This is a genomic window from Neisseria subflava, assembly GCF_003044645.1.
Lineage (GTDB): Bacteria > Pseudomonadota > Gammaproteobacteria > Burkholderiales > Neisseriaceae > Neisseria > Neisseria subflava_B.
The window spans coordinates 114,267-171,614 of the sequence record NZ_POXL01000003.1; the positions used below are offsets into that span (position 1 = coordinate 114,267).

At 47.6% G+C, this 57,348-nt stretch carries 53 protein-coding genes and 1 tRNA gene (2 of these 54 running past the window's edge); 38 read left to right on the forward strand and 16 right to left on the reverse strand.

Translation table 11 applies throughout. The features are described 5' to 3' along the window. The 5 genes from gatC to DBY97_RS04240 form a co-directional block, all read left to right on the forward strand. Positions 1-153, forward strand: partial view of an Asp-tRNA(Asn)/Glu-tRNA(Gln) amidotransferase subunit GatC gene (gatC, locus tag DBY97_RS04220; protein ID WP_107857551.1) — the 3' portion only. Its footprint begins 138 nt before the window's first position; only the last 153 of its 291 coding nucleotides appear in the window; its start codon lies off the left edge, out of view; its stop codon occupies positions 151-153. 150 nt (positions 154-303) lie between these two features. Next, a complete protein-coding gene (gene gatA, locus DBY97_RS04225; protein ID WP_107857552.1) occupies positions 304-1,752 on the forward strand; it encodes an Asp-tRNA(Asn)/Glu-tRNA(Gln) amidotransferase subunit GatA in 1,449 nt (482 codons plus the stop codon). 98 nt (positions 1,753-1,850) lie between these two features. Then, a complete protein-coding gene (locus DBY97_RS04230; RefSeq protein ID WP_049331484.1) occupies positions 1,851-2,471 on the forward strand; it encodes a trimeric intracellular cation channel family protein in 621 nt (206 codons plus the stop codon). 100 nt (positions 2,472-2,571) lie between these two features. Next, the gene (gene gatB, locus DBY97_RS04235) at positions 2,572-4,002 is read left to right on the forward strand and encodes an Asp-tRNA(Asn)/Glu-tRNA(Gln) amidotransferase subunit GatB (RefSeq protein ID WP_107857553.1); all 1,431 of its coding nucleotides are present in this window, start codon (positions 2,572-2,574) and stop codon (positions 4,000-4,002) included. Between the two features lie 80 nt (positions 4,003-4,082). Then, complete coding sequence (locus DBY97_RS04240; RefSeq protein WP_107857554.1) at positions 4,083-5,087, forward strand: FAD-binding oxidoreductase; 1,005 nt, start codon at positions 4,083-4,085, stop codon at positions 5,085-5,087. A gap of 239 nt (positions 5,088-5,326) precedes the next feature. Here the strand turns inward: DBY97_RS04240 and DBY97_RS04245 are convergent, their stop codons facing one another. Then, positions 5,327-7,435 (reverse strand): LysM peptidoglycan-binding domain-containing protein, encoded by a 2,109-nt coding sequence (locus DBY97_RS04245; RefSeq protein ID WP_107857555.1) that lies wholly within the window; start codon positions 7,433-7,435, stop codon positions 5,327-5,329. Between the two features lie 155 nt (positions 7,436-7,590). Here DBY97_RS04245 and DBY97_RS04250 point away from each other — a divergent pair, with 155 nt between their 5' ends. The 5 genes from DBY97_RS04250 to DBY97_RS04270 all read left to right on the forward strand — a co-directional run bounded on the left by DBY97_RS04250 (position 7,591) and on the right by DBY97_RS04270 (position 12,557). Beyond that, positions 7,591-8,250 (forward strand): class I SAM-dependent methyltransferase, encoded by a 660-nt coding sequence (locus DBY97_RS04250; RefSeq protein WP_107857556.1) that lies wholly within the window; start codon positions 7,591-7,593, stop codon positions 8,248-8,250. 43 nt (positions 8,251-8,293) lie between these two features. Then, positions 8,294-9,121: a bifunctional DNA-formamidopyrimidine glycosylase/DNA-(apurinic or apyrimidinic site) lyase gene (gene mutM, locus DBY97_RS04255; RefSeq protein ID WP_070460049.1), complete on the forward strand. Its 828-nt coding sequence runs from the start codon at positions 8,294-8,296 to the stop codon at positions 9,119-9,121. A gap of 64 nt (positions 9,122-9,185) precedes the next feature. Beyond that, entirely contained in the window at positions 9,186-9,971 is a 786-nt protein-coding gene (locus DBY97_RS04260; protein ID WP_107857557.1) for a 1-acylglycerol-3-phosphate O-acyltransferase, read from the forward strand. Between the two features lie 188 nt (positions 9,972-10,159). Then, on the forward strand, positions 10,160-10,897 hold the full coding sequence (locus DBY97_RS04265; RefSeq protein WP_107857558.1) for a redoxin family protein: 738 nt from the start codon (positions 10,160-10,162) through the stop codon (positions 10,895-10,897). Positions 10,898-11,150: 253 nt separating this feature from the next. Continuing rightward, the gene (locus DBY97_RS04270) at positions 11,151-12,557 is read left to right on the forward strand and encodes a dihydrolipoyl dehydrogenase (RefSeq protein ID WP_107857559.1); all 1,407 of its coding nucleotides are present in this window, start codon (positions 11,151-11,153) and stop codon (positions 12,555-12,557) included. Positions 12,558-12,618: 61 nt separating this feature from the next. Here the strand turns inward: DBY97_RS04270 and DBY97_RS04275 are convergent, their stop codons facing one another. Beyond that, on the reverse strand, positions 12,619-13,749 hold the full coding sequence (locus tag DBY97_RS04275) for a PilT/PilU family type 4a pilus ATPase (RefSeq protein WP_107857560.1): 1,131 nt from the start codon (positions 13,747-13,749) through the stop codon (positions 12,619-12,621). 203 nt (positions 13,750-13,952) lie between these two features. Here DBY97_RS04275 and DBY97_RS04280 point away from each other — a divergent pair, with 203 nt between their 5' ends. The 3 genes from DBY97_RS04280 to lepB all read left to right on the forward strand — a co-directional run bounded on the left by DBY97_RS04280 (position 13,953) and on the right by lepB (position 17,599). Then, the gene (locus tag DBY97_RS04280) at positions 13,953-14,654 is read left to right on the forward strand and encodes a 5'-methylthioadenosine/adenosylhomocysteine nucleosidase (RefSeq protein WP_107857561.1); all 702 of its coding nucleotides are present in this window, start codon (positions 13,953-13,955) and stop codon (positions 14,652-14,654) included. Between the two features lie 132 nt (positions 14,655-14,786). Beyond that, complete coding sequence (lepA, locus tag DBY97_RS04285; RefSeq protein ID WP_107857562.1) at positions 14,787-16,580, forward strand: translation elongation factor 4; 1,794 nt, start codon at positions 14,787-14,789, stop codon at positions 16,578-16,580. Continuing rightward, positions 16,580-17,599 carry a signal peptidase I gene (gene lepB / locus DBY97_RS04290; protein WP_070584130.1) on the forward strand — a complete coding sequence of 340 codons (1,020 nt, stop codon included), beginning with the start codon at positions 16,580-16,582 and terminating at the stop codon, positions 17,597-17,599. The genes lepA and lepB overlap by 1 nt, the downstream gene beginning before the upstream one ends. A gap of 54 nt (positions 17,600-17,653) precedes the next feature. On the opposite strand, the gene DBY97_RS04295 is transcribed toward lepB, so the two are convergent. Next, the gene (locus DBY97_RS04295; protein WP_107857563.1) at positions 17,654-18,532 is read right to left on the reverse strand and encodes a DMT family transporter; all 879 of its coding nucleotides are present in this window, start codon (positions 18,530-18,532) and stop codon (positions 17,654-17,656) included. Between the two features lie 238 nt (positions 18,533-18,770). On the opposite strand from DBY97_RS04295, the gene DBY97_RS04300 reads away from it, so the two are divergent. The 12 genes from DBY97_RS04300 to greB all read left to right on the forward strand — a co-directional run bounded on the left by DBY97_RS04300 (position 18,771) and on the right by greB (position 28,007). Further along, positions 18,771-19,310 carry a gamma carbonic anhydrase family protein gene (locus tag DBY97_RS04300; RefSeq protein ID WP_070584133.1) on the forward strand — a complete coding sequence of 180 codons (540 nt, stop codon included), beginning with the start codon at positions 18,771-18,773 and terminating at the stop codon, positions 19,308-19,310. A 14-nt stretch (positions 19,311-19,324) separates the two neighbouring features. Then, on the forward strand, positions 19,325-19,924 hold the full coding sequence (locus DBY97_RS04305) for a Maf family protein (protein ID WP_107857564.1): 600 nt from the start codon (positions 19,325-19,327) through the stop codon (positions 19,922-19,924). 88 nt (positions 19,925-20,012) lie between these two features. Then, positions 20,013-20,792: a 16S rRNA (adenine(1518)-N(6)/adenine(1519)-N(6))-dimethyltransferase RsmA gene (gene rsmA, locus DBY97_RS04310; RefSeq protein ID WP_107857565.1), complete on the forward strand. Its 780-nt coding sequence runs from the start codon at positions 20,013-20,015 to the stop codon at positions 20,790-20,792. A 7-nt stretch (positions 20,793-20,799) separates the two neighbouring features. Next, the gene (locus tag DBY97_RS11465) at positions 20,800-20,943 is read left to right on the forward strand and encodes a hypothetical protein (protein WP_234394518.1); all 144 of its coding nucleotides are present in this window, start codon (positions 20,800-20,802) and stop codon (positions 20,941-20,943) included. Between the two features lie 179 nt (positions 20,944-21,122). Further along, complete coding sequence (locus DBY97_RS04320) at positions 21,123-21,851, forward strand: amino acid ABC transporter ATP-binding protein (protein WP_003747231.1); 729 nt, start codon at positions 21,123-21,125, stop codon at positions 21,849-21,851. A 63-nt stretch (positions 21,852-21,914) separates the two neighbouring features. Further along, positions 21,915-22,274, forward strand: a complete 360-nt coding sequence (locus DBY97_RS04325; protein ID WP_107857566.1) for a hypothetical protein — start codon at positions 21,915-21,917, stop codon at positions 22,272-22,274. A gap of 4 nt (positions 22,275-22,278) precedes the next feature. Next, on the forward strand, positions 22,279-22,734 hold the full coding sequence (locus DBY97_RS04330; protein ID WP_107857567.1) for a protein YgfX: 456 nt from the start codon (positions 22,279-22,281) through the stop codon (positions 22,732-22,734). 38 nt (positions 22,735-22,772) lie between these two features. Next, positions 22,773-24,056 carry a bifunctional tetrahydrofolate synthase/dihydrofolate synthase gene (folC, locus tag DBY97_RS04335; protein WP_107857568.1) on the forward strand — a complete coding sequence of 428 codons (1,284 nt, stop codon included), beginning with the start codon at positions 22,773-22,775 and terminating at the stop codon, positions 24,054-24,056. A gap of 13 nt (positions 24,057-24,069) precedes the next feature. Beyond that, on the forward strand, positions 24,070-25,218 hold the full coding sequence (ftsN, locus tag DBY97_RS04340; RefSeq protein WP_107857569.1) for a cell division protein FtsN: 1,149 nt from the start codon (positions 24,070-24,072) through the stop codon (positions 25,216-25,218). Next, on the forward strand, positions 25,211-25,744 hold the full coding sequence (locus tag DBY97_RS04345) for a CvpA family protein (RefSeq protein ID WP_107857570.1): 534 nt from the start codon (positions 25,211-25,213) through the stop codon (positions 25,742-25,744). Before ftsN ends, DBY97_RS04345 begins: the two co-directional genes overlap by 8 nt. Positions 25,745-25,896: 152 nt before the next feature. Beyond that, a complete protein-coding gene (gene purF / locus DBY97_RS04350; protein WP_107857571.1) occupies positions 25,897-27,441 on the forward strand; it encodes an amidophosphoribosyltransferase in 1,545 nt (514 codons plus the stop codon). 74 nt (positions 27,442-27,515) lie between these two features. Continuing rightward, positions 27,516-28,007 (forward strand): transcription elongation factor GreB, encoded by a 492-nt coding sequence (gene greB, locus DBY97_RS04355; RefSeq protein ID WP_070608176.1) that lies wholly within the window; start codon positions 27,516-27,518, stop codon positions 28,005-28,007. A gap of 212 nt (positions 28,008-28,219) precedes the next feature. Here greB and DBY97_RS04365 read toward each other — a convergent pair whose 3' ends face one another. The 6 genes from DBY97_RS04365 to argB all read right to left on the reverse strand — a co-directional run bounded on the left by DBY97_RS04365 (position 28,220) and on the right by argB (position 33,463). Continuing rightward, a complete protein-coding gene (locus tag DBY97_RS04365) occupies positions 28,220-29,227 on the reverse strand; it encodes an IS5 family transposase (RefSeq protein ID WP_107857572.1) in 1,008 nt (335 codons plus the stop codon). Between the two features lie 91 nt (positions 29,228-29,318). After that, positions 29,319-30,026, reverse strand: a complete 708-nt coding sequence (locus DBY97_RS04370; protein ID WP_107857573.1) for an SIMPL domain-containing protein — start codon at positions 30,024-30,026, stop codon at positions 29,319-29,321. A gap of 110 nt (positions 30,027-30,136) precedes the next feature. Continuing rightward, the gene (locus DBY97_RS04375) at positions 30,137-30,628 is read right to left on the reverse strand and encodes a DUF1841 family protein (protein WP_107857574.1); all 492 of its coding nucleotides are present in this window, start codon (positions 30,626-30,628) and stop codon (positions 30,137-30,139) included. A 100-nt stretch (positions 30,629-30,728) separates the two neighbouring features. Then, positions 30,729-31,004: a cell division protein FtsB gene (ftsB, locus tag DBY97_RS04380; RefSeq protein ID WP_003679613.1), complete on the reverse strand. Its 276-nt coding sequence runs from the start codon at positions 31,002-31,004 to the stop codon at positions 30,729-30,731. Positions 31,005-31,027: 23 nt separating this feature from the next. Then, a complete protein-coding gene (gene eno / locus DBY97_RS04385; protein ID WP_003746198.1) occupies positions 31,028-32,314 on the reverse strand; it encodes a phosphopyruvate hydratase in 1,287 nt (428 codons plus the stop codon). Between the two features lie 261 nt (positions 32,315-32,575). Beyond that, positions 32,576-33,463, reverse strand: coding sequence for an acetylglutamate kinase (argB, locus tag DBY97_RS04390; RefSeq protein ID WP_049323441.1), 888 nt, complete (start codon positions 33,461-33,463; stop codon positions 32,576-32,578). A 174-nt stretch (positions 33,464-33,637) separates the two neighbouring features. Between argB and DBY97_RS04395 the strand changes: the two genes are divergently transcribed. Next, positions 33,638-34,768, forward strand: coding sequence for a M14 family metallopeptidase (locus DBY97_RS04395; protein WP_107857575.1), 1,131 nt, complete (start codon positions 33,638-33,640; stop codon positions 34,766-34,768). A gap of 74 nt (positions 34,769-34,842) precedes the next feature. Further along, complete coding sequence (lgt, locus tag DBY97_RS04400; protein ID WP_003746206.1) at positions 34,843-35,703, forward strand: prolipoprotein diacylglyceryl transferase; 861 nt, start codon at positions 34,843-34,845, stop codon at positions 35,701-35,703. Positions 35,704-35,780: 77 nt separating this feature from the next. Here lgt and trkA read toward each other — a convergent pair whose 3' ends face one another. From trkA to DBY97_RS04425, 5 genes are all read right to left on the reverse strand, one after another. Then, a complete protein-coding gene (gene trkA / locus DBY97_RS04405; RefSeq protein ID WP_107857576.1) occupies positions 35,781-37,193 on the reverse strand; it encodes a Trk system potassium transporter TrkA in 1,413 nt (470 codons plus the stop codon). Between the two features lie 94 nt (positions 37,194-37,287). Next, positions 37,288-38,739: a DASS family sodium-coupled anion symporter gene (locus tag DBY97_RS04410; protein ID WP_107857577.1), complete on the reverse strand. Its 1,452-nt coding sequence runs from the start codon at positions 38,737-38,739 to the stop codon at positions 37,288-37,290. Between the two features lie 212 nt (positions 38,740-38,951). Further along, positions 38,952-40,205: a complex I 51 kDa subunit family protein gene (locus tag DBY97_RS04415; protein WP_107857578.1), complete on the reverse strand. Its 1,254-nt coding sequence runs from the start codon at positions 40,203-40,205 to the stop codon at positions 38,952-38,954. Further along, positions 40,202-41,830 carry an FAD-binding protein gene (locus tag DBY97_RS04420; RefSeq protein WP_070826841.1) on the reverse strand — a complete coding sequence of 543 codons (1,629 nt, stop codon included), beginning with the start codon at positions 41,828-41,830 and terminating at the stop codon, positions 40,202-40,204. The genes DBY97_RS04415 and DBY97_RS04420 overlap by 4 nt, the downstream gene beginning before the upstream one ends. Then, positions 41,830-42,468 carry a 4Fe-4S dicluster domain-containing protein gene (locus DBY97_RS04425; protein ID WP_070826843.1) on the reverse strand — a complete coding sequence of 213 codons (639 nt, stop codon included), beginning with the start codon at positions 42,466-42,468 and terminating at the stop codon, positions 41,830-41,832. Before DBY97_RS04425 ends, DBY97_RS04420 begins: the two co-directional genes overlap by 1 nt. Positions 42,469-43,321: 853 nt before the next feature. Here DBY97_RS04425 and DBY97_RS04430 point away from each other — a divergent pair. Together DBY97_RS04430 and DBY97_RS04435 are read left to right on the forward strand one after the other, a co-directional pair. Then, the gene (locus tag DBY97_RS04430) at positions 43,322-44,845 is read left to right on the forward strand and encodes a fumarate hydratase (protein WP_107857579.1); all 1,524 of its coding nucleotides are present in this window, start codon (positions 43,322-43,324) and stop codon (positions 44,843-44,845) included. Between the two features lie 154 nt (positions 44,846-44,999). After that, positions 45,000-45,076 (forward strand) — tRNA-Pro (locus tag DBY97_RS04435). A gap of 154 nt (positions 45,077-45,230) precedes the next feature. Here the strand turns inward: DBY97_RS04435 and DBY97_RS04440 are convergent. Continuing rightward, positions 45,231-46,022 carry a formate/nitrite transporter family protein gene (locus DBY97_RS04440; RefSeq protein WP_107857580.1) on the reverse strand — a complete coding sequence of 264 codons (792 nt, stop codon included), beginning with the start codon at positions 46,020-46,022 and terminating at the stop codon, positions 45,231-45,233. Between the two features lie 244 nt (positions 46,023-46,266). Continuing rightward, entirely contained in the window at positions 46,267-46,701 is a 435-nt protein-coding gene (gene yciA / locus DBY97_RS04445) for an acyl-CoA thioester hydrolase YciA (protein WP_107857581.1), read from the reverse strand. A 125-nt stretch (positions 46,702-46,826) separates the two neighbouring features. Between yciA and pip the strand changes: the two genes are divergently transcribed. The 9 genes from pip to cas2 form a co-directional block, all read left to right on the forward strand. Further along, complete coding sequence (pip, locus tag DBY97_RS04450; protein WP_107857582.1) at positions 46,827-47,756, forward strand: prolyl aminopeptidase; 930 nt, start codon at positions 46,827-46,829, stop codon at positions 47,754-47,756. Between the two features lie 153 nt (positions 47,757-47,909). After that, on the forward strand, positions 47,910-50,510 hold the full coding sequence (locus DBY97_RS04455; RefSeq protein ID WP_107857583.1) for a CRISPR-associated helicase/endonuclease Cas3: 2,601 nt from the start codon (positions 47,910-47,912) through the stop codon (positions 50,508-50,510). A 13-nt stretch (positions 50,511-50,523) separates the two neighbouring features. Continuing rightward, positions 50,524-51,273, forward strand: coding sequence for a type I-C CRISPR-associated protein Cas5c (gene cas5c, locus DBY97_RS04460; protein WP_107857584.1), 750 nt, complete (start codon positions 50,524-50,526; stop codon positions 51,271-51,273). Beyond that, the gene (gene cas8c, locus DBY97_RS04465) at positions 51,270-53,309 is read left to right on the forward strand and encodes a type I-C CRISPR-associated protein Cas8c/Csd1 (RefSeq protein ID WP_107857585.1); all 2,040 of its coding nucleotides are present in this window, start codon (positions 51,270-51,272) and stop codon (positions 53,307-53,309) included. The genes cas5c and cas8c overlap by 4 nt, the downstream gene beginning before the upstream one ends. 23 nt (positions 53,310-53,332) lie before the next feature. Continuing rightward, entirely contained in the window at positions 53,333-54,241 is a 909-nt protein-coding gene (gene cas7c, locus DBY97_RS04470; RefSeq protein WP_107857586.1) for a type I-C CRISPR-associated protein Cas7/Csd2, read from the forward strand. Between the two features lie 21 nt (positions 54,242-54,262). Continuing rightward, positions 54,263-54,913 carry a CRISPR-associated protein Cas4 gene (cas4, locus tag DBY97_RS04475; RefSeq protein WP_107857587.1) on the forward strand — a complete coding sequence of 217 codons (651 nt, stop codon included), beginning with the start codon at positions 54,263-54,265 and terminating at the stop codon, positions 54,911-54,913. Between the two features lie 48 nt (positions 54,914-54,961). After that, the gene (locus tag DBY97_RS04480) at positions 54,962-56,182 is read left to right on the forward strand and encodes a DUF3800 domain-containing protein (protein ID WP_107857588.1); all 1,221 of its coding nucleotides are present in this window, start codon (positions 54,962-54,964) and stop codon (positions 56,180-56,182) included. Between the two features lie 63 nt (positions 56,183-56,245). Next, positions 56,246-57,259 carry a type I-C CRISPR-associated endonuclease Cas1c gene (gene cas1c / locus DBY97_RS04485; RefSeq protein ID WP_107857589.1) on the forward strand — a complete coding sequence of 338 codons (1,014 nt, stop codon included), beginning with the start codon at positions 56,246-56,248 and terminating at the stop codon, positions 57,257-57,259. Between the two features lie 74 nt (positions 57,260-57,333). Beyond that, on the forward strand, positions 57,334-57,348 hold the 5' end (the start) of the coding sequence (cas2, locus tag DBY97_RS04490; protein ID WP_107857590.1) for a CRISPR-associated endonuclease Cas2. 279 nt of this gene lie beyond the right edge of the window; only the first 15 of its 294 coding nucleotides appear in the window; it begins with the start codon at positions 57,334-57,336; the stop codon falls past the right edge of the window.

The window sequence follows — 57,348 nt, forward strand, 5'->3', positions numbered from 1 at the left end:
GACAGCATCGAACCCATGGCGCATCCGCACGAAGCCGCTTTGCGCCTGCGCGAAGATAAAGTGACTGAAACTGATCACGCTGCAGAATATCAGGCTGTTGCCCCAGAAGTGCGCAACCGACTGTATATCGTTCCTCAAGTGATTGAAGAATAAGGTTTCAGACGGACTTTGCTTATCGGCAAACCCCTATTGCAAGGCCGTCTGAAAGGATATTCTGTTCAGACGGCCCGATTTATTGATTTAAACGGATGTTTTCAATATCTGTTTTGAAAGCAAAAACTGTTTTATAGAAAGTACGGCACAATGACCGCTTACACGCTCAAACAAGCCAGCAGCCTGCTGCAATCCAAACAAATTTCCGCAGTCGAATTGGCGACCGAATATTTGGCCGCTATTGCTGCGAAAAACCCTGCCATCAACGGCTACGTTACCATCGATCAAGATAAGACCCTTGCTGAAGCCAAAGCAGCCGATGCGCGTATCGCAGCCGGCAATGCAACGGCTTTGACCGGTGTGCCGGTTGCTTACAAAGATATTTTCTGCCAAACAGGTTGGCGCAGTGCATGCAGCTCCAAAATGTTGGATAACTTTGTTTCTCCTTATACTGCTACTGTGGTGCAAAATCTGTTGGATGCCGGCATGGTTACTCTCGGCCGTACCAATATGGACGAATTTGCCATGGGTTCGACCAATGAGACTTCATTCTACGGCGCAACCAAAAACCCATGGAATCTTGAACATGTTCCCGGCGGTTCGTCAGGCGGTTCGGCTGCCGTGATTGCGGCGCGTTTGGCACCGGCTGCCTTGGGTTCGGATACCGGCGGTTCTATCCGTCAGCCTGCATCGCATTGCGGCATTACCGGCATCAAGCCGACTTACGGTACGGTTTCACGCTTCGGTATGGTTGCCTATGCTTCCAGCTTCGACCAAGCCGGCCCTATGGCGCAAACAGCCGAAGACTGTGCGATTTTGTTGAATGCCATGGCCAGCTTTGATGAGCGCGATTCCACCAGCTTGGAGCGCGACAAAGAAGACTATACCCGTGATTTAGACAAGCCACTCAAAGGTTTGAAAATCGGTTTGCCTAAAGAATATTTCGGCGAAGGCGCGGATGCCGATGTTCAGACGGCCTTACAAAGCGTTATTGATTTGCTCAAAGCTCAAGGCGCGGAGACTGTTGAAGTTTCCCTGCCGCAAACATCATTGTCGATTCCTGCTTATTACGTTCTCGCCTCTGCTGAAGCAAGTACCAACTTGTCCCGTTTCGACGGCGTACGTTATGGTTATCGTGCGGCGCAATTCGGCGATTTGGAAGAAATGTACAGCAACACCCGTGCCGAAGGTTTCGGCAGCGAGGTCAAACGCCGTATCATGATCGGTACTTATGTATTGAGCCATGGTTACTACGATGCTTATTATCTGAAAGCGCAAAAACTGCGCCGTCTGGTTGCCAATGATTTTCAGACGGCCTTTGGTCAATGTGATTTCATTTTGGCGCCGACTGCGCCGACTGCCGCGCCGAAACTTGGCAGCGACATCCACGACCCTGTCCAAATGTACTTGTCCGATATTTACACCATCGCCGTGAACCTTGCCGGTTTGCCTGCACTGACTCTGCCTGCCGGTTTCAGCGCAAACGGTCTGCCGATTGGTGTTCAATTTATCGGCAACTATTTCTCCGAAGCCAAAATTTTGGGTGCCGCACATCAGGTTCAACTGAACAGCGATTGGCATACTAAAGCACCGGAATAATGTTTTAGGGCCTTGATGATTCAAGGCCGTCTGAAAATAAACCATATAAAAGTGCCTGAATGTATTGAGGTGCTGCATATTGTAGATATTTAAAAATCATGACAGCCACCGACTTCATTCAAATCATTGGGACAGCTGCGTTTGCCATTTCCGGCTATTTGGTCGGCTACAACAAGCGGTTGGATGTACTCGGTGTCGTCATTACTGCGTTACTGACGGCTGTCGGCGGCGGCATGATACGCGATGGTTTGGTCGGCCGGATTCCGCAAGTGTTTTTGCAAACCGATGCGCTGATAGTCGTGTTTGCCACGCTTGCCATTGCATGGTTGATAAGGGTGCAACGTTATCGCAGCACCTATTTGGCCGCTGCTTTTATTATTGCCGATGCCATCGGTTTGGCAGCGTTCAGTATTACCGGTGCACAAATCGGTATGGCTTTGCAGCTTAATTTGTTCGGCGTTATTTCTTTGGCTTTTGTGACTGCCGTTGGCGGCGGTATTGCGCGCGATATTTTGGTCAATGATGTGCCGATGATTTTGCGCACCGACCTTTACGGCAGCGTAGCCATTTTGATTGGTGGGCTGATTTATCTGTTCGGACATTTGGGCTGGATTAATATTTTTACGTTAAACCTGCTTTTTGCCGGCGGATTGTTGTTTCGCCTGACTGCATACCGTTTCCATTGGCAACTGCCTGGTTTCCAACGTCGCAGGAAATAAACTTATCTTACAGACGGCCTGTTATGGTTTCTTATTTAGGCCGTCTGAAAAACGAATCACTCATTTAACCGATTAACTTTTTTTCGACAGAAAGACCCTTATGACTTGGGAAACCGTAATCGGACTGGAAATCCACGTCCAACTCAACACCCAATCCAAAATCTTCAGCGGCGCATCCACTGCATTCGGTGCTGAACCTAATGCCCACGCCAGCGTGGTTGAGTGTGCGTTGCCGGGCGTATTGCCGGTAATGAACCGCGAAGTCGTCGAAAAAGCCATCAAACTCGGGTTGGCTTTGGATGCGAAAATCAATCAGAAAAACGTGTTCGACCGTAAAAACTATTTTTATCCTGATTTACCAAAAGGCTATCAAATCAGCCAGTTGGATTTGCCGATTGTTGAACACGGCAAACTGGAAATCGTAGTGGGCGATGAGGTTAAAACCATCAATGTTACCCGTGCGCACATGGAAGAAGATGCGGGTAAATCCGTACATGAAGGTTTGAACGGTGCTACCGGTATCGACTTGAACCGTGCCGGTACGCCTTTGTTGGAAGTTGTCTCCGAGCCTGAAATGCGTTCCGCAGCCGAAGCTGTGGCATATGCTAAAGCGTTGCATGGTTTAGTGACTTGGCTGGATATTTGCGACGGTAATATGGCGGAAGGTTCGTTCCGTGTTGATGCCAACGTTTCTGTACGTCCAAAAGGTCAGGCCGAGTTCGGTACACGCCGTGAAATCAAAAACCTCAACTCTTTCCGCTTCTTGGAACAAGCCATCAATTATGAAGTGGAAGCGCAAATCGAAATTTTGGAAGATGGTGGTAAAGTACAGCAGGCAACCATGTTGTTTGACCCTGAAAAAGGTGAAACCCGTGTGATGCGTTTGAAAGAAGATGCGCACGATTACCGCTATTTCCCTGACCCGGATTTGCTGCCGGTCATTATTTCAGACGGCCAATTGCAAAAAGCCAAAGAGCAAATGCCTGAATTGCCACATGAAATGGCGGCGCGTTTTGTTGCCGATTACGGCGTGTCTGACTATGATGCGCGCCTGTTGACTGCCAGCCGCGTTCAAGCTGCCTATTTTGAAGAAGCAGCCAAAGCCTGCGGCCAAGGTAAATTGACGGCGAACTGGATGAACGGTGAGCTTGCCGCTACCTTGAACAAAGAAGATTTGGAATTGGCTGAAAGCCCGATTACAGCTTCACGTCTTGCCGAGTTGGTTGCTAAAGTTGCAGATGGAACATTAAGCAGCAAACTGGCGAAAAAAGCTTTTGAAGCAATGTGGGCTGAGCCTGAAGCAGGTATTGCTGAAATCATCGAAAAACATGGTTTGCAACAGATTACCGATACTGGCGCAATTGAAGCTATGGTGGATGAAGTGCTGGCAAACAATGCGAAAGCCGTTGAGCAATTCCGTTCCGGTAATGAGAAAGCCTTGAATGCGATTGTCGGTCAAGTGATGAAAGCAAGTAAAGGCAAGGCCAATCCGGCTCAGGTTCAAGAGCTGATTAAAGCTAAATTAGCTTAATAGATAGGACAGGCCGTCTGAAAAATAGGTCTTATTTTTCAGACGGCCTTTATTTTGATTCTAAAATTATTCTAAATACCATGACACATACTATTACTTTACCAGATCAAACTACATTTACGGCAAACGAGGATGAGACCGTTCTTGCCGCTGCGACCCGTCAGAATTTAAATCTGCCCCATTCTTGTAAAAATGGCGCCTGCGGACAATGTAAGGCCGAGTTGATTAGTGGCGAATTTGAAATGGGCAAGCATATTGATAAAGCCATCAGTGAAGAAGAAAAAGCACAGGGCAAAGTGTTATTGTGTTGTACCACTGCGAAGAGCGACCTCAAAATCAATGTGCCAGGTTTTAATCAAAATGCTTTGCCGGTGCGCACTTTGCCTGTACGCATTGAAACGATTGAAATCAAACATGATGTTGCTTTGTTGCGATTGGCTTTGCCTAAAGCGCCGCCATTTACATTTTATGCCGGGCAATATATTGATTTGCTGCTTCCCGGCAATATCAGCCGTAGCTATTCAATCGCCAATTCGCCTGATCAAGAAGGCATTTTGGAACTGCATATCCGCAAACGTGAAAACGGCGTATGCTCAGAAATGATTTTTGGTGCAGAGCCTAAAATCAAAGAGAAAGGCATTGTCCGCGTTAAAGGCCCATTGGGGACGTTTACTTTGCAAAAGGACAGCGATAAACCGATTGTTTTGTTGGCAACGGGTACAGGTTATGCCCCTATCCGCAGCATTTTGCTTGATTTGATTCATCAGAATAGCGAACGTCAGGTTCATTTTTACTGGGGAGCACGTCAGCAGGAGGATTTGTATGCACTGGAAGAAGCAGAAGTATTAATAGGCCGTCTGAAAAATGCGAAATTCTCTCCTGTTCTTTCTAAGCCTGATTCCGATTGGAAAGGGGAGAATGGATACGTGCAAAATGTTGCAGCACAAAATTATCCTGATTTGAGCCAATATGAGGTTTATGCTTGCGGATCACCAGAGATGACCGAAAGTGCACATGGTTTGCTGACTCAAAAATACGCTTTACCGGAAGATGCCTTTTTCTGTGATGCTTTTTCACCGGCATAGGAATATATTTTACGGAATTCATATGTTTGAATATGGATGTTAAGAGTAGAGTCTGACGGTAATCCGTTTGAGAAAGAGGGTGTTTTTACACACTCTCTTTTCTATATAGTAGTTTTCAAAAAATATTTTTATCTTAAAGAGAAGGCTATTCTGTTTGTCATCAAACATTAACTTGATTATCTATCATAAAGAAAAAGGCCGTCTGAATATTTCAGACGGCCTTTGTTTTGAAGCAAGTATTAGCTACCCATCAGTTTCAAACGTTGACCAGGAGTCACAGTACGGGTATTGCGGTTCCAACGGCGGATATCATTAACATCAACATTGAAACGGCTGGCAATGGTATTCAGGGTATCGCCTTTACGTACAGTGTAGGAAACGTTTTGAACCGGGTTGCTGCGGACTTTTGCCGGAGCAGCTGTAACACGGAGGATTTGGCCTTTTCTGATATTGTTGCCTTTGATGTTGTTGGCAATAATCAAATCAGCTACGCTCAAGTTGTAACGTTTGGAGATATTAAACAACGTATCACCATCTTCCACACGGTGTGTGCCTGCTGCAAGTGCTGCAGTTTGTGTGTTTTGTTGGCCATTTACACGGGCAAGACGCGCATTGATGCGTTGTTGTTGTTTAGCGGTATTGGCTGCGATACGTGCTGTACGAGCGCTTTCGGCAGTCACAACAGTTTGAACTTGTTTGGCTTCAGAAGTCGCTTCAGCAACAGTCGCTGCAGGTTCCTCCGCAGGTTGGCTTTGTACCAAAGCCATCAGGTCATCACGCTCTTCTTGAACCAGAGCAACAGCAACAGATTCAACTGCTGGAGTAGGGGTTACATCGTTTGCGGCAACAGTCGGCGCGGTCAAGTCTGCAGGGATGGCTGATTTGGGCGCTTCTGTAACATTTTTAGCAATGGTCTCGGTAGTCGCATGGGTCATGGCTGCAACTGGAGCAGGCACTTCCGCATTTGCAACTTGAGGTTGGGCTTTGGTTTCTGTTACCACTACGGAAGTAACGTTTTCAGTTTTGCTGCGTGCAATAAAGTCAACCGGTTTGCTGGACTGTGGAACAACAGGAGCAACAATATTGGTCACAGTAGTTTGAGCAACTTTAACCGGTTCTGCTACGCTGGAAGCAATAATCGGAGACATAGCCGGCATATTGGATTGGTAAGTATCCGGAGTATTGTCTTTGTCGATAAAGTTAATAATGTCTTGACTTTGGGTAGCTGAGTTTTTAGCCACCAAAATGCTGCGGCCTTCAGAAATGGCGCTACCGCTCAGGCCGTTGAGGCGCTTGAGTTCGGCTACGCTCATGCCGGTATCGTTGGCGATGACATTAAGCTTTTTGTTACCCAAAGAAGTATAAATATCCCAAGACATCAGGGTATCTGGATTGGCATTGCGGTAGTTCTTCTCAAATGCAGAAACCGCAGAAACCGGCAACAACAGACGACGGTTGTTTTTAGGGATGAATACCGGAGCATTGAAACCTGGGTTGAGTGCCAACAGTTCGCTTTCGCTGATGTTTGCAAAACGAGCAATTGTGCTGTTATCAATAGGTTTGTCGATGCTGACAGATTTGAAATACGGCTGATTGCTGATTTCGCTGATATTCATGCCAAAAGTTTGCGGATTGGCAACGATATTACGGACGGCCAAGAGTTTTGGAACGTAATTGCGTGTTTCGTTCGGCATACGCAGATTTTCGTATGTCGGTTCCAAACCTTGCGCGCGGGCGCGGTTGACAGCGCGTCCGACATTACCTTCGCCCCAGTTGTAAGCGGCAAGCGCCAAAGACCAGTCGCCGAACATACCGTGCAGGTATTGCAGGTAGTTCAATGCGGCATCGGTAGCGGCGTAAATATCGTGGCGGCCGTCATACAAAGGCGTTTTTTCCAAGCCGAAGTGGCGGCCGGTAGCCGGCATAAATTGCCACAGGCCGGATGCACCGACGTGTGATTTGGCTTTGGTTACGAATGCGCTTTCAATGAAAGGCAGCAAAGCGATTTCGGCGGGCATATTGCGTTTTTTAACTTCATTGGCAATATGGTACATATAAGGTTTGCTGCGGGAAATGGTGCGGTCGAAATATGCGCTGTTTGCAGCAAATTTGTTTTCGTGGCGGCGAACCAGTTCTGTGTTGACTTCGTTGATGCGGAAGTCTTTACGCAACGATGCCCATAAGCTGCCGGAGCCGAAGGTTTGTGCTTTGGCTTGGTCGAGCAGGGCGGAGTTGAGGCGCATCATAGCCATGCCGACTTGGTTGGGCGTAGCGTTTTGCGCATAGGCTGTGGCGGAAACCGCCGACAGGCTTGAAACGGTCAGAGCGATGGTTTTTAGTTTTGCCATAGTAAATAAAGTTATCAAATATATAATAAAATTTTGTCTTTTTGATAGTATCGTTTCAGCATTTAAACGTCAAGTCGAGCAGGGAATTTGCTTGTGTGATGTGGCCGTGGTGTTAAAATTCTGTCACACAAGTCGGGATGCATAGGGGGCCTTTAATGGAAGTTTTTTTTATGCAAACGCCAATGGGGCAATATCTTGCTCAAAAAGAGGCGGATTTTTTCAGACGGCATTTGCAATATTTGAATAGCCAAGTGGCGGTTCAATTAGGCGGTATATGGCAGAGGCCGCCTGAAAATATGATTGTGGTGCCGCGCGATGTGCGGATGGATGCTGAAATGTTGGCATTTGAAACGCATTCCGTGGATGTGTTATTGATGCCCCATCTTTTGGAAATTTCATCTGCTGATTTGGTGTTGCAAGAGGCATTTAGGATATTAAAACCTGAGAGCAGGTTGATTTTGACGGGGTTTAACCCTAAATCTTTGTGGGGATTGAGCTCGTGGTTCGATGGGGAAAGGTTGCCTTTGAAATCTCAATGCTTGGCTCTGGCTGAATTGAAACGAAAAATTGCCGCTATTGGTTTTGAAATGGAATATGGGCAGTTTATGGATTATCTGCCTGCTGTGAATTCGCCTTCTGCTTTGAAGTTTTGGCAGTTTATGGAAAAGGCGGGGGATAGGTGGTGGCCGCAGTGTGCGGCGGTGTATGGTGTGGTTTTAACGAAACATCTGATTGGTGTCCATCCTGTGCCTGAATTGGAATCTGCATTCGATGGCAATACGGTTGCTTTAAGTACGGCACGTTTGGCCGAATAGTTTTCAGACGGCCTATATATAATGATGAATTTGGAGAATAATGATGCCTGAATTACCTGAGGTAGAAACGACTTTACGCGGAATCGCGCCGCATATTGATGGCAAAAAGATAGAAAAAGTCATTATTCGCCAGTTTAAATTGAGATGGCCTATCCATCCGAACTTGGCGCAAATTTTGGCCGGGCGCAAAGTTTTGGCATGCAACCGGCGTGCGAAGTATTTGATTGTTACTTTTGAAACGGGTATTTTACTTATGCATTTGGGTATGTCCGGCAGTTTGCGGATTTTTACCGCCGATGATGAGCGCATCGCCACGCCGGATAAACATGATCATTTAGATTTTGTATTTGATGACGGTACCGTATTGCGTTATCACGATCCGCGTAAATTTGGTGCGGTATTGTGGTATGAGGGTATTGCCGAGCATCATCCGCTGTTGGAAAAGTTGGGACCGGAGCCGCTCTCGGATGATTTTGATGCAAATTACCTGTATCAGAAATTGAAAACCCAAAAGCGTGCAGTCAAATTAGCGCTGATGGATAATGCAGTGGTGGTTGGTGTCGGTAATATTTATGCGAATGAAAGTCTGTTTAAGGCAGGTATTTCGCCATTGCGTCCGGCGAATAAGCTGACCAAGAAAGAATGCGCATTATTGGTGGAAACCGTTAAAGCGGTTCTGCTGAGGGCGATTGAAACGGGCGGCAGTACACTGCGAGACTTCGTTAATAGCGATGGAAAAAGCGGCTACTTTCAGCAGGAATATACGGTCTATGGCCGCCACAATGAGCCTTGTGTCCAATGTGGCGGGTTGATTTTTAAAGAAACTTTGGGGCAGCGTGGAACATTTTATTGTCCAAATTGCCAGAAATAGTTTCAGACGGCCTTAAATGTCAGAGGCCGTCTGAACATAATGAACACAATACAGAAGAAATTTTATGTCTAAACAAAAAGCTCCTTTTTTTAAACGTCTGAGCCGACTTTGCCGTTTGGCAGCTTGGTTGTTCCGAACCGGTCGGGATTTGCGTGCCATTGATGGCAACAATGCAGAGGAACGCAATCATGCTGTGGTTGTTTTGGGAAAAGGTGCGTTGGATGCTTTGGATATCGAATTGGAAATCGGCGTACCGCCTCAAGGAAATGTGAGTGGTACTTTGGTGGTGGCCAACCATGTGTCTTGGTTGGATATTTTTGCCATGAGCGCCGTTTATCCGAGCAGTTTTATTGCGAAACAGGAAATCAGCGGTTGGCCGGTTTTGGGGAAAATGGGTAAAAATGCCGGCACGGTGTTTATCAATCGCAATTCCCGCCGTGATGTCGAGCCGATTAATCAGGCGATTTGTGCAGCATTGAAAGCAGGGCAAAATGTAAGTTTTTTCCCCGAGGCGCGCACTTCTTCCGGTTTGGGTATTTTGCCGTTTAAAGCAGCCCTGTTTCAATCGGCTATTGATGCGAAAGCGCCGATTCAGGCGGTAACCTTACGCTATTATGATGGCGAAGGACAACGGACGGATTTGCCGTCTTATGCAGAGGTAAACCTGTTTCAATCTTTATGGCGTATTGTTTCGATGAGGAAAATCCGTATCCGTTTGGATTTCTCACCACAGTACAAACCGACAGATATGCCGGATAAAGACCGCTATGCTTTGAAGGATATTGCGGAAACAGCCATCGGCGAAATTGTGGCTTCGGATTCGCCCGTTCAGCCTTTACCTAAAAAATAATTTCAGTCAGGCACTTGTTTTATTTCAGATGGCCTTTATTTAGAGGAATAGCTGTTTTCGATTTAATTAAATTGATAGTTTGATGTAATTAATATTATTTGAACTATAAATTATACAAATCGATAGGCCTGCATTAAAATGCAAGCATTGATTCATTTCTCAAACCCGAATTTTTAAGGAGCTTAAAAATGGCTTTGCAAGATCGTACCGGTCAAAAAGTACCTTCCGTAGTATTCCGCACTCGCGTTGGCGACACTTGGAAAGATGTTTCTACTGATGATTTGTTCAAAGGCAAAAAAGTAGTCGTGTTCTCTCTGCCTGGCGCATTTACTCCAACTTGCTCTTCTTCTCACCTTCCACGCTACAACGAATTGTTTGGCGCGTTCAAAGAAAACGGTGTTGACGCAATCTACTGCGTATCTGTAAATGACACTTTCGTAATGAACGCTTGGGCTGCTGAAGAAGAAGCCGACAACATCTACATGATTCCTGATGGCAACGGTGAATTCACTGAAGGCATGGGCATGTTGGTTGGCAAAGAAGACTTGGGCTTCGGCAAACGCTCTTGGCGTTACTCCATGCTGGTTAACGACGGCGTGATTGAAAAAATGTTTATCGAACCTGAAGAACCAGGCGATCCTTTCAAAGTGTCTGACGCTGACACTATGTTGAAATACATTGCTCCTGACTGGAAAGCTCAAGAGTCTGTTGCCATCTTCACCAAACCTGGCTGCCAATTCTGTGCTAAAGCTAAAAAAGTGCTGCAAGACAAAGGCTTGTCTTACGAAGAAATCGTATTGGGTAAAGATGCAACTGTTACTTCCGTACGCGCTATTACCGGTAAGATGACTGCTCCTCAAGTATTCATCGGCGGCAAATACATCGGCGGCAGCGAAGACTTGGAAGCTTACTTGGCTAAAAACTAATTGCCTGTATGCTTGAGACGGCTTGAAAAGGCCGTCTGAAATACCCAAATATAGAGTTATTCAGACGACGTTTGCAAATCGGCGTTCTGAATAACTCTATATTTACAAGTAGAATTTGAGATTATTGTTTTAAATCGATATTTAGATATTGGCTATTGATTTTTAAATTTTGATAGTTTATGAAGTTTAGGCCGTCTGAAAACGGATAACCTGATGGCAATATCGGTTTGGATATAGACAGTAAGGATAAAATATGAAAAAGATTCAAGCAGATGTGGTAGTACTGGGTGGCGGTACAGCCGGTATGGGCGCATTTCGCAATGCCCGACTTCATACAGACAATGTTTACCTGATTGAAAACAATGTATTCGGAACAACTTGTGCGCGTGTCGGCTGCATGCCGTCCAAATTGCTGATTGCGGCTGCAGAAGCGCGCCATCATGCTCTGCATACCGATCCGTTTGGCGTGCATTTGGATAAAGACAGCGTAACGGTAAACGGCGAAGAAGTCATGCACCGCGTGAAGTCCGAACGCGACCGTTTTGTCGGTTTTGTGGTCAGCGATGTAGAAGAGTGGCCTGCCGACAAGCGTATTATGGGTACGGCAAAATTTGTTGACGAACACACCGTCCAAGTTGATGACCACACTCAAATCACTGCAAAAAGTTTTGTGATTGCTACCGGTTCGCGCCCTGTGATTTTCCCACAGTGGGAAGTTTTGGGCGATCGCTTGATTGTGAACGATGATGTTTTCTCTTGGGATACCCTGCCTAAGAGTGTGGCCGTATTCGGCCCTGGCGTAATCGGCTTAGAGTTGGGTCAGGCTTTGCACCGTTTAGGCGTAAAAGTTGAAATTTTTGGCGTAGCAGGCGCGATTGGCGGTATTTCCGATCCTGTTGTCGCTGAAGAAGCCAAAACCGTTTTTGGCGAAGAGTTGACTTTGCATTTGGATGCTAAAACCGAAGTCAAATTGGACGCAGAAGGCAATGTTGAAGTTCACTGGGAACAAGATGGCGAAAAAGGTGTGTTCCATGCCGAATATGCTTTGGCTGCCGCCGGTCGCCGTCCGAACGTGGACAATATCGGTTTGGAAAACCTGAATATCGAAAAAGATGCGCGTGGCGTGCCTGTTGCTGATCCGCTGACCATGCAAACCAGCATTCCGCATATCTTTATCGCAGGCGATGCGTCCAATCAATTGCCTCTGCTGCATGAGGCTTCCGACCAAGGTAAAATTGCCGGTCACAATGCCGCTATTTTCCCGAATATTGAGGGCGGTTTACGCCGTAGCGTAATCGGCGTGGTATTCACCAGTCCGCAAATTGCCACTATCGGTTTGAAATACGCGCAAGTTGCGGAGAAATATCAGCCTGATGAGTTTGTAATCGGCGAAGTTTCATTCCGAAACCAAGGCCGCAGCCGCGTTATGTTGGTAAACAAAGGCCATATGCGTTTGTATGCTGAAAAAGCGACCGGCCGTTTCATTGGTGCGGAAGTTGTCGGCCCCGCTGCCGAACATTTGGCACACTTGATGGCTTGGGCACATCAAATGAAGATGACGATTCCTCAAATGCTGGATATGCCGTTCTACCATCCGGTTATCGAGGAAGGTCTGCGCACTGCATTGCGTGATGCCGATACAAAATTGAAACAGGCTTGATTATTTGATGGAATAAAGGCCGTCTGAAACTCGTAGTGAGGTTTCAGACGGCCTTTTTTTGTTAAATCAATTCTAAATCCGGACCGGCATTTTGCGCACGACGGCTTCGTAATTGAATATCTAAGCGCAAATCATGGGCGGAGTCGGCATTTTTAATGGCGTCTTGATAGCTGATATCGCCGTTTTCATATAAATCATACAAGGCTTGGTCAAAAGTGATCATACCCATGCCGGTTGATTTTTTCATCATTTCTTTGATGTTGTGGACTTCGCCTTTTTGAATCAAGTCGGCAATAATCGGCGAATTGAGCAAAACTTCTACAGCAGCCACACGACCCCGTCCGCTTTCACGGGGGATTAGTCGTTGTGAAATAAAGGCTTGCAGGTTGAGTGATAAGTCGGTCAGCAACTGGGTACGGCGCTCTTCGGGGAAGAAGTTGATGATGCGGTCGAGTGCTTGGTTGGTGCTGTTGGCGTGCAGTGTCGCCATACATAAATGGCCGGTTTCCGCGAAGGAGATAGCGTAGTCCATGGTCTCGCGGTCGCGGATTTCGCCAATCAGAATGACATCCGGTGCTTGGCGCAGGGTGTTTTTCAGCGCAATCGGCCAATTTTCGGTATCTACGCCGATTTCACGTTGGGTGATGATGCAGTTTTTGTGTTGATGGATAAACTCGATCGGGTCTTCGATGGTGATAATGTGGTCGAAGCTGTTTTCGTTTCGATAGTCGATAAGGGAGGCGAGGGAAGTGGACTTGCCCGAACCTGTACCGCCGACAAAAATAACCAGGCCGCGTTTTCTGAGGGCGATGTCTTTCAGAATAGGGGGCAGATTGAGCGTTTCAAATTTAGGGATATTGCTGGTAATGGAGCGGAACACCAATGCAGTTGCACCGCGTTGAACCATTGCATTGACACGGAAGCGGCTGGTATCGGGCAGGCTGATGGCGAAGTTGCATTCGTTGGTGGAAGAAAATTCTTCGATCTGTTTGGAAGACATAATCGAAAAAGCGATTTCCATACATTTTTCAGCACTCAGCGGCTCATCGCTCAGTCGCATGATTTTGCCGTCCACTTTCATGGCAGGCGGGAAATTGGTGGTAATGAAAAGGTCGGAGCCTTTGTATTTGTTCATATGGCGTAGCCAAGCGAACAATTCTTCTTTTGCGCCCGGAGTATTTTCGTCAAACATAAGAATTTAGGTATTTAAAATAGAGTTATTTTATTGAAAATAATTATAACAGAAGCAATCATTATTTGCTGTTTTGCCGCTAGAGCAGCTATCTGTTTTAAATTGAGTGTCGTGCTGGGAATATAGCAGATTTTTCAGTATCCCTGTGATTTTAAATTCTGCTGTTATAATGTTGCCCGATTAGTGAATGGAAAGGTAACGAGATGTCAGTACAAACAATTGCCGTGGTCGGCGCAATGGAACAGGAAATTGAGCTTTTGCGTGAAAGCATGGCCAATGTCAAGCATGTGTCTTTCGGTAAATTCTCAGCATATGAAGGCGAATTGGCCGGAAAACGCATGGTATTGGTTTTGAGCGGTATCGGCAAAGTCAATGCGGCGGTTTCGACTTCTTGGGTCATTCATCAGTTCGCACCGGATTGCGTCATCAATACCGGCAGTGCAGGTGGTTTGGGCAAGGGTCTGAAGGTTGGTGATGTGGTCATCGGCGAAACTGTGGCGCATCATGATGTTGACGTAACGGCTTTTGGTTATGTTTGGGGGCAAGTACCGCAACTTCCTGCTGTGTTCGCCTCGGATGAAACCCTGATTCGCCAAGCAGAAAAGGCGGCGCAAGTGTTTGAAGGTGCGGCCGTAGCTCAAGGCCTGATTGTCAGTGGCGACCGTTTTGTACACAGCAGCGAAGGTGTTGCGGAAATTCGCAGTCATTTTCCTGACGTAAAAGCAGTTGAAATGGAAGCTGCGGCGATTGCGCAAACCTGTCACCAGTTGGAAGTGCCGTTTGTGATTATTCGTGCCGTATCCGATTCGGCAGATGAGAAAGCGGACATCAGCTTTGAAGAGTTTTTGAAAACGGCGGCCGTCAGCTCGGCGAAGATGGTGACCGAGATTGTCAAATCGCTATAAAATCATGCAAAAGCGTTGAATTTCCGTTAGAATACGGAACGATTCAACCTTATTCTAAGGCCGTCTGAAAACCGAATCCCTGTTTTTTCAGACGGCCTTTCAGCCTTTAATTGCATTTATCTTAATAACAATATGAAAAACATACGGAATTTCTCCATTATTGCCCACATCGACCACGGTAAATCGACACTTGCCGACCGTTTTATCCAATACTGCGGCGGTTTGGATTTACGTGAAATGAGTACGCAGGTGCTCGACTCCATGGATATCGAAAAAGAGCGCGGCATTACCATTAAAGCGCAAACCGCCGCGCTCAACTATAAAGCACGCGACGGGCAGGTGTATCAGCTCAACCTGATTGATACTCCGGGACACGTCGACTTCTCTTACGAAGTATCCCGTTCGCTGTCGGCTTGCGAAGGTGCGCTTTTGGTGGTCGATGCGTCTCAAGGTGTAGAAGCGCAAACCGTGGCGAACTGCTATACCGCGATTGATTTGGGCGTGGAAGTTGTGCCTGTTTTGAACAAAATTGACTTGCCTGCCGCAGAACCCGAGCGCGTAGAGCAGGAAATTGAAGACATCATCGGTATTGATGCCGTTGGTGCGGTGCAATGTTCTGCTAAAAGTGGTATTGGTGTGGAAGATGTTTTGGAAGAAATCGTTGCCAAAATCCCTGCGCCGACCGGTGATGAAAATGCGCCGTTGCAAGCGGTTATTGTTGATTCATGGTTTGACAACTACGTCGGCGTGGTCATGCTGATTCGTGTGAAAAACGGCACCATCAAGCTGAAAGACAAAGTGCGCTTTATAAGCACCAAGGCGGAAACGCAGGTTGAGCAGCTGGGCGTATTCACACCAAAATCAGTTCAAAAACAAGAACTCAAAGCCGGCGAAGTGGGCTTTTTGATTACCGGCGTGAAAGAATTGGGACAGGCGAAAGTCGGCGATACGGTTACTTTGGTTGCCAACCCTGCCTCTGAGCCGCTGCCCGGCTTCCAAGAGGTGCAAAGCCAAGTATTTGCCGGTCTCTACCCCGTAGAAAGCCACGACTACGAAGCCTTGCGTGACGCTTTGGAAAAATTGCAGCTGAACGATGCTTCGTTGAAATTTGAGCCTGAGGTTTCCCAAGCATTGGGCTTCGGCTTCCGTTGCGGTTTCTTGGGTCTGTTGCACTTAGAAATCGTTCAGGAACGTTTGGAGCGCGAGTTCGATATGGACTTGATTACCACTGCGCCAACGGTGGTTTATGAAGTCGTGTTGAAAAACGGCGAGAAAATCGAAGTTGAAAACCCGTCCAAACTGCCTGAAATCAGTACCATCGAAACCATTCTTGAGCCGATTATCACTGCGACCATTCTTGTACCTCAGGAATATGTCGGCAACGTCATGACTTTGTGTAACCAAAAGCGCGGCGTTCAGGTCAATATGCAATACATGGGCCGTCAAGTCATGCTGACTTATGATTTGCCGATGAACGAAGTCGTAATGGATTTCTTCGACAAGCTTAAATCGACTTCACGCGGTTATGCTTCGTTGGACTACCATTTCAAAGAATTCCAACCGTCTGATTTGATTAAGCTCGACATTATGGTCAATGGCGAAAAAGTCGATGCCCTAAGCCTGATTGTCCACCGTCAAAGTGCCGTTCACCGCGGTCGTGAGCTGGCAGCAAAAATGCGCGAACTGATTCCACGCCAGATGTTTGATATTGCTGTACAGGCCGCCATCGGCAGTCAGATTATCGCCCGTGAAAACGTTAAAGCCCTGCGTAAAAACGTTTTGGCGAAATGTTACGGCGGCGATATTACGCGTAAGAAAAAACTTCTTGAAAAACAAAAAGCAGGTAAGCGCCGCATGAAACAAGTGGGCAATGTGGAAATCCCGCAAAGCGCGTTCTTGGCGATTCTGCAAGTGAGTGATAAATAATGAGTATAAATCTGACTTTAGGCGCAATCGTTGTACTGCTGGCCGGCTTGGTCCTCAACTTCAAAAGCAGCAAAGAGCGTCAGGAAAACGGAGAATGGAGCTCCGGCCTGCAATGGAGTTATCTCTTGTGCATGGTCGGCGTATTCGGCATTTTGTCCGAATTTATGAGCTTTACCGCCGTATTGCTGGTGTTTGTCGTGTTCACCGGTATTGTTTGGGCAATCCATAAAGGCCATCTGAAAAAAAGCGAGACCGGCGAAGACAATGCGCATTTTACCGACTACATGGGCGGCTTTTTCCCCATCATCTTGGTTATCTTTGTGTTGCGCAGCTTTATTGCCGAGCCGTTCCAAATTCCGTCCAGCTCCATGCGTCCGGGCTTGGTCAAAGGCGATTTTATCTTGGTGAACAAATTCTCTTACGGTATCCGCCTGCCGATTTTGAATAAGGTCATTATCCCTGTTGGCAATATTGCACGAGGCGATGTCGTGGTGTTCAATTACCCACTTCAGCCTGAGATGAATTACATCAAACGTATCGTCGGTATTCCGGGCGACGTTGTGGAATATCGTGATAAGGTTTTGACTGTTAACGGTGAAATTATTTCAGAAAAACCAAACGGTAATTATCAATATGCAGATGATACCGATCCGTCCATGATTCATACGCTTGAGCGTTTTCAGACGGCCTTGAACGGCAAAAATTTTGACGTGGTCAAGGAGGCCGGTCAGCCTTCCGTATCTATTGCTGTATTGAACAAATACACTTCAGAAGTAATGCCTGAAAGCAATTACTCGCTTGAAACAAGCGGTTTGGAAAATTGCGAATACGCAGAAGACGGCAATGGTTTTATCTGTAAAGTTCCCGAAGGCCGTTATTTCGCGATGGGCGACAACCGCGACAATAGTGCCGACTCCCGTTATTGGGGATTTGTCGATGACAAGTTGATTGTCGGTAAAGCCTTCTTTGTTTGGATGAACTTTGGCGAACTCAGCCGTATCGGTACCAGCATCCAATAAGCAATAAACAGATTAAAAGGCCGTCTGAAATTTTTCAGACGGCCTTTTTTGTATCTATTTTTTGTTTTTTAATGAACCTAAATAAATCGCTAATAAAGTCAAAGTGGCACCGCTCCATTGGACGGTGTTAATCGGTTTATCCAGCCAGAAATAATCGATCAACATGGCGGCTACTGGTTCTGAGAGCAGTAGTAGGCCGGTCAGCGATAGGGATAAAAGCGGGATGGCGTAAGCAATCAATGCCCAAGCAAAACATTGCATGACGATGCCGTAGATGGAGACTAGAATCACATCGTTTAAAGTTTTAGGGTAAAGATGGGTGGTATCGAATAGTAGAGATGGGATGATCAGCGCCATTGCGCCGCCGAAGCTTAAAATCATCATCAGCGGAAACAAACCGACTTTTTCCTGTTCATGGGTTTTGCGTACGAAAACCATAGACAAGGCCAGCATGGCACCGGACACTACGCCGCTGACAAATCCCCATGCGGCATTGTCGTTATGACCGAACTCTGGGCTGCCGATTAAGGCGACGCCTATGGTGGCCAATATCAAACTTAAAATTTGCAGGGCGCTTAGACGTTCCGAATAAAAGAAGAAGCCGATGGCGGCTAAAAAGAAAATCTGCAGGCTGTTGAGCAAGGTGGAAATGCCGGGACCTACGGCGTGAATGCTTTCGTGCCAAAGGGCGAGGTCGAATGCGAGGAAAACGCCGGATAAGATTGCGTAGCCAACCGTTTTTCTTTTTGTGGGCATTTTTTGTCTGAAAAAACGCCCGAGCAGGAAGAATATAGGAGCGGCGATCAGCAAGCGCCAGAATGCGATGGCGTAAGAGCCGACATCGACAAATTTGACGATCAAACTGCCCAAGCCGAAGACGATGCAGCCGACGACCAATAGGGGCGCTGCATAATTTCCCGAACGTGTGTTCATCGGCCTCTCCAAGAATCAAATGAAGGCGATTATTCCATAAAAGATAGATGAGGCGCTAATGATAAATAGTCGTCAGCCAAGATAAAGGGTTTATGATGAAAGGCCGTCTGAAAATTGTTTCAGACGGCCTTTTGATGATTTTCTGGCTTGATTTCGTATTGTTGTAGTATAAAATCGTTTTACGCCGTGTTTTCAGACGGCCTGATCAGTTTTGGTTTTGAGAAAAGGATTATTGGAAATGGCAAGCCCTATTCGTGCGTTTTTGGATTATGTGCCGTCGGTTGATGAGTCTTGTTTTGTAGATGAGACTTCGGTAGTGATTGGCGAAGTGTCGCTGGCGGAAGATGTATCCGTTTGGCCTTATGCCGTATTGCGCGGCGATGTGAACAGTATTTCTATCGGCAAGCGCAGCAATGTGCAGGACGGCAGCGTTTTGCATGTGTCGCATAAGAATGCGGCGAAGCCTGACGGTTCGCCTTTGATTATCGGTGATGATGTGACGATTGGGCATAAGGTCATGCTGCATGGCTGCCGAATTGGGAATCGAGTGTTGGTGGGTATGGGCTCGATTATTTTGGATGATACGGTTGTCGAAGATGATGTGATGATAGGCGCGGGCAGTTTGGTGCCGCCGCGCAAACGTTTGGAAAGCGGTTTTTTATACGTTGGCTCGCCTGTGAAACAAGTGCGTCCGCTGACAGATGAGGAAAAGGAATTTTTGACGTATTCCTCTGCGCATTATGTCCGCCTGTCCGGTCAGCATAAAATTTCAAAATAAGGAAAACCAATACAATGAACGCAATTTATCTGGCTTCGGGCAGTCCGCGCCGTCGTGAGATTTTGGAGAATTTGGGTTTCACGGTACGCCGCCTTCCTGCGGATATTGATGAAACCCCTAAAGAAGGCGAAGCCGCAGTAGAGTATGTACGCCGTATGGCCTGCAAGAAAAATCAGGCGGCGGTGGCGCAATGGTTTGCAGCTCATGATCAAGAGCCTGAGTTTGCTGTATTGACGGCGGATACGACGGTGGCGGATGGTGAGGCTATTTTGGGTAAACCGGAATCTGAGGCGGATGCGGTCGATATGCTGGAACGCTTGTCGGGACGGACGCATCAAGTGCTGACGGCTGTATGCGTTTACTGGCAAGGCGTGCGCCATGATGTCGTGCAGACGAGCGAAGTGCGCTTTAAAACGTTGACGGCTGAGGAGATTGCAGCCTATGTTGCTAGCGGCGAACCGATGGACAAAGCCGGTGCGTATGGGATTCAGGGCTTGGGCGGCGTATTTGTCGAGCATTTGCAGGGCAGTTTTACGGGTGTGATGGGTTTGCCGGTTTATGAGACCGCGCAACTATTGAAATCCTTGGGTTTGGAAGCGCCGCCGTTTGCTTAAAATTAGGCAAATGCCGTCTGAAAGCGTGCCGACAAAAACGCTTGTTTCAGTTACAATACTGCCTTAAACAGCTTGCTTGAAGAAAGATATGAAAGAACATAAGGCCCGGAAACGCTTCGGGCAGAATTTTTTGCAGGATACGCGGATTATTAGCGATATTGTCAACGCGGTCAGACCGCAGCCCGATGATATCGTGATTGAAATCGGCCCGGGCTTGGCCGCCATTACCGAGCCTTTGGCGAAAAAACTCAACTGCCTGCATGTTTGCGAAATTGACCGCGACATCGTACGCCGTCTGAAAACCCTACCGTTTGCAGACAAATTGGTGATACACGAAGGCGATGTATTGCAGTTTGATTTCAACAGCATTGAAGGCAAGAAAAAAATTGTCGGCAACCTGCCGTACAATATTTCCACGCCGCTTTTGTTCCGATTGAGCGAAGTGGCAGACGATGTGATCGATATGCACTTTATGCTGCAAAAAGAAGTGGTCGAACGCATGGTGGCGCAGCCGAAAACCAACGACTATGGCCGTCTGGGCGTGATGCTGCAATATTTCTTCGATATGGAAATGTTGATTGAAGTACCGCCTGAATCCTTTGATCCTGCGCCAAAAGTAGATTCGGCCGTCGTTCGCATGATTCCGGTGAAACACCGCATCGGTAAAGCGGAAGATTTTGAACATTTTGCCAAACTGGTGAAACTGGCTTTCCATCAACGCCGCAAAACCATACGCAATAATTTGAAGGAACTTGCCGGCGATAATGATTTGCAGGCAGTCGGCATCAATCCGCAGGACAGGGCAGAACACATTGCCGCCGAGAAATATGTGGAATTGAGCAATTATCTGGTTCAAAAGGCCGTCTGAAACAGTGATGGCAATTTTTAAGCAACCTCCTATTCAATGGGGGTTTCTAGGTGATTCATATTTGTGGCGCGAGTTGGCGCAGTATTTTTCCGGTAAGGATATGCCGCCTGAGCGGCACCGTTTTGAAGCAGCAATTATCGGCGCAGTTTGAGTATTGACCGGGCATCGTCTCGATAGGGAAGAGCAATTTAAAGTCAATCGGTACAATAAAGGCGGAATCTCCGGCAGCATAGTCAGTTGCCGCTTTTGGCTGGAAACGGCCATTCCTTTGCTTTGGCAGCGGTAAACGCAACTCAAGCCCCGAAAATTTTGGTAGTTTGGAAAGAAATAATGATTAAATTCAAAAATGTACACAAACATTTTAAAGATTTGCACGTTATCAACGGTGTGAATCTGGAAGTCAAACAAGGCGAAGTGGTCGTTGTATGTGGCCCTTCAGGCAGTGGCAAATCGACGTTGATTCGTACGGTAAACCAACTCGAGCGCATTGAAAGCGGCGAGATTTGGGTAGACGGCATCAATGTTGCCGATCCGAAAACCGATTTGAACAAAGTGCGTGAAGAAGTGGGCTTTGTGTTCCAAGGGTTCAATCTGTATCCGCATTTGACTGTCTTGGAAAATATTATTCTTTCTCCGATGAAAGTGAAAAACCAAAGCCGTGAAGAGGCGGAAAAGAAAGCGATGGAGCTTTTGGAACGTGTCGGCTTGGCGCATAAAAAAGACGCGCTGCCCGGCCAGCTTTCCGGCGGTCAGCAACAGCGTGTGGCGATTGCACGCGGTTTGGCGATGGAGCCGCGTGTGATGTTGTTTGACGAGCCGACTTCCGCGCTTGACCCTGAAATGGTCGGCGAAGTATTGAAAGTGATGAAAGACTTGGCGGAAAGCGGCATGACCATGATGTGTGTGACCCATGAGATGGGTTTTGCGCGCGAAGTCGCCGACCGTGTAATTTTTGTCGATAAAGGCCAGATTCTGGAAGATGAAACGCCGGAAGAATTTTTTACCAATCCGAAACACGAGCGTGCCAAACAATTCCTGCAACAGGTGATGACACACTAAACTCAGGCCGTCTGAAATTTCAGACGGCATGATCGGTTTGAATGATTTTGAAAGTTGAAAATAATGTATTTTGTTGACCGTACTGCTGTTGTGCTGAAGCCGACTGCCCGTTTTTTGGAATGGCTGAAATCTGCCGATGAAAATATGCCCGACCTGACCGTCGAGCAACTGCGCACTAACTGTTCCGTATTCCTTGTGCCGCAATTTGACGAACCCGAATCCGTCATTTCCTATTTTGACGAACGTTACCAGCAGATTTTTGAAGCCGAATTGACAGGCTGGGACATCGATAAAAGCAAATGGCCGCAAGACATGAGCTTGAAGGCTTTTTGGGAATTTTTCGATACCGAAATCCACGATATGGTTTTGGATATGGAAGAGGCGGAATTGAACATTACCCCTGTTTTCGACAATATGATGTAAAGCCGTGCGAAGTTTTCAGACGGCCTTAAAGCCCTCGCATTCTTTGAAAATTCTGATTATTTTCTTACACCTTTCGGCGTTGGCCTTATGCCTTGTCGAGTTTTACGGCTGGATGATGTGGCTGGGTTTGACGGCATTGGCCGGCAGTTTTGCCTATGCTTGGCGCAGCGTTAATTTTCATGCTCAAAATGCGGTCAGGAAAATCATCATCGACCGCCAATACCGTGCGACGGTTTACTTGAATGGCGAGGAAGAGGGAAGAAGCGCGGTTTTGCAAGACAGCAGTATGTTGACGGTTTATGCTTTGTTTTTGCAATGGAATGTTGACGGGAAAATAGTCAAACACTGCATCTTGCCCGATATGGCCGACCGCGATGTCTACCGCCGTCTGAAAGTGTGGGCGCGCTGGTGTCGTGAAAAAAAAGAAGACAAAGCAGAACTTGCGGCAGATATAGATTAAACGGCTGTTTCAGACGGCCTTTTGAAGCGATAAATACAATGAAAACATTACAAGACTGGCTGTCTCATTTGGAGACTGCCCATAGTTCCGGCCTTATCGATATGGGTTTGGAACGCGTGGGAGAAGTGAAAAAACGCATGAATTTGGTGCCGCAATGTCCTGTTGTGGTGGTGGCAGGTACCAATGGCAAAGGTTCCGTATGCGCCTATTTGTCGCATATTTATAAAGAAGCCGGTTTTAAAGTCGGTACGCTGACCAGTCCTCATCTTCTGCGTTACAACGAACGAATCGCCATCAACACTCAGCCGGTTTCAGATGAATTGATTGTTTCCTCATTTGAGCGTATCGAAGCGGCACGCGGCGAAATTTCGCTGACGTATTTTGAGTTTAATGCTTTGGCTGCCGTCGATATTTTCATGCGTGAAAATGTGGACGTAATGATTTTGGAAGTTGGTTTGGGCGGACGGTTGGATGCTGTGAATGTATTTGACGGCGACTGCTCGGTTGTCACCAGCGTGGATTTGGATCATCAGGCATTTTTGGGCGATACCGTTGAGCAGGTCGGTTTTGAAAAAGCCGGAGTGTTCCGTAGCGGCAAACCTGCCGTGTGCGGCCAGAATCCTGCGCCTGAATCATTGGTCAAACACGCAGAAGAAATTGGCGCAAAACTGTTGATGGTCCAGCGAGATTTTGATTTTGCGTCAATGGAAAGCGTACAGTGGAACTACCGCTTCCATCCGCAATCTTCAGACGGCCAAAGCCGTAACCGCAATTCCTTGCCGTTTCCTGCTTTGCGCGGTGCCTATCAGTTGTCCAATGCCGCGTGCGCACTAACTGTTTTAGAGTGTCTGAACAATCAGCTGCCCGTTGACATCGGCGCGATTAAACGCGGTTTGCTGTTGGTTGAGAATCCTGGACGTTTCCAAGTTTTGCCCGGCCGTCCGCTGGTGGTTTTGGATGTCGGCCACAATCCGCACGCAGCCCGTGCTTTGCGCCGCAGTCTGATTAACCTTGCCTTTGCCCAAAAACGTACCGCCGTATTCAGTATGTTGTCTGACAAAGATATTGACGGCGTGCTGGAAATCGTTAAAGACCAGTTTGACGAGTGGAATATCGCACCTTTAGATGTGCCGCGTGGCATGACGGTAGAGGCTTTGCAGGCCAAATTGGCTGAACACGGCATCGATAATGTAAATGTTTTTGAAACTGTCGCTGCTGCCTACCGCGCTGCTTTGGCTAAAGCAACCGAAAATGATAGAATCGTTGTTTTCGGCTCATTCCATACTGTTGCCGATGTAATGGCTGTTTTGAAAGAACACTAACGAGGAAATTATCATGTCCGACAATAAACAAAAAGAAACTCCAAACGGATACGATTTAGACGGTTACGAACAACTCAAACGTCGCAACCGCCGTCGCTTGGTTTTGGCATCCGGCTTGGTGGTGGCTTCAGGTATGCTGTTCGGCCTGGCGCTGACATCGGGCGACGATAAAAATTCACCGTTTAAAGAAGCGCCTGTCGGTCAGAGCCAAGTCAAAATGGCTGACGAGCTGAGCAAGGCCGTTGTTTTAGAGCCGAATAAAGAGGATGTCGCTGCAGCTGAGGAGGCTGCCCGCCATGCGGATGCCGAAGCGCCAAATAAACCGCAAAATGCAGGCGAGGAAGAAGATAATGCGCCGGTTGAAGTATTGAAGCCAAACCGTGAATCTGCTCCCGAAGATGTCGGCGAGCCGTTGGTTTTGATCAATGATACTTTGGATGACGGCAATATTAAAGGTTTGGAAGAGTCCGAACGTATTCAACGTGCCGAGGCTGCCAAACGTGGAGCCGCGGAGCGCCGAGCCGAAGAACGCCGCCAACGTCAGGCTGAACAACGTGCTGCTGCGGCCCGTAAAACACAAGCCCAACAGGAAGCTGCTGAGAAAGAAAGCGCATTGGCAGCTAAAAAACGCGCACTTCAAGCGCGTGCTGAAAAAGCAGAGCGTGAAGCCGCTGCCGAACGCAATAAATTGGCACAATTGGAAAAAGCAGAGAAAGCCATTGCCGAGCGTAAATCTGCCAAAAACAGCAAAGACAGCGTAAAAGACAAGGCCGAACCTGCCAAGAAAGCAGAAGCCAAAGTTGAAAAACCAAAAAATGAAAAGGCTAAACCGGAAACGGCCAAAGCAGAAAAAGCCGATAAGGTAAAAACTGCCGAGAAGCCGTCTGAAAAAGCCAAACCTAAAGCTGAAAAAGAAACAGCAGAAGCCAAGCCTGCTAAAAAAGCCGCCATTCAGGCTGGTTATGCTGAAAAAGAACGCGCACAAAGTCTGCAACGTAAAATGAAAGCCGCAGGTATCGATTCGACCATTACTGAGGTTATGACCGATAAAGGTAAGGTGTATCGCGTGAAATCAGCCAGTTATAAAAATGCACGCGATGCAGAGCGCGATTTGAACAAATTGCGTGTACATGGCATTGCCGGTCAGGTGACCAGTGAGTAATTTGCCTGTTGCCGATTTGTTGGCTGCCGCCGTCATCGTCATCTGCATCATTATCTCATTGACACGGGGTATTATTGCGGAAGCAGGGGCGATGGTGGCGTGGGTGGTATCGTTTATTGCAGCCAGAACGCTTGCCATGCCGTTTGCCGATGTGGTCTTTAAATCGGTTGAACCGCATTCCTTGGCGGTTGCCATGGGTTTTGCCGCTGTGTTTTTTCTGGCATGGCTGTTGCAGAAACTGGCACGATCGTTGTTGAGCAGTTTGATGTCTGCCGTTGGTTTAGGAAGCATCAACCGTTTGCTTGGCGGCGTATTCGGTGCAGTGAAAGGTGTGATTTTGGTGACACTGGCAGTGATGGTTTTTTCACACACTGATTTGCCGAAAACGGAAGAGTGGCAAAGTTCACACACAATTCCATATTTTGAATCACTGGCCGATGCTGCGATGCCTTATCTGCCTGGAAAAGATACCGCAATGCCCCATCTTTCTGGTAAAGCAGCTGAAGTTGAAGAATTGGATGATTGAGTTTGACGGATTCAGACGGCCTATGAGCCGTCTGAATCCGTTTTTATTTGCGTAAATTTAGCATCATATTGTCAACAATTTGAGCAAACTCATCTAAATTATTTTATAATGACAGCTTACCCATTTAATCTTCAAACTCGGAGAAGCACGATATGTGTGGTGTATTAGGTTTGGTTAGTCATGAGCCGGTCAATCAGATGTTGTATGATGGTTTGCAGATGTTGCAACACCGTGGTCAGGATGCAGCAGGTATTGTTACTGCCGAAGGCAATATATTTCATATGCACAAGGGCAAAGGCATGGTGCGCGAAGTGTTCCGTACCCGTAATATGCGCGACTTGGTCGGTAATGCAGGCATTGCACATGTCCGCTATCCGACTGCAGGCAATGCGAGCAGCAGCGCAGAAGCCCAGCCGTTTTATGTCAGCTCCCCATTCGGCATTGTTTTGGCACACAATGGTAATCTGACCAATACTGAAGAGCTCTATGAAAACGTATGCAACAAACACCTGCGCCACGTTAATACTAGCTCCGATTCTGAAGTCCTACTCAATGTATTCGCACACGAATTACGCCGCGAAGTCTCTAAAAATACAGCCCCTTATCAACTTACCATCGATAATATTTTCAACGCCGTTTCCGAAGTACACCGCTTGGTGCGCGGCGCATACGGTGTCGTAGCCATGATTGCAGGATACGGCATGCTGGCTTTCCGGGATCCTTTCGGTATCCGTCCATTGGTTTTGGGTTCGCAAATTGACGAATCCGGCAAAAAATCTTATGCCGTTGCCTCCGAATCCGTTGCCTTTAATGCACTTGCCTATGATTTGGAACGCGATATCCAGCCGGGCGAAGCCGTATTTATTGGTTTTGACGGCACGATTATTTCCCGTCAATGCAGCGATAAAGCCAAATTAAGCCCTTGTCTTTTTGAATATGTTTATTTTGCCCGCCCAGACTCCGTCATCGATGGCGTTTCCGTTTATCAGTCCCGTATGGATATGGGCGTATCTTTGGCAGAAAAAATCAAACGCGAGCTGCCTGTCGATGATATCGATGTCGTGATGCCGATTCCCGATACCAGCCGACCCAGCGCGATGGAGCTTGCCGTTCATCTCGAAAAACCTTACCGTGAAGGTCTGATTAAAAACCGCTACATCGGCCGCACCTTTATTATGCCCGGCCAAGCAACACGCAAAAAATCAGTGCGCCAAAAACTCAGCCCGATGGAAACCGAGTTTAACGGCAAAAGCGTTTTATTGGTGGATGACTCCATCGTGCGCGGTACGACTAGCCGTGAAATCGTTGAAATGGTACGCGCGGCAGGTGCACGCAAAGTCTACATTGCTTCTGCCGCTCCTGAAGTGCGCTATCCGAATGTGTACGGCATCGATATGCCGACCCGTGAAGAACTGATTGCAAACGGCCGCAGCGCAGCAGAAATCGCAGCCGAGATTGGCGCGGACGGCATCGTCTTCCAAAACTTAGAAGACTTGGAAGCAGTAGTCAAAGCACTCAATCCAAAAATCGAATCCTTTGATTCCTCATGCTTTAACGGTGTTTATCAAACCGGCGATATCGACGAAGCGTATCTAAACCGTCTCTCTACCGAAAAATCAGGTTGTGGCGGCTTGAAAGTACATCCAAGCAAAATGGAACACAGCATCAGTATCAGCGATAGCGATGATGAAGAATAAAGTAAATTGACTTACAATAAAGGCCGTCTGAAAATTAACGTTCAGACGGCCTTTAATTATGTTTTAGACACATCATGAGTACCGAAACCAAAAATTACATCACGCCTACCGGTTGGCAGGCATTGAAAGACGAACTGTATCACCTGGTCAACAAAGAACGCCCGGAAATCGTCCAAATCGTTAACTGGGCGGCAAGCAATGGAGACCGCAGTGAAAATGGCGACTATCTTTACGGCAAACGCCGTATGCGCGAAATCGACCGCCGTATTCGCTTCTTAACCAAACGCTTGGAAGCAGCCGTCGTCGTCGACCCTGAAGCGCGCGAAGCCACGGACCAGATTTTTTTTAGTGCAACCGTTGGTTTATTGCGCGGAGACGGTCGTGAACAAACCGTCAAAATCGTCGGCGTAGATGAAATCGATACCGCTAAAAACAAAATCTCATGGATTTCCCCTTTGGCGCGCAGCCTGATTAAAGCGCGCGAAGGGGATGAAGTTGTCTTGGATACACCGGAAGGACGCGAGATTATAGAGATTTTGTCGGTGGAATATATTAAGATTGACTGATTATGCGTGAATAAAGCGAATTAAACTACAAAAGGCCGTCTGAAAAATATACTTTCAGACGGCCTGAGACCTTTGCAAAAAAGTCCTTCCCCAGACAGCCGAAACCTAAACACAGATTTTCGGCTGTTTTGTTTCAAATATCCACTGATTCTACCCAAATACCCCCTTAATCCCTCTTGGATACCTGATTAATCAGGCACCCGGGCCACCTTTTAGGCAGCAACAGGCACACTTAGCCTGTTAGCGGCTTTCAATAGGTTCAAACACATCGCCTTCAGATGGCTTTGTGCGCTCACTTTGAGCATCCCGAAATAGGCTGCCCGGGCATAGCGGAACTTACGGTGCAGCGTACCGAAGCTCTGTTCGACCACATAACGGGGCTTCGATAAATGTCGGTTGCGTTTGGTTTGTGCTTCCGACAGCTGATGTTTGCGGTGGGCTTTGCGCATAATACCGTCCAATAACTGGTGTTCTTTCAGATGTTGCCGGTTTTCCTCACTGTCATAGCCTTTGTCGGCATAGACGGTCGTGCCTTCGGCAATGCCTTCCAGCAAAGGCAACAGGTGTTTGCACTCATGGGTATTGGCGGGAGTGATGTGCAGTTTCTCGATATAGCCTTCCTCATCGGTACGGGTATGTTGTTTGTAGCCGAGTTTGTAGAGACCGTTTTTCTTTATCCAGCGGGCATCTTTATCTTTACTCGGTGTGGTTTGGCCGCTGACTTGTCCTTCTTCATCGACTTCTATGGCCTGACGCTGTTTGCTACCGGCGGTCTGAATAATGGTGGCGTCAACGACAGCGGCGGATGCTTTTTCTACTTTTAGGTTTTTTTCAGCCAGTTGGCAGTTAATCAGTTCCAGCAGTCCGGACAGGGTGTTGTCTTGCGCCAGCCAGTTGCGGTAGCGGCATAAGGTGCTGTAATCGGGAATGCTCAGTTCGTCAAAACGACAAAACAGGTTGAAATCGATGCGGGTGATGAGGCTGTGTTCGAGTTCGGGATCGGAAAGGCTGTGCCATTGTCCGAGCAGGACGGCTTTGAACATGGACAACAGGGAATAGGCGGGACGGCCGCGGTGGTCTCGAAGGTAACGGGTTCTTTGACGATTCAGGTATTGTTCGATCGGCTGCCAATCAATCACCTGATCCAACTTCAATAGTGGGAAACGGTCGATGTGTTTGGCAATCATGGCTTGGGCGGTTTGCTGAAAGAAGGTGCTCATGGAAAATCCCCTAAATGTCTTGGTGTGAATTTAGGGGATTTTAGGGAATTTTGCAAAGGTCTCGGCCTTTAAAATGATTTCAAATAAAATCCTACATTTGCACCGAGCCGTTGACGGTCAGGCTGATTTCTTCCGAACCCGGAGAAGCCGGTACGCCATCTTCTATTCCTGCAGCCACTTCTGCGGCGGGGATTGCACGCAGCATTTTGGCGTGTGCAAAGTCACCGCCGACTTGGCGGTTGCCGATATGGCCCAGGTTGAGTTTGACGATTTTGTAGCTGGAGAAGCCGAGTGTTTGGGCGAGGTTTTGGGCGCGGTCTTTGAAGCGTAGGATGACGGCTTTGCTCAATTGGTCGACGGTTTCTTCGCGTTTTTCTTTGGATACGGAAAATGAGGAGTTTTCCAAAACGGCGATATTGATGCTGTCGGCAATCAGGCGGTTGAGTGCTTCAAAGTCTTTGCTTTCTACTTTGAAGTAGGCGTGTTCTTCCCAGACGGTTTGGGTACGTTTGCCGTTAGTGTATTGATAGCGTGGGGAGGCGTTGCGTTCCATCAGCTCGGCTTTAAATTTGCTGTTTTGGGAGATTTTGTTGAACTGGTTGAATTTCTTCATGAAGGCTTGGTTGACGGTTTGACGGTCTTTGCCTTCTGCGTTGACGCTGAAATATGCGGTCATGGTGTCCCGCGGTACTTCCATGTTAGCGGATTCGGAAAATTCAACGATGTTGTAGTTGAGGCTTTCTGCTGCTACGGGCAGGGAGGCGGCTAGCAGTAGGGCAATAAGGGCTGGACGGAGCATTTTGGTTTCCTTATAAGGGGATTTCAAAAAAGTAATTTAGCATGAAAGATGGAAATGTTGACTTTGGCAAGCGTAAGGATTTGTATGGACTGAGGCTGTCTGAAAAGAAGTTACTTTGTATCCATCAGGCCGACTTCATGGGGATTGAGGCGGGCGTTTTCTTCTTGGCCTAAGCCGATCAATTTCCGCAAGCGGGTCATGTAGGCGTTGACATCTAGGCCCCGTCCGTAGCGTTGCGCTTCCCAGATGGTTTCTGCCAAGGCTTCCATCATATCGTGTTCGGCTTTGACCCAGTCGCCGTTGTAACGGGCGCAAAGTTGTTGGTGGATGGCACGGATGCCCGGGGGCTGGTCGATGGCGCTTTGCTCTTGCAGGGAAAGGTGTAGCGACATGTGCAGGAATGGGTTGCTTTCGCCGTCTTCGGGCAGCCATTCTTTATCTAAATATTGTTCGATGTCTTCGAGATAGCGTCCGTATTCGGGATGGGCTTCGATAATGCGCAAAGCTTTTTGTTGCAGGCTGTCCAATTGGAGCGGTGCGAGCCTGTGTTGCCAGACGTGGGCAAAGAATCGGCGGACATCGTGGGTGTTTACGTCATACATGGTGGGTGTGATTTGATTTTGGGATATGTGATTATATAGCGATTGCGATAAAAAAGGCCGTCTGAAAAATATGTTTTCAGACGGCCTTTGTTTGCAGGGTTTAGCGGCGGTCGATGATTCGGTAATACACTTCGCCGTCTTGGACATAGCCCAATTCGACGCGGGCAATTTCGGCGATGGCCTCTTGTCCGTGTGCCAAGTCTTCAACTTCCGCATTGAGGAAATTGTTGCGCAAAGTGAGCGTTTGGTTTTTTTCCTCCTGACGGACGAGCTGCTCCTGCAATTCTTCCGTATGCCCGACGCTGCCTTTGCCAAACCAAAGGCTGTACTGACAGCACAAAAGTGCGAAGGTTAAAACAAAAGTCACCCACTTCATACAATCAATATCCTATATTTTGCTTATTTGCCCAGTTGGTAGAATGCGGCTTTGCCGGGGTAGTAGGCGGCTTCTGCCAATTCTTCTTCAATGCGCAGCAATTGGTTGTATTTCGCCATGCGGTCGGAGCGGGACAGGGAGCCGGTTTTGATTTGCATACAGTTGGTGGCAACTGCCAAGTCGGCAATGGTGCTGTCTTCTGTTTCGCCGGAACGGTGGCTCATTACGCTGGCGTAGCGGTTGCGTTTGGCCAAGTCGACGGCTTGCAGGGTTTCGCTCAATGTACCGATTTGGTTGACTTTGACCAGCAATGCGTTTGCCACGCCTTTTTCGATGCCTTCGGCCAAGATTTTTGGATTGGTTACGAACAAGTCGTCGCCGACCAATTGAACTTTTTTGCCCAATTTTTCGGTCAGCAGTTTCCAGCCTTCCCAGTCGTTTTCGTCCATACCGTCTTCGATGGAAATGATTGGGAATTCGTTAACCAGGCCTTCCAGGTATTCGGCAAATTCTGCGCTGGTGTAGGAGCGGCCTTCTGCTTCCAGGTGGTATTGGCCGTCTTTGTAGAACTCGCTGGATGCGCAGTCCAGGGCGAACAATACGTCTTCGCCTGCTTTGTAGCCGGCGGCTTCGGTGGCTTCCACCATCAATTGCAGGGCTTCTTTGTGGCTGTTCAGGTTGGGTGCGAAACCGCCTTCGTCGCCAACGGTAGTTGGGAAGCCTTTGCTATCGCACAGTTTTTTCAGCGCGTGGAAAATTTCGGCACCGCAACGCAGGGCTTCGCGGAAAGATTTTGCGCCGACAGGCATGATCATGAATTCTTGGATGTTCAGGCTGTTGTTGGCGTGTTCGCCGCCGTTGATTACGTTCATCATCGGAACCGGCAGAGCCATTGGGCCTGCGCCGCCCAAGTAACGGTACAGCGGCAGGCCTGCATCTTCAGCGGCCGCGCGTGCTACGGCCATGGAAACGGCCAAAGTGGCGTTGGCGCCCAAGTTGCCTTTGTTTTCAGTACCGTCCAATTCAATCATGATTTGGTCGATATAAGATTGTTCGCTGGCATCGATGCCGATGAGGGCTTGCGCGATTTGGTTGTTAACGTGGTCAACGGCTTTCAATACGCCTTTGCCCAAGTAACGGGATTTGTCGCCGTCACGCAATTCCAAAGCTTCTTTTTGACCGGTTGATGCGCCGCTTGGTACGGCTGCACGGCCCATGACGCCGGATTCCAACAATACGTCACACTCTACAGTAGGGTTGCCGCGAGAGTCTAAGATTTCGCGTGCAAAAATATCAACGATTGCGCTCATGAATATCTCCAAATAGGATGGTAAAAGAAAAGTAGCTTTGTTACGCTTCAGACGGCCTTGAGGATGATTGCCGAAGTCTGATGAATGCAGACATTATACCGTCTTTGCCGGGCATGGCATCGGCGTCGGTATGAAACCGACTGTAAGTTTGTTTCACGTCAATATCGGTCAAACAAACATAAGTTGTATAGTGTAACATTTTTTACCCTTTTTAGGGTGAAAAGCTGATTAAATCAGGCATAAGGCCGTCTGAAAACCAGATTAGCCTTCGCCTAAAATCATCGAACCTACGCCGTCATCGGTCAGCACTTCCAAGAGCAGGGCGTTGGGAACGCGGCCGTCTATGATGTGCGTGGCTTTAACGCCGCTTTTGGCGGCTTCGACGGCGGAGGCAATTTTAGGCAACATACCGCCGTACAGCGTGCCGTCTTCAATCAGTTCGTCAATGCGGCTTGGCGTCAGGGTGGTCAATAATTTGCCTTCTTTATCCAGTACGCCGGGAATATTGGTCATCATCAGCAGTTTTTCGGCTTGAAGTTTTTCTGCCAGTTTGCCGGCAACCAAGTCGGCATTGATGTTGAACGCTTCGCCGTTTTGGCCTACGCCGATGGGTGCGATGACCGGAATGCAGCCGCGTTCGACCAAGCCTTCCACCAACCGGGTATCGATGTCGGCCACGGTACCGACTTGGCCGATGTCCACGCCTTTTTGCTCGGGCGTGTCGATCAGGAGTTTTTCCGCTTTGATGAAGTGGTTGTCCCGGCCGGTAATGCCGACGGCGCGACCGCCGAAGGAGGTAATCATGGAAACGATTTCTTTATTGACGTGTCCGCCCAAAACCATTTCTACGATGTCCATGGTTTCGCTGTCGGTGACGCGCATGCCTTGAACAAATTCTCCTTTTTTGCCGACTTTTTCCAACATTTCATTGATTTGCGGACCGCCGCCGTGAACGATGACGGGATGCAGGCCGATCAGTTTGAGCAGGACGACATCGCGTGCGAATCCCTCTTTTAAGGCCGACTCGGTCATGGCGTTGCCGCCGTATTTGATGACGATGATGGAACCGGAAAAACGGCGGATATAAGGTAAAGATTCGGCAAGGACGCGCGCTTTGATCGCAGAGGAGACAGATTGTTGCTGGGTCATGGTTTCAACCTTGTTTCATGATTTCGGCCTTTATATTAATCCCAAAGGCCGTCTGAAACAATATTTCCAAGCGCTTGAAATCCTGTTAAATCAGTTAAATGGTTGAAACCAGCCTCATGCAAACGGTAAAATGACGGTTTGCTTCGGCCTCTTTGCCGATTACTAAGGATACCCATGATGAAAATCAGCACCCAATTCGATGCCGGTTCGGTCGTTGTCAAAGATTTGAGCAACCCTGCCGATATCCGCCTTGCCCTGCGTCCCGACAATGCTTCGGAGTTTGCTCAATGGTTTTACTTCCGTTTGCAGGGTGCGGCCTATCAAAACTGCGTGATGCATTTTGAAAATGCGGCGGACGCTGCGTATCCTTTGGGCTGGGAGGACTATCAGGCTTGCGCTTCTTACGACCGCCAAAATTGGTTCCGCGTGCCGACCAGCTATGAAAACGGCGTGTTGACCATCAACCATACGCCTTTGTCCAACAGCGTTTACTACGCTTATTTCGAACCTTATTCCAACGAGCAGCATTTGAACCTTTTGGGCGATGCTCAGGGCAGCGGTTTGTGCCGTATCGACGATTTGGGTAGTACCGTTCAAGGTCGCGATATCAATCTTCTGACCATCGGCAACCAAGTCGAAAGCGACATGAAAGTTTGGATTATCGCCCGTCAGCATCCGGGCGAAACCATGGCGGAATGGTTTGTCGAAGGTTTGCTGGGCCGCCTGCTTGATCCGCAAGATCCGACCGCGCGCATGCTGCTTGACCGTGCGACTTTTTACATTGTGCCGAATATGAATCCGGACGGTTCGGTTTTGGGCAACCTGCGCACCAATGCCGCCGGCGCCAACCTCAACCGCGAATGGGAAACCCCGACTTTGGAGCGAAGCCCCGAAGTCTTTACCGTCCGCGAAAAAATGATGGAAACCGGCGTGGATTTGTTCTTGGATATTCACGGCGATGAAGGTCTGCCGTTTGTCTTTGTGGCCGGTACCGAAGGCGTGCCGAACTACAACGAGCGTATCGAAGCCTTGGAAGACCAATTCAAACTGGCGTTGCTCAATGCCAGCCCCGATTTCCAAGACGATTACGGCTATGATAAAGATGCGCCGGGTCAGGCAAACATGACTTTGGCGACCAACTGGGTCGGCAATCATTTCAACTGCCTTGCCTATACTTTGGAAATGCCGTTTAAAGACAATGCCAACCTGCCGGACGACGATTTCGGCTGGAACGGCCAACGCTCGCTGCGCTTGGGCGAGGCAATGTTGTCTGCGATTTTGAATGTGGTTGACGATTTGCGTTAAACCATCCGACACCGCATACAGGCCGTCTGAAAGTTCAGGCTTTCAGACGGCCTTTGAGATAAGGAACACATATTATGATGATACATCCCCAGTTTGATCCGGTGCTGATCAGCATCGGCCCGCTTGCCATCCGCTGGTATGCCTTGAGCTATATCGTCGGCTTTATCCTGTTTACGATTTTGGGCCGCCGCCGTATAGCGCAGGGCAATTCTGTGTTTACCAAAGAAACACTCGACGATTTCCTGACTTGGGGTATCTTGGGTGTCATCTTGGGCGGCCGTATCGGCTACGTTTTGTTTTATAAATTTTCCGACTATCTGGCCAACCCGTTGGATATTTTCAAAGTTTGGGAAGGCGGTATGTCGTTTCACGGCGGCTTCTTGGGCGTGGTCGTTGCCATGTGGCTGTTTGGTCGCAAGCACAACATCAGTATCTTGAAACTGATGGATACCGTTGCGCCGCTCGTACCGCTGGGCTTGGCTTCCGGCCGTATCGGCAACTTTATCAACGGCGAACTTTGGGGACGCGTGACCGAACTCAATGCTTTCTGGGCGATGGGTTTCCCGCAAGCGCGTTATGAAGATGCAGAAGCTGCGGCGCACAATCCTTTGTGGGCCGAATGGCTGCAACAATACGGTATGCTGCCGCGCCATCCGTCTCAGCTTTACCAGTTTGCCCTTGAAGGTATTTGCCTGTTTGTCATCGTTTGGATTTTCTCGAAAAAACCACGTCCGGCCGGTCAAACAGCGGCATTGTTCTTGGGCGGTTACGGTTTGTTCCGCTTTATTGCCGAATTTGCCCGTCAGCCTGACGACTATCTTGGCCTGCTGACTTTGGGTTTGTCCATGGGTCAATGGTTGAGCGTGCCGATGATTGTATTGGGCGTGATTGGTTTTGTTTGGTTTGGCCGTAAAAACAGCGTTGCTAAAGCATAAATAAAACAAGAAATAAAGGCCGTCTGAAGAGGTTTTCAGACGGCTTTTTTATCGCTTCAAGCAGACGGATTTTGGATTTAACCGAAAAAGCCCATTTTGACTTGAATGAGTTTTTCCAACTCCGGCAGGACGCGGCGGCGTGAGACGAAGAAGATAATGTGGTCGCCGTCTTGCAGGATGGTTTCTGTGTGGTGTCCCATGATGACTTCGCCGGTTGCGCCGCGGACGATGGCGGCGATGTGGCAGTCGCTTGGCCATTTGATGCCGCTGATGCGGCGGCCGACGATGGCGGAAGTGTTTTTGTCGCCGTGTACCACCACTTCGATGGCTTCGGCCGTACCGCGGCGCAAAGGATGGACGGCAACGATGTCGCCGCGGCGGATGTGGGCGAGAATGGAGCCGATGGTGATCAGATGAGGGGAAACAACGATATCGATTTTGTTACCTTCGAGCAAATCTACGTAGCTTGAGCGGTTGACGATGGTGATCACGCGTTTGGCACCAAGATTTTTCGCCAACAGGCTGGACATGATGTTGTTTTCGTCGTCGTTGGTCAGCGCGCAGAAGACGTCGATTTCGTCGATGTATTCTTCGTCCAGCAGGGTTTCGTCAGTAGCGGAACCTTGCAGGACGAGGGTGTTGTCCAGATTCTCGGCTAGCCATTCGGCGCGGTGGGGTTTGTATTCGATGATTTTGATGTCGTATTTGGATTCGAGTTGCTTGGCGAGGCGGTAGCCGATGTTACCGCCGCCGGCAATCATGATGCGGCGGGTACGCGCTTCTTTGGGGCGCAGTTCGCGCATGATGATGTTGACGCTGCTGATGTCGGCGGTAAAAAGTACCTCGTCACCTTCGATGATGACGGTTTGCGGCGTGGGGACAATAAGGCGGTTGTTGCGGTATATGGCACAGATTTGGCAGTCCGCGCCTTCGGGGAGATGTTGGTTGATGTCGGCAATTTCACGGCTGATCAGCAAACCGCCTTTGCGGGCTTGAACAATCACCATGCGGACTTGGTCGTTGGCAAAGCTGAGTACCTGTAATGCGCTGGTGTAGCTGAGAAGGCCGACAAGTTGTTCGGTAACTAGCTGTTCGGGGCTGATGGTTTCGGTAATGCCGAAGATGTTGAGGCTGCCTTCTTCGGGGTTGTCGCTGCCGGCAACCGGATATTCGAGGTATTCGCTTGAGCGCACGCGTGCGATGCGGCTGGGGATGTTGAATAGGTCAGCGGCGATTTTGGAGGCGACAATGTTGGTTTCGTCGCTGCGGGTCAGGGCAAGCAGGAGGTCGGAGTCCGCCGCGCCTGCCTGTTCAAGGGTAAAGGGCGATGCGCCGTTGCCGACGATGGTTTGGACATCGAGGCGGCTGCTGATGCGGTTGAGCGCTTTTTCATCGATGTCGATGATGGTAACGTCGTTGCTGGGAACGGAGGCGAGGTTTTGGGCGACGGTCGAGCCGACTTGGCCGCTGCCGAGAATAAGTATTTTCACGGTAATCGAGTGTGTTCGGTAAAAATGAAATTGTAACAAAAGGCCGTCTGAAATTGGAGTTTCAGACGGCCTGATTTTTCAATCGGCTAAAGGATTACCAATAGCCCAAGGCTTTCCACCACAAGATGCCGACAGTGCTGAAAATCAGAATTTCGACCACGCTCATGATGAAGCCGGCTTTCCACCATTCGGTCATGTTGACGTAGTTCGAGCCGTAAATGACAGGTGCAGAACCGGTGGCGTAGTGGGTCAGTGACATCATGATGCCGGTAGCGGCTGCCATAATCAGGGCAAACAGCATCGGTGGTGCGCCCAAGGCCAAGCCTGCGCCGTAGAATGCGCCGAACATGGCGGTAACGTGTGCCGTGCCGCTGGCGAAAACGTAGTGGGCGTAGAGGTAGGCAAGCATCAACAGGGCACAACCGGCTTCCCAACCCAAACCCATATGGGCGATACCGCTTTGCATGGAGTCGGACAACCAACTGATGAGGCCCAGTTTGTTGAGGAAGTTTGCCATCATAACCAAGGCAGCAAACCAAACAATGGTGTCCCACGCGCTTTTTTCTTTTAGCGCGTCGTCCCAAGTCAGTACGCCGGTCAAAAGACACAGGCTCAAGCCGAGGAAGGTGGTGGCAGTAGCGTCAACTTTCACGCCGAACAGCATCTCGGGAATACCCGCCCACAACAGCAGCAGAACCAGGAAAATGCCCAGCATGATTTTTTCTTCACGCTTCATCGGCCCCATGGCAGCCAAATGCTCTTTTGCCAATGCAGTGGCGTTAGGGGTTTGTTTGATTTCAGGCGGATACAGGAAATACAACACCAGTGGCATCAGCAACATAGCAAGCAGGCCGGGTACGACCATTGCCAAGAACCAAGTACCCCAAGAGAGTTGGATTTGCGCATTGGTGGCTTTGGCAACCAATTCGACTACCAGCGGATTAGGTGCGGTGGCAGTGATAAAAATCAGACAGGTAATCACGTTGGAGTGGAAGTTGACCAGTGAAAGGTATTTACCGATTTTGCCTTCCGTACCCTTTTCAGGGTCGGAGTCGAAGCTTAAGGCAATGGATTTCATAATCGGATGCACGATGGCGCCGCCGCGCGCGGTATTACTCGGCGTTACCGGACCAATGACCAAGTCGGCCAAAGCCAAGCTGTAACCTACGCCCAGCGTGCGTTTGCCGAAGAGGGAGATCAGCAGGTAGCCGATACGCATACCCAAGCCGGTTTTCAACAGGCCGCGCGAGATGATGATGGCGATACCGATCATCCAGATGAGCGAGTTGTTGAGGCTGCTCAGAGCGTCTTTGGTTGCGTCGGAGGCTTTTTCGTTGGTCACACCGGTCAGTGCAACCAAGGTAATGCCCAAAATCGCCATTGCGCCGATAGGCATGGCTTTGCCGATGATGCCGGCAATGATGCCGACAAACAATGCCAAAAGATGCCATGCGTCAGGCGATACGCCTTGAGGAACGGGGATAACGAACCAGATAAGCAGCGTCAGCACAAGTGCAACCGCAGCAGGAATTGGCTTGAAGCCCATGTTGAATCTCCTAATTTGAGGATTAAAGTATTGGGAAATCTGTTTTCAGACGGCCTGAGTGTTGCTGAAGCCTGTCTGAACGTATTTTGGTAGGTTCGGAAGGTATTTTTCTTATTGGGTTTTTCTTCAATCTTGGAAAGAAGAGAAAGGGAGTCGGGTATCGTTTTTCAGACGGCCTTTACAGTAACAGGCCGTCTGAAAACAACGCCGTTTTACTCCTGTTCTTGCGGCAGGCCGTACTCTTCGGGGAAGGTACGCAGCGAGCTTTGCAACACGGTAACCGCGCCGTCAATCAAACCGCAACGGCCGCTTCGTGGCAACAGTTGGCACAGGCTTTGCAGGGCGCGCAGGTCGTCGGGAGTGCCGATGCCGGTGTCCACGCGGTTGAGCAGGCGGGAAAGCTGGAATGTGCCGCCTTTACACGGCGGGCATTGACCGCATGAGTTGGAAGCAAAAAATTCCACATACTCGGCCACTTTACGCACCACGCTGGTGCCTTCGGAAATCACAATCATCGCGCCGGTACCGAGGCTGGATTTGCGTTCGCGTACGGAAACGAAGTCCAAAGGCACATCCAAATCTTTTACGGTCAAAAGCGTGTTTGACGGGCCGCCGGTAAATACGGCTTTAAACGTACGGCCTTCGAGCATACCGCCGCCGTGATCGTAAATCAGTGATTGCAGGGTTGTGCCCATCGGCAGTTCGTACAGGCCTGGATTCAATACGTCGCCGGAGAGCGAGTAGAGTTTTGTACCGGCCGCATCGCCCAAACCCAAAGATTTGTACCATTCCGCGCCTTTGGCAAGGATTTGCGGAATATTGGCGAAAGTTTCGGTGTTGTTGATAAGGGTCGGCTCACCGTTGACACCGCTTTCGGCTGGGAAAGGCGGCTTGCGGCGGGGGAAGGGGAAACCGCCTTCCAGCCATGAAATCACGGCGGTTTCTTCGCCGCCGATGTAGCGGCCTGAAGTTTCGATCAATTTCAGGTCCAAAGGTTTGCCCAAGTAGTTTTCGATGCGGATAAACAAATCGCTGTTTTTCCATTGCTCGATGGCCGGTGTGATGGAAGTGATGGATTCGGTTTGATGAGGGTTGACGTACAGAATCGCTTTGTTGGCACGACAGGCAACGGCGGCAATCAGAACTCCTTCGATGACTTGGTGCGGTGTATTTGCCAGCAGTACACGGTCTTTAAATGTACCCGGTTCGTCTTCGTTGGCATTGCAGACAACGTATTTGTCGCCATTTTTGCTTTGGGCGGCAACGGCGGCCTCCCATTTGCGCCAAGTCGGGAAACCTGCACCGCCCATACCGCAAAGATTGGCATCTTGCAGTTTGGAAACAATGCTTTGAGGATCGGCAAGCGCAGCCAGCAGGCCTTCGCCGCCGCCGACTTTGCGCCACGCGGCTAAATCCGCGCCGACTTGGCGGGAAGGATGCAGTAAGTTTTGATTGGCTTGATTCATGATTGTTGCTCCTGCAAACCGGCGTGTTCGCGCAAATCGAATTTGCCGTAGTCGGGATATAAAACGGGGGCTTTGATGTCGCTGGTCAGACCGGCGCGGGTCATTTCGCGTTGCAGATCGTGGACGTGTCCGACACCGCCGCGTACTTTTTTCAGCGGCAGGCCGCAATTTGCCGCGGCTTTACCGGCACGGCGGCCGAAGCTGATGATGTCCAAAAGCGCATTGCCCATCAGACGGTTGCGGCCGTGAATGCCGCCGGTTACTTCGCCGGCGCAATAGAGGCCTTCGACGCAGGTCGCGCCGTCACCGTTGATTTCGATACCGCCGTTTTGATAGTGCAGGGTCGGATGAATCATGACCGGCTCAACGGCAGGATCAATACCGCATTTGTGGGCGACGTGGCCGAGTGTTACCAAACGGTTCAATACATCGGGGTCGTTGGCAATCAGGCGCGGGGTATCGAGGAATACGCCGACTTGACCGTCGCGCACCACGCCGCGGCCTTCGCGGCATTCGCGCAGAATCGCGGCGGCAACGACGTCGCGCGGCTGCAATTCGTCAACGAAACGCTCGCCCAAACCGTTGACCAGTTTGGTACCTGCAGAGCGGACGGCTTCGGAAATCAGCGCGCCTGCCAAGTGCGGCGGATGGGCGACGCCGGTCGGGTGGTATTGGAAAGAGTCGACATCGCGCAGTTTCGCGCCGATGCGGTAAGCCATCACCAGGCCGTCTGCAGTCGCGCCATAGTGGTTGGATGTGGCGAAACCTTGCAAATGCAGCCGTCCGCTGCCGCCGGTTGCCAAGACCACGGCTTTGGCGTGAACCAATACCAAAGAGCGTTTTTCCAAATCGTACAAAATCGCGCCGACGCAGCGGCCGTGTTCGTCTGATAATAATTCGATGGCGGGGTGGCGGTTGAGCTGAGTGATGTTTTCGTCGAGTTCGACCGCCTCGCGCAGCACGCGCATCATTTCGAGGCCTGTGAAGTCGCGGTAGCTCAGGATGCGCGGCACGGTCGTACCACCTGCACGCTTGCGGCTTAACATTCCGTTGTTGTCTGCACCTTTAGCCAAGTCAAAAGTCATGCCCAAGCCAATCAGCCAACGAATGGCGGACGGCGCATCGGTAACCATTTGCGCCACCAATTCTTTTTTGCCGACGTTGTGGCCGCCTTTGATGGTGTCGTCAAAGTGTTGTTGCAGGCTGTCTTCTGCGCCGACTGCTGCTTGAATGCCGCCTTCGGCCATCACGGTATTGCTGTCGCCGATACGCAGTTTGTTCGCCATGATGACGCGTGCGCCGGCTTCAGTCGCAGACAATGCCGCCGCCGCACCTGCACCGCCGCCGCCAATTACCAATACGTCAGTGTTCAAGTGTTCTGCGCCTGATAAATTATAGTCGTCAATCAGAGGCTGACTGATTAAGAGTTTGGCCAAATCAGGATGGCAGTAATCGCCTTGGTTTGGACCGATAGGCAGTTTCACACGCGCATTTGCCTGATAGTCAGGGTGAAATTGGCTTAGTAATTCGTTTTTTTCAGGTAAATCGCCACGCAGTTCCAATGAGGAAGAGCGCAGGTTGGCAAGGGCGGTTTCGTAGTCTATGCCTTGGATTTTGTTAACCATTACACTGACTCCTCTTCAAATTCGACTTTCATTTTGCCGCTGTCGATTTCGCGCAGGCGGCGCATCAAATCTACAGGGCGCAACGTACGCGCCGCTTTCATACGGCGGGCGAACAAGCCCAAGTGGTTCGGACGGATGTGTTCGGGGCAGGAGAGGGTGCAGAGGTTGCACATCACACATTGGTCGAAGGTCAGCGCAGCCGCGCCGAAATCGCCGGAAACTACCTGCGCTACGCCGTTTTCCACTTGCAAACCTTTAGGACAGGCGCGATTGCAGCCGCCGCAATGACGGCAGTTTTGTGCTTCAGGGAAAGCTTTGGCGGTATCGTCCAACCAGTTCCAACCGTCACCAATCTCGCCGACGTCGTAATATTGGATGTGCTCTGGAATAAAGTAATCCAAGAAGCTGACCTGCATACCTTCTTCGACTTTGGTCTCGCATGCCAGTGCGGTGGTGACTTCACGCTCACCTTCTTTACGAATCATACAGCGGCAGGAACCGCATACGCCTTGACCCATACAGCCGACATTGGCAGTAATCGCATTGCCTGAACGTGCATAGGCTTGGATGATTGACGAATCAACGGAAGCTTTGACTTCGTGGCCGTCTATGGTCAGGGTTAACAAATTTTCACTCATGGTTTGTTCCTGTGAAATTGGAAGTTGAAATAGTGGGTAATTTGATTAATTGTATTTTTATTACATCTATTGTGTGCGTGGAAATATCCAAGTGATTTACTCAGAAATTCTTTTAAAATCAATATTTATCTTTATAAGTCGAAGTGTATCAGAATTTAGTGGTTTTGAAGATAGGAGCAATCTAAGGTTTCATAGAGGAAAGATTGTAAACAAAATTTGCTTATTATTTAGGCTAATTTCATCATTTATATTTGATTTAAAAGGTAAAATAAAATTACTTTTTTATTATAAATTTTAAAATATTTGTATATTTACTAGTAAAAATCATTATTATATGTTAGACAATTTTGCATAGATTGTTGTATATATTGAATAATATTTGGGTATGTGAGCAAGTGAAAAGACTGTTATAAAATTTCATAAAATCAAACAAGTTTGATATCAGTCAAGAGGATTGAGGGAGAAAATGACACAGATTTTACAATTATGTATTGTATTGGAAAATAAGAAAGGCCGTCTGAAATTTAGGTTATTCCCTTTTAAATACAGGCTACTAAATTTCTTTCTCAGATGCTTAAGGCAAATATTTCAGACGGCCTTGCAATTAGAATATCATTTAAAAATAATGTAATTTTATTTCTATGTAAGTGAATGGTCAGTAGATATAGATTATCAATAACCAAGTGATTTAATGCGATATTAAATTTTATTTAAATCAATAAGGTATGAAAATGATATTGTCTGGGTCATTCATTTGAAAGCACTATTACACTATTGAAGGCCGTCTGAAAAAATCGGTCTCTTAAGAAATAAACAAATCCTCCCTACCATGACGCCGAAAAGGAACACAATCATGACCGTCATCAAGCAAGAAGACTTTATCCAAAGTATTTTCGATGCTTTCCAATTCATCAGCTACTACCATCCTAAAGACTACATCCAGGCTTTGTATAAGGCTTATCAAAAAGAAGAAAACCCTGCCGCCAAAGATGCGATGGCGCAGATTTTGGTCAATAGCCGTATGTGTGCCGAAGGCCATCGTCCGATTTGTCAGGATACCGGTATTGCAACCGTATTCTTGAAAGTGGGCATGGATGTACAGTGGGATGCCGAGATGAGCGTACAGGAAATGGTTAACGAAGGCGTACGCCGTGCGTACACCTATCCTGACAACAAACTGCGCGCCTCCGTCTTGGCCGATCCGGCTGGTAAGCGTCAAAATACCAAAGACAACACGCCTGCCGTTGTACACATGGAAATCGTAAAAGGCAACAAAGTCGAAGTCACTTGCGCAGCCAAAGGTGGCGGTTCTGAAAACAAAACCAAAGTTGCCATGCTCAACCCTTCAGACAATATCGTTGATTGGGTATTGAAAACCGTTCCTCAAATGGGTGCAGGCTGGTGTCCTCCGGGCATCTTGGGTATCGGCATCGGCGGTACGCCTGAAAAAGCAGTGTTGATGGCCAAAGAAAGCCTGATGAGCCATATCGATATTCAGGAACTCAAAGAAAAAGCCGATTCAGGTGCAGAATTATCTACAACCGAAGCCCTGCGCTTGGAACTCTACAAAAAAGTAAATGCCTTGGGTATCGGCGCACAAGGTTTGGGCGGTTTGAGCACCGTGCTGGATGTCAAAATCCTTGACTACCCAACCCACGCGGCTTCCAAACCGATTGCCATGATTCCAAACTGCGCAGCTACCCGCCACATCGAATTTGAATTGGACGGCTCAGGCCCGGCCAAACTGGAAGCCCCGTCTTTGGAAGACTGGCCGGATTTGACTTACAGCCCTGACAACGGCAAACGTGTCGATGTCAATAATCTGACCAAAGAAGAAGTGGCTACATGGAAAACCGGCGACGTGTTGTTGTTGAACGGTAAAATCCTGACCGGCCGCGATGCCGCACACAAACGTCTGGTTGACATGCTCAATAAAGGCGAAGAGTTGCCGGTGGATTTCACCAACAAACTGATTTACTACGTCGGCCCGGTTGATCCAGTCCGCGACGAAGTTGTTGGTCCGGCAGGTCCGACCACCTCCACCCGTATGGATAAATTTACCCGCCAAATGCTGGAACAAACCGGCCTCTTGGGTATGATCGGTAAATCCGAACGCGGCGCAGCAACTTGCCAAGCCATTGCCGATAACAAAGCTGTTTACCTGATGGCTGTCGGCGGCGCGGCATATCTGGTTGCCAAAGCCATTAAAGCATCTAAAGTCTTGGCGTTCCCAGAATTGGGTATGGAAGCGATTTATGAATTTGAAGTCAAAGACATGCCTGTGACCGTTGCGGTGGATAGCAACGGCGAATCGGTTCACGCCATTGCACCAAAACAATGGCAGGCCAAAATCGGTATTATTCCGGTTGAAGCTTGATATTTGACTGAATAATCAAAGGCCGTCTGAACGATTTCAGACGGCCTTTTTTTGCTTACAAATAATTTAAATGTTTTCAAACGAGTAAATTTCCTTTTCTAAAAAGCACTTGTCAAAATCAGCGTTTGAAACTAAAATTCACAGCTTATCGAGTCGGAGTGTGGCGCAGTCTGGTAGCGCACTTGCATGGGGTGCAAGGGGTCGAAGGTTCGAATCCTTTCACTCCGACCAAAAAATTGGAAAGAGCCGTTTTAAAAACGGCTCTTTTTTCGTTTGGATGATTTATCTGAATAATGTGTCCAAATAGATTTTAAAACTTAATACCAATGCCGTCTGAAACAAAACCTGCTTTCTCAAAGCAGGTTTTGTTGTTTCTAAAGCAGGGCTATTCGGCACTATCTTTTAGCGTATCTCTATAAGTATAAAGATAAGATGCGCCGACAAAGGATGCGCCACCGACGACATTGCCCAAGAATACGGGAATCATGTTGAAGAAAAATTGCCCCCATGTGATGTTTGCGCCTGCCAAAATACCCGCTGGGATAACGAACATATTGGCGACAAGGTGTTGGAAGCCGTTTAATACGAAAATCATGACGGGGAACCAAATGGCCAGCATCCGTCCGGTTGTGTTTTTAGCGGCAAAGTGCAACCACGCGCCCATGCAGACCATCCAGTTACATGCTACTGCCGATACGAAAGCGCGGCCGAAATCCATATGGACTTTTGCTTCCGCCACGACAATGGTTTTTTCTGCCACGCTGCCTTCAATCATACCGACATAGTATCCGAGGAAAAAAGCCATTGCCAGCGTGCCCACCAAATTGCCCATGCAGACGATAACCCAGTTGCGCAGTAGCATTTTGGAGGAAATCCGTCCGGCCAATCTTCCTAAAGACATGATCATCATGTTGCTGGTTACCAGTTCGCCGCCGCCAAGTAGGATACAAATCAAGGCGATAGGGAACACGGCTGCGCCGAGTAAAGTGGCAACACCGCCCCATTCGTGCGGAATGCCGCTGACTACTTTTAAATAGGCAAGATAACCGAAACCAATGTATCCGCCGGCTAAAACGCTCAAGATTACCAGTGTAGGGATGCTGGATTGTGCTTTGGCGCAGCTTTTGTCGAGAACAACCTGTAAAATTTCCTGTGGGTATAAATCGCGCGAAGCCATGATGTTCCTTAAAGTAGGTTGAGGAGGAAACGCCGTTTCAAAAGTGGCGCAAACTGTCGCGGTAGGGCAGTGTTATAGGAAGCCGGTGTACGGTCTTTGTTTTATCAATCAGCCTGAATTAAACCTAAAAAACAGATACTTCGCCTTGCTTTAGCTCAAAAGAAATATTATTACATTTTATCTCTGTATTAAAAAAGCCGTCTGAACGTTGAGGTTTCAGACGGCCTGGTTTTGAATTTTAAACTTACAAATATGCCAGCTTTGCATTGCCTTCGCGAGGAATAGGGCGCGGATTGCCTTGTGCATCGATGGCAACGTAGGTGAACACGGCTTCGGTGACCAGTTGGCGGTCTTCCGTTACCATGTCGTTCATCAAAGTCTTCACCCATACTTCGATTTTCAGTTGCAAAGAAGTATTGCCTACGCGGACGCAATGACCGTAGCAGCACACGACGTTGCCGACTTTTACCGGTCTGATGAAATTCATTTCTTGAACAGCCACGGTTACAATTCGTCCCTGCGCGATTTCTGCCGCCAAAATACCGCCGCCCAGATCCATTTGTGACATAATCCAGCCGCCGAAGATATCCTGATTAGGGTTGGTATCGCGCGGCATGGCTACCGTACGCAATAAAAGTTGTCCTTCAGGTGCAGCATGTGTTTGTTTGTTGTCAGCCATAAATAATCCTGTCAAAAAAGTGCTATTTTACGCCATTTGTGGCGCTAAACCTATGTAGGCCGTCTGAAAAATCAGCAGGTAAAGTGTTACAATTAAATATATTCATCAGACAAAGGAGAAAGCTCATGCATCCGATTCAAGAACCACGAAATAGCGGCCTTTTACGCGTATCCGACATTCACGAAATCTACTGGGAGGAATCAGGCAATCCGGATGGTCATCCCGTGATTTTCCTGCATGGCGGCCCCGGAGCAGGCGCATCACCGGCCTGCCGAGGCTTTTTCAATCCAGAACATTTCCGCATCGTCATCATCGACCAACGCGGCTGCGGACGTTCCAAACCCTATGCCTGTATCGAAGACAACACCACATGGGATTTGGTTGCCGATATTGAAAAAGTACGCGAAATGCTCGGCATTCAAAAATGGCTGGTTTTCGGCGGCTCATGGGGCAGCACCTTGTCGCTGACTTATGCCGAAACCCATCCCGATCGCGTCAGCGGCTTAGTTTTGCGCGGTATTTTCCTGTGCAGGCCGTCTGAAATGGCATGGCTGAATGAAGCAGGCGGCGTCAGCCAAATTTATCCGGCTCAATGGCAAAAATTCATTGCTCCCGTAGCTGAAAACAAACGCCACGCCCTAATTAAAGCCTACCATGAAATGCTGTTCAGCGAAGATGAAGCCACGCGCCTCAAAGCAGCCAAATCATGGGCAGATTGGGAAAGCTACCTTATTCAGTTTGAACCAAAAGACGTGGATGAAGACCCGCAAGCCTCCCTTGCCATCGCAAGAATGGAAAACCATTATTTCGTGAACGAAGGCTGGCTGCAGGGTGATAAAGCCATCTTGGCAAACATCGACAAAATTCGCCATATCCCAACCATCATCGTCCAAGGCCGCTACGACCTATGCACCCCGATGCAAAGCGCGTGGGAGCTGTCGCAAGCCTTCCCAGAAGCAGAATTGAGAATCGTCCAAGCAGGCCACTCTTCTTTTGACCCTTCGCTTTCTGAGGCTTTGGTAAAAGCAGTGGAGGATATTAGAAGCAAGTTATAAAGGTTAATAAATGACAATGCCGTCTGAAAAAGTTTCAGACGGCATTTTTTAGTTAGGATAAATGTAATTTAAATATATTTAAGAAATTATATTGCAGTTGAATATTTGCGAGTATATGATTGGTGGTAAGTTACAGTAATAGTATTGTATGCCATGAAATTTACTTTTATTGCACATGTTCGTCAAACTGATAAGTGTCCTCAATCTGTTCAAACCCATTTAGTAGAAACGTCAGAACTTGCAAAAATATTTGCTCGAAAACTAAATTTAGAACCAGTGGGCGAGCTGCTCGGACTCATGCATGATTTCGGTAAATACTCCCGCAAATTCCAAAAATATATCCACGATGAAACGGGTTTGTTCAATCCTGACTTGGATGATGAAGAAAGTACGCCGAACGGCAGTAAAGTGGATCATTCCACCGCCGGTGCACAATGGGTTTACCGCGAATTGAGAAAATCTGATAAATCTAATAACCATGGAGATGAAATTAAAGATAAGGGCATCGGTGAACTGTGTGGACAGATATTAGGTTTGTGTATTGCCTCACACCACGGCGAAGGCTTGATTGACTGTTTGGATAGAGAAGGTAATCCGAAATGGATTGAGCGGTTTAATAAAACTGATGAACTGACGCATTTGGCGGAATGCGAACGAAATGCCGATGAAGTCGTTCAGCAAAAAGCACATGAATTGGCAGGAGAAAACCTGATTCGCAGCCTACGGAATGCAGTGGAGCCGATTCTTTCTGACTCAACGGTCAATGACAAAATCAAAGAGTTTTATCTAGGCTGCCTGACCCGCTTTCTGTTTAGTTGTCTGATTGATGCCGACCGCATCAACAGCTCGGATTTTGAGAGGGAAGCTCAAAAAGAAGTCCGCCGCTTGACCGAAAAACCTGATTGGCAAACGGCAATCGATAAACTGGAAGCCAAATTAGCAGGTTTTGAAAATCGTCCTGCCGAAGAAATCAAACCTATTGACGAAATCCGCCGCAAAATTTCAGACGACTGTCTAAAAAGAGCATCAGATTCTCAAGGCATTTATACACTCACAGTACCGACCGGTGGCGGCAAAACATTGGCCAGTCTGCGCTACGCTCTGCATCATGCGCAAAAGCACAATCTCGACCGCATCATCTACATCATTCCCTATACTTCCATCATTGATCAAAACGCGGAAGAAGTTCGTAAAATTTATTGTTTAGATTTGAAAGAAGATGACAATGGTGAATTTCATTCATGTAGAGAATGTTCAGAATGTGAGAAGTGGGTGCTCGAACACCACTCCAATTTAGAACCCGAAAAGCAAAGTTGGCAGGACAAACTGCTGTCCGAAAACTGGGATAAGCCCATTGTGTTTACCACCATGGTGCAGTTTTTGGACACATGGTTCGGCAGCGGTACGCGTGGCGCGCGGCATATCCACCCGATGACCAATGCGGTGCTGATTTTTGACGAAATCCAAACACTGCCCGTGAAATGCGTGCATTTGTTTTGCAACGTATTGAACTGGCTGACGACATTCGGCAAAAGCACGGCGGTTTTGTGTACGGCGACGCAGCCTTTGCTCGGTGAATCGGGCTTGCAGAATTTCCCTGAAGGGAAAAGGAAAAGCATTGCCGCGCGCGGTTTGTTAAAGCAGCCTGCACATGCCGAAATCATGGGAACTGATGAGCAAAGAGAAGAGCTTTATAAAAAGTTATCGCGCGTGGAAATCCGATTCAACGAAAAAGCAGGCGGCTGGAATGTAGAAGAAGCAGGCACATTTTTGCTGGAACAGTTTCAGACGACCCAAAGCTGCCTGTTTATTGTCAATACAAAAAAATGGGCGCAAGAGCTTTATCAGTATTGCAAGGGGCAAAACGTGCCATCCGAAGCCTTATTCCATCTCAGCACCAACCAATGCGCGGCGCACCGCAAAGCAATTTTTGACACTATCAAAGCTCGTCTGAAAAACAAACAACCCGTTATCTGCATCAGCACCCAGCTGATTGAAGCCGGTGTGGATATTTCCATGGCTTGCGTGATTCGCGCCTTGGGTGGGCTGGACAGCATTGCCCAAGCAGCGGGGCGTTGCAACCGGCACGGCGAGAAAGAAGGCAAAGGGCAGGTGTGGGTGCTGAATTTGCAGGAGCAGGATTTTACGCGGATATTGCCCGATATTCAGGCAGGCAAAACCCATGCCGAACGCGTGTTTCGCGATTTTGCCGGGCAGGATATTTTGCAGCCAGAAGCGATGAAGCGATATTTTGAATATTATTTTTACCAGCGCAGCGATGAAATGGTTTATCAAATAGGAACAAAGGGGGAAGATCATTTATTGAATTTATTAAGTGATAATTGTCGCAATAAAGGTGCATCAGATAAAAAAAGCGGTATGTTAAAAAATAATATTTTAAGAGAAAATAATTTTTATCCTTTATTAATGCAGTCATTCAAAAGTGCGGGACGGGCTTTCCAAGCCATTGACGCGCCGACCCGCGCCGTGATTGTGCCGTATGGCGAAGGCAGGGATTTGATTGCTTCGCTTTGCGGCGAATGGAACCCGAAAGAAATGTACCGCACGCTGGCCAAAGCTCAGCGCTACAGTGTGAATGTATTTCCGAATGTGTGGAAACAACTGCAAGAAAATCAAGCCTTGCAAGAGGTACAGGCAGGTTTGGGCATTTATTATTTAAAAAACGAGCATTACACCGATGAATACGGCTTGTCGGTGGATAAAACCGGCATCATGCCTACATACAATTTTTAGACGAAGGAGCAATATGAACAGCACAATCACTTTCCGCGTATGGGGACGGCAGGCGTTGTTTACCGATCCCGTAACCAAAATCGGCGGCGAAAAGTTCAGCTACCAAGTGCCGACTTACGAAGCACTTAAAGGGATTTTAAAAAGCATTTACTGGAAACCCACATTGATTTGGCACATCGACAAGATCCGTGTCATGAAGCCGATTCGTACGCAAAGTAAATCCATCAAACCAAGGCAATGGGAATCACCAAAAGGTATCGATCATACGCTTGCGATTTACACCTTTCTGCAAGATGTGGAATACCAAGTACAAGCACATTTTACTTGGAACGAATACTGGCAAGAACTCAAAGACGACCGCAATCTCGGCAAACATATGGCGATCGCGAAACGGATGCTGGAGCGCGGCGGAAGACAGGATATTTTTCTCGGTACGCGCGATTGTCAAGGTTATGTTGAGCCGTGCGAGTTTGACAGCCCAAGCCGGGACGGCAAAGCAGGCTTTTACGATGGATACGGCAACTTGGATTTCGGTCTGATGTTCCACAGCTTCGGCTATCCTGAAGAAACTGGAAAGCCCGAATTGGTCAGCCGTTTTTGGCAGGCCAATATGCAGCATGGCGTGATTGAATTCCCAAATGTAAACGATGATGCATGCCGTCTGAAAACCCGCTTTATCCGCGAAATGCAGCCTGAAAAACCGTTCAAGCGCGGCGAAAACGTCAAGCCTGTGGAAGACGAAGCCAAGGAGCTGGAATTATGAGCTGGATGCAGAAATTGTATCAGACATATAACGAAGTTGAAAAAAGTGCTGATTTATTAGACTTAGATAAAGAAACTCTTGCGCCACTATGGCATAGTCCGCAAACCGCACATATCAAAATTGTTTTGAGTGCTGATGGTAATTTTATTTCCGCCGAAGTATTGCCAGACAAAACAATAGTGATGCTGCCTGTAACGGAAGATTCTGAAGGGCGTACAAGCGGCTTGGCTCCACATGCTTTAGCAGATAGTTTGCAATATATCGCTAAGGATTTAGCGCTTACCTATACCGCAGAAATAGTGCGGGAAGTAGAAGGGAAAAACGGCAAAAAGAAAATAGTTAAAGAGAAAAAGGAAGATCTTATTTTTAATCTCTATTCTGAACAACTGGATAGGTGGTGTACTTATACAAGTAGTCCTAAAGTTCTTGCTATACAGAGATATGTACACAAAGGAACGATTTTAGCGGATTTAATTAAAGCAAAAGTGGTACCGATAGACAGCGGTGGAAAACTTTTGGAATCTTGGAGTAAGAAAGACGGCGATATACAAGATAAACCTAAATTATTGGATGTGTTGGGACAAAATCCCGAAATTCGCAAAGCTTTAGTTATTTGGTCGGTGCAAACACATGATTTGGTTTCTGAAACTTGGAAAGATAAAGAGGTTCAACAAAGTTGGAGCAAATATTATCAAGATACTCTGATCAGTCGATTTTGTTCAGTAACTGGTAAAGAACAGAAAATCCGCGAGAGCCACCCTGCTAAGTTAACTTATTCAGGTGATAAAGCAAAACTGATTTCTTCTAATGACAAAACAGGTTTTACTTATTTAGGTCGTTTTGAAGAGGCTAATCAAGCAGTTGCCATATCTGCCGAAGTTTCACATAAGGCGCATGCTGCATTACGCTGGTTAATCGAACGTCAAGGTATCCGCAATGATAACCAAGTAACTGTCGTATGGGCAACTAGATTTGCGAATGCTGATGAGGATAAAGTCTTGTCTTTACCGTATCGGGCTGAAACAGATATTTATACTGCATTATTTGCCGAGGATAATATTAATGAAGCTGCTGATTTTGGTTTTGATGCGGCAAAGATCATGAAGAAAAGGTTAAACGGATATAGAGCAAAATTGCAAGACAATGATCAGATATCCTTACTTATTTTAGATGGAACAAGTCCAGGGAAAGGGCGTGCTGCATTAACTTACTATCAAGAGTGCTTACCTAAAGATTATTTTGCCAACCTAGATGCCTGGATAGACGACTTTTCTTGGTATCAACGTTATAAGCCTAAAGAAGGTAAACCTTGGTTATTTGTAGCCCCATCTATAGAGCGTATTGCAGATACGATTCTTAGCAAATCTGAATTGGAGGATAAGAGTAAGAAAGCCAAAAAACAACTCTACGCCCGTTTGCTTCCCGTAATTGCCGGCGGAAAAAATGTGCCGATTCCTTATGATTTGGTGCAAAAAAGTTTTCAGACTGCTTGCAATCCCAACGGCAGCGAATATTGGGAGTGGCAACGAAATATCGGCGTTGCCTGCGCTTTATACAAAGGTTGGTATGTCCGTCATCACGATTTAGATTTATCAGAAAGGAAAACTTACTTTATGAGCTTAGAAAAAACAAATCAGTCGCGCGACTATTTATATGGGCGCTTGCTTGCACAAGCAGAAAGTTTGGAGTGGTATGCCTTATATTTGCAAAATGGCAAAAAAGCACCTACTCGAGCAACCAATGCAGAGCGCTATTTTCAACAATTTGCACAGCGCCCTTATAGCACATGGCTAAATATTGAAAGTGTCAAACTTGTGCCATATAAAAACTATTTGACCAGTTTGGGAAAAGATTTTTATAAACAAGCTATTGGAGAAATTATGGATCTATTCGAAAACGATGACTTTATGTGCGATGATAAATTAAGCGGTGAATTTCTGCTTGGATATCATTGCCAAAAAATGGAAATCGATCACCAAATTGCCGAGCGAAAAGCTGCCAAGGCCAAGCAAAAGAAAACCGAAACCGCTGAATAACCTAACATTGAAAGGAAAGCAACATGAGCTTAACCAAAAAAATCGATTTCGCCTTAATTATCGGTGTACAAAATGCCAATCCCAACGGAGATCCTTTAAACGGCAACCGCCCACGTGCTGATTTTTTTAATATCGGTGAGATAACAGATGTTTGTCTGAAGAGAAAAATTCGTGATCGCTTGCAAGAAAATGGGGAAGTTATTTTCGTACAATCAGATGAAAAGAAAACTGACGGTATGGCGAGCTTAAAAAATCGTGCTGAATCAGAAGAGTTTGGTTTAGGTAAGAGTGCCTTTGAATTTAAAAAAGGTGATAAAGATAAGAGTAAGAAAAAGGATCAAACGAAAAGTGCAGCATGTGCAAAATGGTTTGATGTGCGAACCTTTGGGCAGGTATTTGCGTTTGGGAAAGGTCAGAATGAAGATGGTGTCTCTATTCCTATTCGAGGGCCGGTTACTATTCAATCTGCTTTTAGTGTTCAACCAATACGCATCATTGATAATCAAATTGTGAAAAGTGTTGATAGTGATAATACTGAAGGAAAAAAAGCAAGAATGGGTATGAAATACCGTATAGATAAAGGTATTTACGTTGCCTTTGGTGCCATGTCGCCACAGCTTGCCGAGCGCACCGGTTTTTCAGACGACGATTCCGAAAAAATCAAAGCCGTACTCACCAAACTCTTTGAGGGTGACGCATCGTCCGCCCGTCCCGAAGGCAGCATGCAGGTGTTGAAACTTATCTGGTGGGAACACAACAGCAAAGCAGGACAATACTCTTCTGCCAAAGTGCATGGTAAGTTAAAAGAAATTATTGAAGAAAAAATAAAAAATAAATCCATTGATGGACTGATTGGGGACATAACCGAAGAAAAACTTACTGTTACGGGAAATGGAGCGTCATTGAAACCCGAAATCCTTGATGGTTTTTAACTTCTAAAAACGTTCAAAAAGATGACCGCACTTTTAACCGAAAGCCAAGGGGAAAATCAGGACACGCGCCTGATTCCCCTTTCCGCTTTGCAACACTACGCCTTCTGTCCGCGCCAATGCGCGTTGATTCATAACGAGCAGACGTGGGCGGAGAACTATTTGACCGCGCAGGGCAAGGCGCTGCATGAACGGGTGGATTCGGGCGAGCCGGAAACGCGCAAGGGTGTGCGCTTTGAGCGGACGGTGCATGTGTCGGCGGAGAAACTGGGCATCAGTGGCGTGCTGGATTTGGTAGAAGTAGAAACGAAAACAGGCCGTCTGAAACCTGTGGAATACAAACGCGGCAAGCCCAAACCTGACCCGATGGACGAAATCCAGCTTTGCGCCCAAGGCTTGTGCTTGGAAGAAATGACGGGGCAAACCGTCTCTGAGGGCGCGCTGTGGTATATGCAAACCCGCCACCGCGTCCCCGTCGTGTTTTCAGACGACCTGCGCGCCCAAACACTCGCCACCATCTCAGCCGTGCGCGACCTTCTAAACAGCGGACAAACCTCGCCGCCCGCCTACGGCAAACGCTGCAAAGCCTGCTCGCTAGTGGAGATTTGCCAGCCGGAGTTGCTGGGAAAACGGGATAGGAGTGTGGGGTATGTGGAGGGGTTGTTTGGGGAGTGAATTCTGTGGTTATTAAAAAGTGAAAATAACTGTTTAGTAGGAGTAAGTATGAAAATCTATATTGATGAATCAGGTAATAGTGGGGATCTTGTTCAGAGAAAAATTGATTTAACATTTTCAAATCAGAATATTTTCACACTTTCAGCTGTGAAAATACCTGAAGATGTATATTCTAAACTAGAAAATGAATTTATTCCTGAGTTAAAGAAAAAATATAAAATTCAAAGTGGTGAAATAAAATCTTCAAACTTATTTGATAAAAAACCAAAAGTAATTTTAGAAATTGTAGATTTTATCAAAGATAATAATATTGACTATTTTATAGAAATAACCGACAAAAAATATTATATATGCAATTCAATGGTTATTCATCAGGTAATTCCTCCATATTTTATACCAAGAGAAAAAGAGTTGAATGGAGAGTGGCAAATATTACGCGAAATATATATGGATACTCTCATCAGAAATATAGGTGAGTCTGAGTATCAATGCTTCTTTGAAGCATGTAAAAATATTAATGAAGAATCTCTATTAAAATCGTTTAATACCCTGAAAGAATTCTTTTCTACAAAAGTTGAAGAAGAAAAAGATTTATACGTAAAAGATATTTTTCAAGGCATTGTAAATGATGTTAGTATATCTATAGAAGATTATTTTGATATTAAAGAGAAAGAAGGTTTAGATAATGCAGTAAGAAAGTTTATTCCTATTCCAGATGAAAATAAAAAAGGGCAGTTAACTTATTTATTACCACAAATTTCATCACTTACCAACCTTGTAGCTAGAGTTAACTATTTTAATGGTAATCTTGAAGATATTAATTTCATACATGACCAGCAGGTTCATTTTGATGATATGTTATCTTACAATGTTCAAAAGATGTTGAATGTAGGAGAAACAGGATATAAGTTTACAAATTTTAATATTAAAAAACCAATTAATATTACTTTCGATACCGATTCAAAGAATAATGTGGGAATTCAAATTGCAGATATTCTTTCTGGATTTACAATGAGATATATGCAAAAAAGATTTAAAAATGAAGATATGGATGATATCTATCATGAAATATTTGAAAATATAGAATATAACAAGAACTTATCAACCATTAATTATATGATTGGAATTTCTGGTTTTGTAAAACTAAACAAGGGATATACGCGAAGTATTGAAATTAGTGATAAAGCAAAAAACATGGAAAATGAATATATTAAATATTTAGTTTTTCAGCATATGAAAAATGAAATGCTTAACCTAACCTACAGATAATTTTCAGGTAGCCCACCTCTGTTAAACGTCTCCAAACTGCGTTCAAACCCTAAGGAGCCTCCCATGCGCAAACTGCAAAACACGCTCTATATCACCACCCAAGGCAGTTATCTGCATAAGGAGCGGGAGACGCTGGTGGTGGAGCAGGAGCGTAAGAAGGTGGCGCAGCTGCCGGTGCATTCCATCGGGCATATTTTCTGTTTTGGGAATGTGCTGGTGTCGCCTTTTCTGCTGGGGTTTTGCGGTGAAAATAATGTGAATTTGGCGTTTTTTACCGAAAACGGGCGTTATTTGGGACGGCTTCAGGGGCGGCAGAGCGGTAATGTGCTGCTGCGTCGGGCGCAGTATCGGGTGTCGGAGCAAAATCCTGTGCCGATTGCGCGTAATATCATTGCGGCGAAGATTCAGGCGAGTAAGCGGGTGCTTCAGCGGCAGATTCGCAATTATGGCGAGAATGCGGCGATTCAAAGTGCGGTCGATTCTTTGAATATTTCACTGCGGCAGTTGAAGGGGGTGGCAGAGCTGGACGTGGTGCGCGGTATTGAAGGCGATGCGGCGGCGCGTTATTTCGGCGTGTTCGGGCAGCTTTTGAGCGAAAAAAGCGGCTTTTCTTTTGACGGGCGCAACCGCCGTCCGCCCAGAGACGGGGTGAATGCGCTGTTGTCGTTTGTGTACAGTATTCTGGGCAAGGACATTAGCGGTGCGCTGCAAGGCGTGGGGCTGGACCCGCAGGTGGGCTTTCTGCACGCCGACCGTCCGGGGCGCGACAGTTTAGCACAAGATATTTTGGAAGAATTCCGCGCGTGGTGGGCGGACAGGTTAGTGCTGTCGCTGATTAATCGAGGGCAAATCAAACCTCAGGATTTCGTTACCGAAGCAAGTGGCGCGGTAAGCTTAAAAGCCGATGCGCGTAAGCTCTTGTTCCAAGCTTTGCAGGCGAAAAAACAGGAAAAAATCGTTCATCCGTTTTTGGGGGAGGAAGTGGAAATCGGACTGCTACCGTATATTCAGGCAATGCTGCTGGCGCGACACTTGCGTGGAGATTTGGCGGAATATCCGCCGTTTTTGATGAGATAGCTTTGCAGGCCGTCTGAAAACGGGTTGGACGTGTTCAGACGGCCTCTAAAGCAGCCTGCACATGGGAATACAAAATGCTGATGCTGATT

What these genes read in the sequence shown, in the direction of transcription:
- gatA (WP_107857552.1), top strand. Translation starts at nt 304, where the DNA reads ATGACCGCTTACACGCTCAAACAAGCCAGCAGCCTGCTGCAATCCAAA.
- DBY97_RS04230 (WP_049331484.1), top strand. Translation starts at nt 1,851, where the DNA reads ATGACAGCCACCGACTTCATTCAAATCATTGGGACAGCTGCGTTTGCC.
- gatB (WP_107857553.1), top strand. Translation starts at nt 2,572, where the DNA reads ATGACTTGGGAAACCGTAATCGGACTGGAAATCCACGTCCAACTCAAC.
- DBY97_RS04240 (WP_107857554.1), top strand. Translation starts at nt 4,083, where the DNA reads ATGACACATACTATTACTTTACCAGATCAAACTACATTTACGGCAAAC.
- DBY97_RS04245 (WP_107857555.1), bottom strand. Translation starts at nt 7,435, where the DNA reads ATGGCAAAACTAAAAACCATCGCTCTGACCGTTTCAAGCCTGTCGGCG.
- DBY97_RS04250 (WP_107857556.1), top strand. Translation starts at nt 7,591, where the DNA reads ATGGAAGTTTTTTTTATGCAAACGCCAATGGGGCAATATCTTGCTCAA.
- mutM (WP_070460049.1), top strand. Translation starts at nt 8,294, where the DNA reads ATGCCTGAATTACCTGAGGTAGAAACGACTTTACGCGGAATCGCGCCG.
- DBY97_RS04260 (WP_107857557.1), top strand. Translation starts at nt 9,186, where the DNA reads ATGTCTAAACAAAAAGCTCCTTTTTTTAAACGTCTGAGCCGACTTTGC.
- DBY97_RS04265 (WP_107857558.1), top strand. Translation starts at nt 10,160, where the DNA reads ATGGCTTTGCAAGATCGTACCGGTCAAAAAGTACCTTCCGTAGTATTC.
- DBY97_RS04270 (WP_107857559.1), top strand. Translation starts at nt 11,151, where the DNA reads ATGAAAAAGATTCAAGCAGATGTGGTAGTACTGGGTGGCGGTACAGCC.
- DBY97_RS04275 (WP_107857560.1), bottom strand. Translation starts at nt 13,749, where the DNA reads ATGTTTGACGAAAATACTCCGGGCGCAAAAGAAGAATTGTTCGCTTGG.
- DBY97_RS04280 (WP_107857561.1), top strand. Translation starts at nt 13,953, where the DNA reads ATGTCAGTACAAACAATTGCCGTGGTCGGCGCAATGGAACAGGAAATT.
- lepA (WP_107857562.1), top strand. Translation starts at nt 14,787, where the DNA reads ATGAAAAACATACGGAATTTCTCCATTATTGCCCACATCGACCACGGT.
- lepB (WP_070584130.1), top strand. Translation starts at nt 16,580, where the DNA reads ATGAGTATAAATCTGACTTTAGGCGCAATCGTTGTACTGCTGGCCGGC.
- DBY97_RS04295 (WP_107857563.1), bottom strand. Translation starts at nt 18,532, where the DNA reads ATGAACACACGTTCGGGAAATTATGCAGCGCCCCTATTGGTCGTCGGC.
- DBY97_RS04300 (WP_070584133.1), top strand. Translation starts at nt 18,771, where the DNA reads ATGGCAAGCCCTATTCGTGCGTTTTTGGATTATGTGCCGTCGGTTGAT.
- DBY97_RS04305 (WP_107857564.1), top strand. Translation starts at nt 19,325, where the DNA reads ATGAACGCAATTTATCTGGCTTCGGGCAGTCCGCGCCGTCGTGAGATT.
- rsmA (WP_107857565.1), top strand. Translation starts at nt 20,013, where the DNA reads ATGAAAGAACATAAGGCCCGGAAACGCTTCGGGCAGAATTTTTTGCAG.
- DBY97_RS11465 (WP_234394518.1), top strand. Translation starts at nt 20,800, where the DNA reads ATGGCAATTTTTAAGCAACCTCCTATTCAATGGGGGTTTCTAGGTGAT.
- DBY97_RS04320 (WP_003747231.1), top strand. Translation starts at nt 21,123, where the DNA reads ATGATTAAATTCAAAAATGTACACAAACATTTTAAAGATTTGCACGTT.
- DBY97_RS04325 (WP_107857566.1), top strand. Translation starts at nt 21,915, where the DNA reads ATGTATTTTGTTGACCGTACTGCTGTTGTGCTGAAGCCGACTGCCCGT.
- folC (WP_107857568.1), top strand. Translation starts at nt 22,773, where the DNA reads ATGAAAACATTACAAGACTGGCTGTCTCATTTGGAGACTGCCCATAGT.
- ftsN (WP_107857569.1), top strand. Translation starts at nt 24,070, where the DNA reads ATGTCCGACAATAAACAAAAAGAAACTCCAAACGGATACGATTTAGAC.
- purF (WP_107857571.1), top strand. Translation starts at nt 25,897, where the DNA reads ATGTGTGGTGTATTAGGTTTGGTTAGTCATGAGCCGGTCAATCAGATG.
- greB (WP_070608176.1), top strand. Translation starts at nt 27,516, where the DNA reads ATGAGTACCGAAACCAAAAATTACATCACGCCTACCGGTTGGCAGGCA.
- DBY97_RS04365 (WP_107857572.1), bottom strand. Translation starts at nt 29,227, where the DNA reads ATGAGCACCTTCTTTCAGCAAACCGCCCAAGCCATGATTGCCAAACAC.
- DBY97_RS04370 (WP_107857573.1), bottom strand. Translation starts at nt 30,026, where the DNA reads ATGCTCCGTCCAGCCCTTATTGCCCTACTGCTAGCCGCCTCCCTGCCC.
- DBY97_RS04375 (WP_107857574.1), bottom strand. Translation starts at nt 30,628, where the DNA reads ATGTATGACGTAAACACCCACGATGTCCGCCGATTCTTTGCCCACGTC.
- ftsB (WP_003679613.1), bottom strand. Translation starts at nt 31,004, where the DNA reads ATGAAGTGGGTGACTTTTGTTTTAACCTTCGCACTTTTGTGCTGTCAG.
- eno (WP_003746198.1), bottom strand. Translation starts at nt 32,314, where the DNA reads ATGAGCGCAATCGTTGATATTTTTGCACGCGAAATCTTAGACTCTCGC.
- argB (WP_049323441.1), bottom strand. Translation starts at nt 33,463, where the DNA reads ATGACCCAGCAACAATCTGTCTCCTCTGCGATCAAAGCGCGCGTCCTT.
- DBY97_RS04395 (WP_107857575.1), top strand. Translation starts at nt 33,638, where the DNA reads ATGATGAAAATCAGCACCCAATTCGATGCCGGTTCGGTCGTTGTCAAA.
- lgt (WP_003746206.1), top strand. Translation starts at nt 34,843, where the DNA reads ATGATGATACATCCCCAGTTTGATCCGGTGCTGATCAGCATCGGCCCG.
- DBY97_RS04410 (WP_107857577.1), bottom strand. Translation starts at nt 38,739, where the DNA reads ATGGGCTTCAAGCCAATTCCTGCTGCGGTTGCACTTGTGCTGACGCTG.
- DBY97_RS04415 (WP_107857578.1), bottom strand. Translation starts at nt 40,205, where the DNA reads ATGAATCAAGCCAATCAAAACTTACTGCATCCTTCCCGCCAAGTCGGC.
- DBY97_RS04420 (WP_070826841.1), bottom strand. Translation starts at nt 41,830, where the DNA reads ATGGTTAACAAAATCCAAGGCATAGACTACGAAACCGCCCTTGCCAAC.
- DBY97_RS04425 (WP_070826843.1), bottom strand. Translation starts at nt 42,468, where the DNA reads ATGAGTGAAAATTTGTTAACCCTGACCATAGACGGCCACGAAGTCAAA.
- DBY97_RS04430 (WP_107857579.1), top strand. Translation starts at nt 43,322, where the DNA reads ATGACCGTCATCAAGCAAGAAGACTTTATCCAAAGTATTTTCGATGCT.
- DBY97_RS04440 (WP_107857580.1), bottom strand. Translation starts at nt 46,022, where the DNA reads ATGGCTTCGCGCGATTTATACCCACAGGAAATTTTACAGGTTGTTCTC.
- yciA (WP_107857581.1), bottom strand. Translation starts at nt 46,701, where the DNA reads ATGGCTGACAACAAACAAACACATGCTGCACCTGAAGGACAACTTTTA.
- pip (WP_107857582.1), top strand. Translation starts at nt 46,827, where the DNA reads ATGCATCCGATTCAAGAACCACGAAATAGCGGCCTTTTACGCGTATCC.
- DBY97_RS04455 (WP_107857583.1), top strand. Translation starts at nt 47,910, where the DNA reads ATGAAATTTACTTTTATTGCACATGTTCGTCAAACTGATAAGTGTCCT.
- cas5c (WP_107857584.1), top strand. Translation starts at nt 50,524, where the DNA reads ATGAACAGCACAATCACTTTCCGCGTATGGGGACGGCAGGCGTTGTTT.
- cas8c (WP_107857585.1), top strand. Translation starts at nt 51,270, where the DNA reads ATGAGCTGGATGCAGAAATTGTATCAGACATATAACGAAGTTGAAAAA.
- cas7c (WP_107857586.1), top strand. Translation starts at nt 53,333, where the DNA reads ATGAGCTTAACCAAAAAAATCGATTTCGCCTTAATTATCGGTGTACAA.
- cas4 (WP_107857587.1), top strand. Translation starts at nt 54,263, where the DNA reads ATGACCGCACTTTTAACCGAAAGCCAAGGGGAAAATCAGGACACGCGC.
- DBY97_RS04480 (WP_107857588.1), top strand. Translation starts at nt 54,962, where the DNA reads ATGAAAATCTATATTGATGAATCAGGTAATAGTGGGGATCTTGTTCAG.
- cas1c (WP_107857589.1), top strand. Translation starts at nt 56,246, where the DNA reads ATGCGCAAACTGCAAAACACGCTCTATATCACCACCCAAGGCAGTTAT.